39 protein-coding genes (1 of these 39 only partly in view) are annotated in these 43320 nt (G+C 71.4%); 14 read left to right on the top strand and 25 right to left on the bottom strand.

All coding sequences use genetic code 11. From position 1 onward, the window contains the following. Positions 1-611: 611 nt before the first annotated feature. Positions 612-1688 carry a tryptophan--tRNA ligase gene (gene trpS, locus ACIHCM_RS07505; RefSeq protein ID WP_399890520.1) on the top strand — a complete coding sequence of 359 codons (1077 nt, stop codon included), beginning with the start codon at positions 612-614 and terminating at the stop codon, positions 1686-1688. Positions 1689-1780: 92 nt separating this feature from the next. Here the strand turns inward: trpS and proC are convergent, their stop codons facing one another. The 6 genes from proC to ACIHCM_RS07475 all read right to left on the bottom strand — a co-directional run bounded on the left by proC (position 1781) and on the right by ACIHCM_RS07475 (position 6398). Then, a complete protein-coding gene (gene proC, locus ACIHCM_RS07500) occupies positions 1781-2590 on the bottom strand; it encodes a pyrroline-5-carboxylate reductase (RefSeq protein WP_399890517.1) in 810 nt (269 codons plus the stop codon). A gap of 104 nt (positions 2591-2694) precedes the next feature. Then, positions 2695-3471 carry an ABC transporter permease gene (locus ACIHCM_RS07495; protein ID WP_399890514.1) on the bottom strand — a complete coding sequence of 259 codons (777 nt, stop codon included), beginning with the start codon at positions 3469-3471 and terminating at the stop codon, positions 2695-2697. Next, positions 3468-4289 (bottom strand): ABC transporter ATP-binding protein, encoded by an 822-nt coding sequence (locus ACIHCM_RS07490; RefSeq protein WP_399890512.1) that lies wholly within the window; start codon positions 4287-4289, stop codon positions 3468-3470. Before ACIHCM_RS07490 ends, ACIHCM_RS07495 begins: the two co-directional genes overlap by 4 nt. A 294-nt stretch (positions 4290-4583) precedes the next feature. Then, positions 4584-5366 carry a class I SAM-dependent methyltransferase gene (locus ACIHCM_RS07485; protein WP_399890510.1) on the bottom strand — a complete coding sequence of 261 codons (783 nt, stop codon included), beginning with the start codon at positions 5364-5366 and terminating at the stop codon, positions 4584-4586. A 109-nt stretch (positions 5367-5475) separates the two neighbouring features. Next, positions 5476-5979 carry an EamA/RhaT family transporter gene (locus tag ACIHCM_RS07480; protein ID WP_399890508.1) on the bottom strand — a complete coding sequence of 168 codons (504 nt, stop codon included), beginning with the start codon at positions 5977-5979 and terminating at the stop codon, positions 5476-5478. A gap of 68 nt (positions 5980-6047) precedes the next feature. Then, complete coding sequence (locus ACIHCM_RS07475) at positions 6048-6398, bottom strand: SH3 domain-containing protein (protein WP_399890505.1); 351 nt, start codon at positions 6396-6398, stop codon at positions 6048-6050. A gap of 145 nt (positions 6399-6543) precedes the next feature. On the opposite strand from ACIHCM_RS07475, the gene ACIHCM_RS07470 reads away from it, so the two are divergent. Then, complete coding sequence (locus ACIHCM_RS07470) at positions 6544-8742, top strand: serine/threonine-protein kinase (protein ID WP_399890502.1); 2199 nt, start codon at positions 6544-6546, stop codon at positions 8740-8742. Between the two features lie 165 nt (positions 8743-8907). On the opposite strand, the gene ilvD is transcribed toward ACIHCM_RS07470, so the two are convergent. The 4 genes from ilvD to ACIHCM_RS07450 form a co-directional block, all read right to left on the bottom strand. Then, positions 8908-10761: a dihydroxy-acid dehydratase gene (gene ilvD, locus ACIHCM_RS07465; protein ID WP_399890499.1), complete on the bottom strand. Its 1854-nt coding sequence runs from the start codon at positions 10759-10761 to the stop codon at positions 8908-8910. Between the two features lie 207 nt (positions 10762-10968). Beyond that, positions 10969-11574 (bottom strand): TetR family transcriptional regulator, encoded by a 606-nt coding sequence (locus tag ACIHCM_RS07460; protein ID WP_399890496.1) that lies wholly within the window; start codon positions 11572-11574, stop codon positions 10969-10971. After that, complete coding sequence (locus ACIHCM_RS07455; RefSeq protein WP_399890493.1) at positions 11571-12395, bottom strand: sugar phosphate isomerase/epimerase family protein; 825 nt, start codon at positions 12393-12395, stop codon at positions 11571-11573. The genes ACIHCM_RS07460 and ACIHCM_RS07455 overlap by 4 nt, the downstream gene beginning before the upstream one ends. Before the next feature lie 490 nt (positions 12396-12885). Then, positions 12886-13818 carry a Ppx/GppA family phosphatase gene (locus ACIHCM_RS07450; RefSeq protein ID WP_399890490.1) on the bottom strand — a complete coding sequence of 311 codons (933 nt, stop codon included), beginning with the start codon at positions 13816-13818 and terminating at the stop codon, positions 12886-12888. Positions 13819-13901: 83 nt separating this feature from the next. On the opposite strand from ACIHCM_RS07450, the gene ACIHCM_RS07445 reads away from it, so the two are divergent. After that, a complete protein-coding gene (locus ACIHCM_RS07445) occupies positions 13902-14780 on the top strand; it encodes a hypothetical protein (protein WP_399890488.1) in 879 nt (292 codons plus the stop codon). 20 nt (positions 14781-14800) lie between these two features. Here ACIHCM_RS07445 and ACIHCM_RS07440 read toward each other — a convergent pair whose 3' ends face one another. Then, positions 14801-16546 (bottom strand): hypothetical protein, encoded by a 1746-nt coding sequence (locus ACIHCM_RS07440; protein ID WP_399890484.1) that lies wholly within the window; start codon positions 16544-16546, stop codon positions 14801-14803. A 241-nt stretch (positions 16547-16787) separates the two neighbouring features. Here ACIHCM_RS07440 and radA point away from each other — a divergent pair, with 241 nt between their 5' ends. Continuing rightward, on the top strand, positions 16788-18197 hold the full coding sequence (gene radA / locus ACIHCM_RS07435; protein ID WP_399890482.1) for a DNA repair protein RadA: 1410 nt from the start codon (positions 16788-16790) through the stop codon (positions 18195-18197). Between the two features lie 80 nt (positions 18198-18277). Then, the gene (disA, locus tag ACIHCM_RS07430; RefSeq protein WP_393112814.1) at positions 18278-19402 is read left to right on the top strand and encodes a DNA integrity scanning diadenylate cyclase DisA; all 1125 of its coding nucleotides are present in this window, start codon (positions 18278-18280) and stop codon (positions 19400-19402) included. 214 nt (positions 19403-19616) lie between these two features. On the opposite strand, the gene ACIHCM_RS07425 is transcribed toward disA, so the two are convergent. Next, positions 19617-20474, bottom strand: a complete 858-nt coding sequence (locus tag ACIHCM_RS07425; protein ID WP_399890477.1) for a hypothetical protein — start codon at positions 20472-20474, stop codon at positions 19617-19619. 238 nt (positions 20475-20712) lie between these two features. On the opposite strand from ACIHCM_RS07425, the gene ACIHCM_RS07420 reads away from it, so the two are divergent. The 5 genes from ACIHCM_RS07420 (at position 20713) to cseC (ending at position 25311) form a co-directional block, all read left to right on the top strand. Further along, positions 20713-21648: an A/G-specific adenine glycosylase gene (locus ACIHCM_RS07420; protein ID WP_399890474.1), complete on the top strand. Its 936-nt coding sequence runs from the start codon at positions 20713-20715 to the stop codon at positions 21646-21648. Positions 21649-21949: 301 nt separating this feature from the next. Continuing rightward, on the top strand, positions 21950-22498 hold the full coding sequence (locus ACIHCM_RS07415) for a SigE family RNA polymerase sigma factor (RefSeq protein WP_393112808.1): 549 nt from the start codon (positions 21950-21952) through the stop codon (positions 22496-22498). Further along, the gene (locus ACIHCM_RS07410) at positions 22495-23184 is read left to right on the top strand and encodes a hypothetical protein (RefSeq protein WP_399890599.1); all 690 of its coding nucleotides are present in this window, start codon (positions 22495-22497) and stop codon (positions 23182-23184) included. The genes ACIHCM_RS07415 and ACIHCM_RS07410 overlap by 4 nt, the downstream gene beginning before the upstream one ends. Positions 23185-23233: 49 nt before the next feature. Continuing rightward, complete coding sequence (gene cseB / locus ACIHCM_RS07405; protein WP_399890469.1) at positions 23234-23944, top strand: two-component system response regulator CseB; 711 nt, start codon at positions 23234-23236, stop codon at positions 23942-23944. 20 nt (positions 23945-23964) lie between these two features. Then, positions 23965-25311, top strand: a complete 1347-nt coding sequence (gene cseC, locus ACIHCM_RS07400; RefSeq protein WP_399890466.1) for a two-component system sensor histidine kinase CseC — start codon at positions 23965-23967, stop codon at positions 25309-25311. Between the two features lie 40 nt (positions 25312-25351). Here cseC and ACIHCM_RS07395 read toward each other — a convergent pair whose 3' ends face one another. From ACIHCM_RS07395 to ACIHCM_RS07385, 3 genes are all read right to left on the bottom strand, one after another. Continuing rightward, a complete protein-coding gene (locus ACIHCM_RS07395; protein ID WP_399890463.1) occupies positions 25352-25789 on the bottom strand; it encodes a VOC family protein in 438 nt (145 codons plus the stop codon). A 91-nt stretch (positions 25790-25880) separates the two neighbouring features. Continuing rightward, entirely contained in the window at positions 25881-26294 is a 414-nt protein-coding gene (locus ACIHCM_RS07390) for a helix-turn-helix transcriptional regulator (protein ID WP_399890460.1), read from the bottom strand. Positions 26295-26407: 113 nt separating this feature from the next. Then, complete coding sequence (locus ACIHCM_RS07385; RefSeq protein WP_399890457.1) at positions 26408-27916, bottom strand: MDR family MFS transporter; 1509 nt, start codon at positions 27914-27916, stop codon at positions 26408-26410. A 158-nt stretch (positions 27917-28074) separates the two neighbouring features. Here ACIHCM_RS07385 and ACIHCM_RS07380 point away from each other — a divergent pair, with 158 nt between their 5' ends. After that, positions 28075-28656 carry a TetR/AcrR family transcriptional regulator gene (locus ACIHCM_RS07380; RefSeq protein WP_399890454.1) on the top strand — a complete coding sequence of 194 codons (582 nt, stop codon included), beginning with the start codon at positions 28075-28077 and terminating at the stop codon, positions 28654-28656. 10 nt (positions 28657-28666) lie between these two features. On the opposite strand, the gene ACIHCM_RS07375 is transcribed toward ACIHCM_RS07380, so the two are convergent. Next, on the bottom strand, positions 28667-29347 hold the full coding sequence (locus tag ACIHCM_RS07375; protein ID WP_399890451.1) for a M23 family metallopeptidase: 681 nt from the start codon (positions 29345-29347) through the stop codon (positions 28667-28669). A gap of 375 nt (positions 29348-29722) precedes the next feature. Here ACIHCM_RS07375 and ACIHCM_RS07370 point away from each other — a divergent pair, with 375 nt between their 5' ends. Beyond that, the gene (locus ACIHCM_RS07370) at positions 29723-32821 is read left to right on the top strand and encodes an NACHT domain-containing protein (RefSeq protein WP_399890449.1); all 3099 of its coding nucleotides are present in this window, start codon (positions 29723-29725) and stop codon (positions 32819-32821) included. Positions 32822-32947: 126 nt separating this feature from the next. Further along, entirely contained in the window at positions 32948-33580 is a 633-nt protein-coding gene (locus tag ACIHCM_RS07365; protein WP_399890446.1) for an HAD family acid phosphatase, read from the top strand. 61 nt (positions 33581-33641) lie between these two features. Here the strand turns inward: ACIHCM_RS07365 and ACIHCM_RS07360 are convergent, their stop codons facing one another. Continuing rightward, positions 33642-36167, bottom strand: coding sequence for an ATP-dependent Clp protease ATP-binding subunit (locus ACIHCM_RS07360; RefSeq protein WP_399890443.1), 2526 nt, complete (start codon positions 36165-36167; stop codon positions 33642-33644). A gap of 430 nt (positions 36168-36597) precedes the next feature. Here ACIHCM_RS07360 and ACIHCM_RS07355 point away from each other — a divergent pair, with 430 nt between their 5' ends. Then, positions 36598-37299, top strand: coding sequence for an SCO3374 family protein (locus tag ACIHCM_RS07355; protein ID WP_399890440.1), 702 nt, complete (start codon positions 36598-36600; stop codon positions 37297-37299). On the opposite strand, the gene ACIHCM_RS07350 is transcribed toward ACIHCM_RS07355, so the two are convergent. From ACIHCM_RS07350 to ACIHCM_RS07315, 8 genes are all read right to left on the bottom strand, one after another. After that, positions 37278-37613 carry an Lsr2 family protein gene (locus ACIHCM_RS07350; protein WP_399890437.1) on the bottom strand — a complete coding sequence of 112 codons (336 nt, stop codon included), beginning with the start codon at positions 37611-37613 and terminating at the stop codon, positions 37278-37280. The two genes, ACIHCM_RS07355 and ACIHCM_RS07350, sit on opposite strands and share 22 nt — an antisense overlap. Before the next feature lie 235 nt (positions 37614-37848). Beyond that, the gene (locus ACIHCM_RS07345; RefSeq protein WP_399890434.1) at positions 37849-38397 is read right to left on the bottom strand and encodes an amino-acid N-acetyltransferase; all 549 of its coding nucleotides are present in this window, start codon (positions 38395-38397) and stop codon (positions 37849-37851) included. Positions 38398-38406: 9 nt separating this feature from the next. Beyond that, a complete protein-coding gene (locus tag ACIHCM_RS07340) occupies positions 38407-39012 on the bottom strand; it encodes a BlaI/MecI/CopY family transcriptional regulator (protein ID WP_399890431.1) in 606 nt (201 codons plus the stop codon). A 186-nt stretch (positions 39013-39198) separates the two neighbouring features. After that, positions 39199-39381 carry a hypothetical protein gene (locus tag ACIHCM_RS07335; protein ID WP_399890428.1) on the bottom strand — a complete coding sequence of 61 codons (183 nt, stop codon included), beginning with the start codon at positions 39379-39381 and terminating at the stop codon, positions 39199-39201. 70 nt (positions 39382-39451) lie between these two features. Continuing rightward, positions 39452-40120 (bottom strand): hypothetical protein, encoded by a 669-nt coding sequence (locus ACIHCM_RS07330; protein ID WP_399890596.1) that lies wholly within the window; start codon positions 40118-40120, stop codon positions 39452-39454. 209 nt (positions 40121-40329) lie between these two features. Then, on the bottom strand, positions 40330-41127 hold the full coding sequence (locus ACIHCM_RS07325; RefSeq protein ID WP_399890425.1) for a type III pantothenate kinase: 798 nt from the start codon (positions 41125-41127) through the stop codon (positions 40330-40332). A gap of 14 nt (positions 41128-41141) precedes the next feature. Next, entirely contained in the window at positions 41142-42113 is a 972-nt protein-coding gene (gene nadC / locus ACIHCM_RS07320; RefSeq protein ID WP_399890422.1) for a carboxylating nicotinate-nucleotide diphosphorylase, read from the bottom strand. Positions 42114-42118: 5 nt separating this feature from the next. Then, positions 42119-43320, bottom strand: the 3' portion of a protein-coding gene (locus ACIHCM_RS07315; RefSeq protein ID WP_399890420.1) for an L-aspartate oxidase. Its footprint extends 529 nt past the window's final position; only the last 1202 of its 1731 coding nucleotides appear in the window; its start codon lies beyond the right edge, outside the window; its stop codon occupies positions 42119-42121.

The following is a 43320-nucleotide window of genomic DNA, read 5'->3' as shown; positions in this document are numbered from 1 at the left end:
TGGCACGCTGTTGAGTTCTCAAGGAACGGACGCTTCCTTTGTACTCACCCGAGATTCTCTCTCGCGGCTTTCCTCCGGGCGCTTCCCTTCGGTCTCGCGTTTCCGACTCTATCAGATCTTTTCTCGACCTGATCCCCAGTCAGCGGGGTTTGTCTTCCCGGCCCTTGGGCCGTTCCGACGAGTGAGACTTTAGCGGATTCCGTGCTCCCGAGCTAATCGGGGGCTGCGTCCTTTCGAACGCGGATTCCTCATTCCGTAAATATGCATACCAGTGACACGACAGCAGATCGACGGATCGACTGCTCGTCGGGAGTGGTTGATACTCGCGGAATCGCTGCCCGGGGACCGACCGAGGTCGGCGCTCACGTCGGACAACTCGGAGAACACTACGTACCGGCTCGGGGCGTGTCAACTCGGGTGCTCGGCCCCACCCCGCAGGCGTACTCTGAGGACATGACTACGCGTACGTGCACCAAGTTCTGGTGGGCCGCCTGACGGCGGCCGTGCGCACGTATGCACTCAACGGCCGCCGCTTCGGCGGCCGTTCGTGTTTCTCCCTCCGAGGGGGCCGGCCGTCCGGGGTGCGGCGGTCTCGACCAGGAGGTGGAGAGATGACGCGGGTCTTCAGCGGGATCAAGCCGACCGGGCATCTGACGCTGGGCAACTACCTCGGCGCCATGCGGCGGTGGGCAGAGGTGGACCAGCACCGGGCGGACGCCTTGTTCTGCATCGTCGATCTGCATGCGCTGACCGTGGAGCACGATCCGGCGCGGGTGCGCAGGCTGACTCGGCAGGCGGCGACGTTGTTGCTTGCGTCGGGGCTGGATCCGGAGCGGTGCACCGTCTTCGTCCAGAGCCATGTCGACGAGCACGCGCGGCTGTCGTACCTGCTGGAGTGCGTCGCGACCGACGGTGAGATGCGGCGGATGATCCAGTACAAGGAGAAGATGGCACGGGAACGGACGCGGGGTGGGAGCGTCCGGCTTTCGCTGCTGACGTATCCCGTGCTGATGGCGGCGGACATCCTGGCGTACGGGACCGACGAGGTGCCTGTAGGGGATGACCAGACGCAGCATGTGGAGCTGACGCGGGATCTGGCGGTGCGGTTCAACCAGCGATACGGACATACGTTCGCGGTGCCGCGAGCCACGCATCCGGTGGTGGCCGCTCGGGTGATGAATTTGCAGGAGCCGGCGTCGAAGATGGGGAAGAGCGACGACACCGGGCCGGGCATCGTCTATCTGCTCGATGAGCCGGACGTGGTGCGCAGCAAGATCATGCGGGCGGTCACCGACAGTGGGCGGGACGTCGTGTACGACCGGGAGGGACGGCCCGGGGTTGCGAACCTGCTGGAGATTCTGGCGGCGTGCACGGGTGGGAACCCATCGGGCCTGAGCGGTGTATATGAGTCGTACGGCGCCTTGAAGAAGGACACCGCAGAGGCCGTGGTCGAGCTCCTCAGGCCCGTACAGCAGAGGCACAAGGCGTTGTGTGCGGATCCCGGCTATGTGGAGGGGGTGCTGCGGGATGGTGCGGAGAGGGCGCGGGCGATGGCCCGGCCGACCGTGGATGCCGCTTATCGCGCGATCGGGTTGCTGCCGGCTTCTTCCGATACGGGGGTCGCGGGTTCCGGTGGTGGGAGCGGCGCCGATACCGGGGTGGGAGCTGTGCTGAACGCGGCCCGGTAGGCCAGGGGGAAGGGGGAGCGGCTTCGCGCGGGTGGTGTACGCGAATGAGGTCGTGGCCGCGGCGAAGTAGCCGCTCCTCCCGGTGGGCGGTGTCAGTTGTTGCCGGAGGCGAGCTCGCGGCTGCGGTCGCGGGCGGCCTCGAGGGCGGCGATGAGCGCGGCTCGCACGCCGTGGTTCTCCAGTTCGCGAATGGCGTTGATGGTGGTGCCGGCGGGGGACGTCACGTTCTCTCGGAGCTTGACCGGGTGTTCGCCGCTGTCGCGGAGCATGGTGGCCGCGCCGATCGCGGACTGGACGATGAGGTCGTGGGCCTTGTCGCGGGGCAGGCCGAGCAGGATGCCGGCATCGGTCATGGCTTCGACCAGGTAGAAGAAGTACGCCGGGCCGGAGCCGGAGAGGGCGGTGCAGGCGTCCTGCTGGGTCTCGGGAACACGGAGCGTCTTGCCGACGGCGCCGAAGATGCCTTCGGCGTGCGCGAGGTGAGCTTCGCCGGCGTGGCTGCCGGCGGAGATGACGGACATGGCCTCGTCGACGAGGGCGGGGGTGTTCGTCATGACGCGGACGACCGGCGTGCCGGCGGCGAGGCGCGCTTCGAGGGATGCGGTCGTGATGCCCGCCATGCCGCTGATGACCAGGCGGTCGGCGGGGACGTGGGGGGCTAGTTCGTCGAGGAGGGTGCCCATGTCCTGGGGTTTGACCGTGAGGATCAGGGTGTCGGCGGTCTTCGCGGCTTCCGCGTTGGTCACCGGGGTGACTCCGTGGCGGGTGCGGAGTTCCTCGGCCCGCTCCGGGCGGCGGGCGGTGACCAGGAGATCGGCGGGGTTCCAGCCGGCGCGGATCATTCCGCTGAGCAGGGCTTCGCCGATCTTGCCGGTGCCGAGGACTGCGACTTTCTGGGTCATGGTGCGGGGCCCTCCGGGGGTTGCGTCGTCCGGGTTCATCCTCGCACCGGGAGTGGGGGGCGGGCTCGCTTGTCCGGTGGGCGGGACATGGCTTGCCCGGTGAGTCAGGTGGTCCGGCGCCGGAGGGTCGCCGCGCCGAGGGTGAGGACCAGGAGGGCGCAGCCCGCGACGATCAGGGCGTCGCGGACGAAGTCGGCCGTCATGTCGGTGTGCTTGAGGACTTCGTTCATGCCGTCGACGGCGTAGGACATGGGGAGGACGTTGGAGATCGCTTCGAGGACGGGGTGCATCTTGTCGCGCGGAGTGAAGAGGCCGCAGAGGAGGAGCTGAGGGAAGATCACTGCCGGCATGAACTGGACCGCCTGGAATTCCGAGGCCGCGAAGGCCGAGACGAACAGGCCGAGGGCTGTGCCGAGGAGCGCGTCGAGCAGGGCCACCAGCAGGAGCAGCCAGGGAGAGCCGGTGACGTCCAGGCCGAGGACCCACAGAGCGAGGCCGGTGGCGAGTGCGGACTGGATGATCGCGAGGGTGCCGAAGGCGAGGGCGTAGCCGGCGATGACGTCGCCCTTGCCGAGGGGCATGGCGAGCAGGCGTTCGAGGGTGCCCGAGGTGCGTTCGCGCAGGGTGGCGATGGACGTCACCAGGAACATCGTGATCAGCGGGAAGATGCCCAGCAGGGACGCGCCGATGTTGTCGAAGGTGCGCGGGCTGCCGTCGAACACGTAGCGCAGCAGGATCAGCATCAGGCACGGGACGAGGATCATCAGCGCGATGGTGCGCGGGTCGTGGCGGAGCTGGCGCAGGACCCGGGCGGCGGTCGCTGCGGTGCGGGAGGCGTTCAGGGCGCCGGTGGGCGCGGTCGTAGTCGCCGTGGTGGTCATCGGGTCTTCTCCTTGTCACGGGCGTTGGCGCTCGCCTCGTCCACGAGGTGCAGGAACGCGGCTTCGACCGTCTCGGCGCCGGTGCGGGCGCGCAGGGCGTCCGGGATGTCGTCGGCGAGGATCTCGCCCTCGCGCATGAGGAGGAGGCGGTGGCAGCGCTCGGCCTCGTCCATGACGTGGGAGGAGATGAGGAGGGTCGCGCCTCGGTCGGCGGCGATGGCGTGGAAGAGGTTCCACAGGTCGCGGCGCAGGACGGGGTCGAGGCCGACGGTGGGCTCGTCGAGAACCAGGACCTCGGGGGTGCCGAGGAGGGCGACGGCCAGGGAGACCCGACTGCGCTGGCCGCCGGAGAGGTTGCCGGCGAGGGCGTCGGCGTGGCTGGTGAGGTCGACGTCGGTGAGGGCCCGGTCGACGTCCTGGCGGCGGTCGGCGGTCGCGCGGCGAGGGTCGAGTATCGCGGCGAAGTAGTCGAGGTTCTGGCGGACGGTGAGGTCGTCGTAGACGGAGGGGGCCTGGGTGACGTAGCCGATGCGGGTGCGCAGGGTGCGGTGGCCGGCCGGGCGGCCCAGGACGTCGAGAGTGCCGGTGACCTTGGCCTGGGTGCCGACGATGGCGCGCATGAGGGTCGACTTGCCGCAGCCCGAGGGGCCCAGGAGGCCGGTGATCTGGCCGCGCGGCACGGTGAAGTCCAGGGCGCGCAGGACTGTGCGGGGGCCGCGCGCGACGGTCAGTCCCTCGGCGCGGATGGCGGGGGGCTGGGTGGCTCCGGGTGCGGGTTGCCCACCCGTGCCGGGTGGCTCGTCGACGTAATTCATCATGCGATGAATAATGCTCACGGGGGTCGATGGCGTCAAGGGGAGGTGCTGGGGAGCGGGGGATGGTGTTGCGTGGGCGGCTTCCGCTCGCTACCGCTTCGGTTGCCGTTCCGTTGACGGCAACGGACTTCGGCGTGCGGGGGCATGTGAGGGGCGCTCCCCCGCGCGCTTGCATGAGCGGGCACGGGAGGGTCGCGGGAGAGCGGCCGGTTCGCGTTGCGACACGTCAGGAGGGGCAGCGGGTCAGGAGGTGCCGGCGGGATCAGGAGGGCGGCGGGTCAGGAGGTGCCGGCGGGATCAGGAGGTGCGGGCGACGAGGAGTTCCGCTTCGTAGACCTCGTCGACGAAGCCGTCCGGGAAGACCTGGAGAAGGTGGCGGCGCTCCTCGGTGAGGAACGCCTCGCTGCGTTCGGTGCCGTTGACCAGGAAGATCGAGTGGCTGCCGAGATTGGCGAGGTGCGTGTCCAGCGGGATGCGGCGGCTCCAGCGGACGACTCGGCGGGCGTAGTCGGGGGTGTGGACGACGGGGTCCGCGCCGGAGGCCGGTCGGCCGGGCTGGACCACGACGGGGTCGCCGTAGTGCAGCTTGATCCGTTCCGCCTGGGCGGCGACCCAGGGGACGCCGGGCGCGTCGCGGTTCCACCACAGGGCCAGTGCGCCGCCCGGCCGAAGGACGCGGAAGGCCTCGGGCAGCGCGAGGTGGGGGTCGGTCCAGTGCCAGGCCTGGGCGTAGGTGACGAAGTCCGCGCAGGCGTCGGCGAGGGGGAGGGCGTTGCCGTCGCCGCGGACGATCGGGATGCCGGGGCGTGTGCTGCGGAAGTGCGCGGACATGCCGTCACCCGGCTCGACGGCCACCACGTCGGCGCCCCGGTCGTGCAGCAGGGCGGTCGCTATACCCGTGCCTGCACCGACGTCCACCACACGAGAGCCGGCGAGCGGGCGCCCCGCCAGGTCCTCGAGCGCGTCGAAGAGGGCGGGTGGGTAGGAGGGGCGGTTCGCCGCGTACTGGGCTGCGGCGGCGTTGAAGGAGTGGGCGCGGGAGGGGGGTGAGGGGGGCGGGGGTGTCGTGGAGGCGGCCATGGGGCCATGGTCCCGGCGGGCGGGGTGGGGCGACAGGGGTCACGCCGGGGGGAGGGAGCGGTGAATCGGGACCTGCCTCGCCCGATCCCGCCGCCTCTCGCCTGTGCCCTCAGTCGCGGCGGCGCCTCTTCGCGGGGTTGCCGGTCCGGCGGGACGTGCGCTTCGCGTGGTGCTGGAGGGCTGTTTCGTACTCCGCACGGTGCAGCTTCTCGCCGGGGGCCTCGGTGAGGGAGCGGACGAAGTAGGCCAGGAGGGAGCCGATGAAACCGATGGTCAGAAGGCCGCGGAGGGTGGACTGGCGGTCGGGGTCGTGGCGCTTGGTGAAGCCTTCCCAGGTGTGCCGGAAGGCGAGTGAGCTGCAGACCGCGAACATGACGACGACCAGGAGCGGAACGAAGCTGCCCGTGTCGGCGAGCTGGATGCCCTCGTAGGCGAAGCGGAGCACCAGGCAGGCGGCCACGGCCGTGGCGAGGGAGCCGACGGAGACGGCGATACGACGGGCGGTGTAGCCGTCGTCGTGGCCGACCCAGGTCGTACCGAAGAAGCGCAGGGGTTCGGGGCGGGGCCCACCGTCCGTGGGCCGGTCGAGGGTTCCGTTCTGGTCGTCGCTCACCCGTCGATTATGGGCCCGGCGGATGACGGGCCCCAGGGTGGCTCTGCTCACGGGGCACTCACGGCAGGTCAGGCGCAGCGGGGTGCGACGTAGCCGTCGGTGCCGGTCCTGACGTAGGCGTCGGAGACGTACTGGGAGTTGGCGATGCAGTCCCAGAGGTTGGAGGTGCCGTAGGGGCCGGTGACGCTGTCACCGGGGCGCTGGCAGTAGATGGGGACGGTGGTGCCCTCGGGGAGGACACGGACGATGCGGTAGTCGGTGCCGGGGCCGCTGCGGACGTTGAGCCGGACGCCGGGGGCGACCGGGTAGGCGCGCACCCGTGCCGTCGCCGCCTCGGCCGAGGACTCCGGTTCCGCGAGTGCCGTCGGCGCCGTCTCCTGCTCGCCCGCACCCGATATCTCGATGTTCTCCGTGGCCATGTCGGCCTCCCCCGTGTGGACGCTTGTGAACGGTTCACGCCAAAATCGCGTGGCGCACCGAGGCTAGCAACCCACGGAGGTTTCGCACGCAGCATCGACTAGGCTCAGCGCGTCGCGCATGCGGACGGACATCCGGGGGTGAGAGATGACGCCGGGCCGCAGCACCGGTACGGATGCGGAAGCGGAATCTCCGCAGTACGCCGGGCAGTATCTGCTGGAGGCGCAGCTGGGGTCCGGCGGCATGGGCGTGGTCCATCTCGCGCGGTCGGCCTCGGGGCTGAAGCTGGCCGTGAAGGTCGTGCACGCGGAGTTCGCGCAGGACCCTGAGTTCAGGGGCCGGTTCCGGCAGGAGGTCGGGGCGGCCCGGCGGGTCAGCGGTGCGTTCACCGCGCCCGTCGTCGATGCCGACCCGGATGCCGGGCGGCCGTGGATGGCGACGCTGTTCATCCCGGGGCCGACCCTCTCCGAGTATGTGAAGCGGAACGGCGCGCTGCCCCTCGCCCGGCTGCGGCAGTTGATGGCGGGACTGGCGGAGGCGCTGCGGGACATTCATCGGGCGGGAGTCGTCCACCGCGACCTCAAGCCCAGCAATGTGCTGCTCGCCGAGGACGGGCCGAAAGTCATCGACTTCGGCATCTCGCGGCCCGCGGACAGCGAACTGCGCACCGAGACCGGCAAGCTGATCGGGACGCCGCCGTTCATGGCTCCGGAGCAGTTCCGCAGGCCGCGGGACGTCGGGCCGGCCGCCGATGTGTTCGCGCTCGGTTCGGTCATCGTGCACGCGGCGACGGGCAGCGGGCCGTTCGACTCCGACAGCCCGTATCTGGTGGCGTATCAGGTCGTCCACGAGGAGGCGGACTTGACGGGCGTGCCGCGGGAACTCGCGCCTCTCGTCGCCCGTTGTCTGGCCAAGGAACCGGAGGACCGCCCCACCCCGGACGAGCTGATGGCGGAGCTGCGCTCGCTGTCGGCGTCGTACGACACCCAGGCCTTCATACCTGAACAGCGCACGCCCGAGCAGTCGTCCGGCCCTGCCGAGGACGAGCTGCCCACCCATCGGCGCCTCGGGCCCGCCGCCCCGGACTCCGCGGTCACCACCCCGGGCTCCGCTGCCTCGGGCACCCGCCCGAGGAAGCCACGGAAGCAGGGGCGGCCCAGGTCCCGGACCGCGTGGCGGCGATGGGCGACGGCCGTCGGTGCCGCAGCCGTCGTGCTCGCGCTCGGGGCCGGGGCCGTCCTGCTCGCGGGGACGGGTGAGACCGAGGCGTCCGCGGGACAGGAGCGGGCCCAGCGGTTCCGCGCCTGGGACGTCGAGCTGAGCGCGCGGGGCGCCGAGGCGAGCGGGATGCCCCGGTGCGCGTACGCGGGCAGGACGTTGTACTGCACGCGTCCCGGTGTCCTGGCCGCCGCCGTCGATCCCCTCGACGGTGACGTGACGTGGGCGCGTCCGGATACGGGCGGGCGTGCCGGTGGGGACGTGCAGCCGCCCGTGCTCGCGGGCGGCTTGCTGCACGTCGTCTCCGAGGGCAGCCGGCGTCTCGTCGCGCTGGACCCGGAGACCGGCAGGACGGTGTGGAGCCAGGACATCGCTCGCTACGACGGCCGCATCGCGCACGTCGGCGGCGCCGTACTGCTCACCGGCCCCGACTCGACGGTCACGGCGCTGGACGCGGCGACCGGTGAGCGGAAGTGGCGGCACCGGGTGGCCGGGCTCGGCCGGCCGGTCTTCCAGTCCTACGGGGAGCGCGTGGCGTACGCCGTGGACGCGGACGGGGCCGGCACGCGGGTGACCGCCGTGGACCCGGAGAACGGCGACGTGCGATGGCAGCGACGGCTGGCGGGGGCACTGAGCCTGGTGGGCGCACGGGAGGGCGTGCTGTGGTTCACGTCGACCTCCGCGTCGTACGCGGACACGGACGCCGTGGTGCGCTACGACGCCACGCGGGACGCCCAGAGCCGGGTCGCCCTGCGCTTTCCCGTGGCGGGAGCGCAGGCGGCGGTGGCGCGGGACACCGTGTATCTGCTGGGGGCCGACGGCTCGCTCACGGCCGTGGACACCGGTGCGTCGGAGCAGCGCTGGCGGCTGGAGACGTCCGTCAGTTTCCCGTCGGCGCCGGTCGTGGCCGGCAAGCGGCTGTACTTCGGCGCCGGGGACGGGCGCGTGATCGCCGTCGACGCGGTCGAGGGGGCGTTGGTGGGGCAGACCGAGGCCCGGCCCGGTGCGGCGCGCGATGCCGTGGTGTCGGCGTTGCCGCTGCCGGTGGCGGCGGACGGGAAGGTGTTCGCGGGGGCGCCGGACGGAGTGCTGTTCGCGGAGGACGGGGGCGCGGCGACGCGGTGGTGAGGCGACGCGGTGGTGAGGCAGGCGCCCGCGGCGGCGTGAGCTCGCAGCGCGCACCCGATACCCACCGGAACGCGGAAGGGGCCGCACCCGTCAGGGGCGTCCCCGGTCACCACGTATCCCGGTCACTCGGCGCGTTCGCACGGGCGCCGAGCGCCGTCCGGGGCCTCAGCCCAGCTTGCTGACATCCCGGACCGCGCCCTTGTCCGCGCTCGTCGCCATCGCGGCGTAGGCACGCAGGGCGGCGGAGACCTTGCGCTCGCGGTTCCTGGGGGCGTACGCGCCGTTCAGCGCCTCGTTGCGACGCGTCAGCTCCGCCTCGTCGACGAGCAGCTCGATCGAGCGGTTGGGGATGTCGATGCGGATGCGGTCGCCGTCCTCGACGAGGGCGATGGTGCCGCCGGAGGCCGCCTCGGGGGACGCGTGGCCGATGGAGAGGCCCGAGGTGCCGCCGGAGAAGCGGCCGTCGGTGATCAGTGCGCAGGTCTTGCCGAGGCCGCGGCCCTTGAGGAAGGACGTCGGGTAGAGCATCTCCTGCATACCGGGGCCGCCCTTGGGACCCTCGTAGCGGATGACGACGACATCGCCGTCGGTCACCTGTTTGTTGAGGATCTTCTCGACGGCCTCCTCCTGCGACTCGCAGACGACCGCCGGGCCCTCGAAGGTCCAGATCGACTCGTCGACGCCGGCCGTCTTCACGACGCAGCCGTCGACGGCCAGGTTGCCCCGCAGCACCGCGAGGCCGCCGTCCTTGGAGTAGGCGTGCTCGGCCGAGCGGATGCAGCCGCCCTCGGCGTCCTCGTCGAGTGCCGCCCAGCGCTCGGACTGGGAGAAGGCCTCGGCGGAGCGGACGCAGCCGGGGGCCGCGTGCCACAGTTCCACCGCCTCGGCGGAAGGGGAGCCGCCGCGGACGTCCCAGGTCTTCAGCCAGTCGGCGAGCGACGGGCTGTGCACGGCGTGCACGTCCTCGTTGAGCAGGCCCGCGCGGTGCAGCTCGCCGAGCAGGGCGGGGATGCCACCGGCCCGGTGCACGTCCTCCATGTAGTACGTGCGGTCCTTGGCGACGTTGGGCGCGACCTTCGCCAGGCACGGCACCCGGCGCGAGACGGCGTCGATCTGCTCCAGTCCGAAGGGCACCTCGGCCTCCTGGGCGGCGGCCAGCAGGTGCAGGATCGTGTTGGTGGAGCCGCCCATCGCGATGTCCAGGGCCATCGCGTTCTCGAAGGCGGCGAAGGTGGCGACGGAACGGGGCAGGACCGTGTCGTCGTCCTGCTCGTAGTAGCGCCGGGTCAGGTCCATCACCGTGCGGGCGGCGTTCACGTAGAGCTGCTTGCGCGCGGTGTGGGTGGCGAGGACCGAGCCGTTGCCGGGGAGGGAGAGGCCGATGGCCTCGGTCAGGCAGTTCATCGAGTTGGCGGTGAACATGCCGGAGCAGGAGCCGCACGTCGGACAGGCGTTCTCCTCGATACGGAGGATGTCCTCGTCCGAGATCTTGTCGTTCACGGCGTCGGAGATCGCGTCGACCAGGTCGAGGGTGCGGACCGTGCCGTCGACCAGCGTGGCGCGGCCCGACTCCATGGGGCCGCCGGAGACGAAGACCGTGGGGATGTTGAGGCGGAGCGCCGCGTTCAGCATGCCCGGGGTGATCTTGTCGCAGTTGGAGATGCAGACCAGGGCGTCGGCGCAGTGCGCCTCGACCATGTACTCCACGCTGTCCGCGATCAGGTCGCGGGAGGGCAGGCTGTACAGCATGCCGCCGTGGCCCATCGCGATGCCGTCGTCGACGGCGATGGTGTTGAACTCGCGCGGGATGCCGCCGGCCTCGACGATCGCCTCGCTGACGATCCGGCCGACCGGCTGGAGGTGGGTGTGCCCCGGCACGAACTCCGTGAAGCTGTTGGCCACCGCGATGATCGGCTTCCGGCCGATGTCCGCACCGGGTACACCGGAGGCGCGCATAAGGGCGCGGGCGCCCGCCATGTTGCGGCCGTGGGTGACTGTGCGGGACCTCAGCTCGGGCATCGTCGCTCGCTCCTTCGGAGAAATCTGACTCCTACGAGCGTACGCCGGAGCTCCAAGGGATGGACATCGTGTCCGGAATGCGGGATGCGTGTCTCAGGGTGGTCCGGTTCTCGCTCGTCAGGGGCGGTCGCCTCGCTGGTCGGGGGCGATCATTCCGCACGTCGGGGGGCGGTCATCCCGCCGTCGGGGGCCCGGTCATCTCGCTCGTCAGGGGCCGGTCAGATGCCCCTGTACGACGGGAGCGATGCGTTCGATGATCACCTCGAGGTCGGCCGAGGCCAGCGGCTCCAGCTTGATGACGTACCGCATGATCGCGACGCCGACCATCTGCGCGGCCGCGAGCTCGGCCCGCAGCTCGGCGTCGGGCATGCCGAGCTGGGAGGCGACCTTGCGCAGCAGTTGCGCGGCGACCAGGCGGCGGAAGACGTCCGCCGCCACCTCGTTGGTCACGGCGGACCGTACGACGGCCAGCAGCGGGGTCCGGGTGACGGGGTTCTCCCAGATTCCGAACAGGAACCGGGCGAACCGCTCACCGACGCCGTCGGCCGGTCCCTCGAAGATCACGTCGGGCGCCTTCAGGGCGGGCGCGAAGACCGCCTCCAGCGCCTCCTGGAAGACCTGCTCCTTCGTGCCGAAGTAGTGATGCACCAGCGCCGGGTCCACGCCCGCCGCCTTGGCGATACCGCGCACGGACGTCTTCTCGTAGCCCCGTTCGGAGAACTCCTCGCGGGCCACGGCGAGGATGCGGTCGCGGGTGTCGCCGGACTCCGTGCGAGGGGGCCTGCCGCGTCTGCGGGCGGTCGCGCCGGTCATCGCCGGGGCACCTTCACGGCGGAGGCCAGGTGGAGCCGGGTGAAGGCCAGCGCCTCGGCGAGGTCGGCCTCGCGCTCAGCGCTGGACATGGCACGGCGGGTGTTGACCTCGATCACGACATGGCCGTCGAAGCCGATCAGGGCGAGGCGTTCCAGCAGTTCCGCGCAGGGCTGGTTGCCACGGCCGGGGACGAGGTGCTCGTCCTTGTTGGAGCCGGCGCCGTCGGCGAGGTGGACGTGGCCGAGGCGGTCGCCCATGCGGTCGACCATCTGCAGGGCGTCGGTGCGTGCGGTGGCGGCGTGGCTGAGATCGATCGTGAAATGCCGGTAGTCGTCCTTGGTGACGTCCCAGTCGGGGGCGTACGCGAGCATCTCGCGGTCGCGGTAGCGCCAGGGGTACATGTTCTCTACGGCGAACCGCACATCCGTTTCGTCCGCCATCCGCCAGATGCCGGAGACGAAGTCACGTGCGTACTGGCGCTGCCAGCGGAACGGCGGGTGGACGACCACGGTGCTCGCGCCGAGCTTCTCCGCGGCTGCCCGGGCTCTCTGGAGCTTGACCCAGGGGTCTGTGGACCACACGCGCTGTGTGATGAGCAGGCAGGGGGCGTGGACGGCGAGGATCGGGATCTGGTGGAAGTCGCTGAGCCTGCGGAGGGCTTCGATGTCCTGGCTGACGGGTTCGTTCCACACCATGACTTCGACGCCGTCGTACCCGAGGCGTGCGGCGATCTCGAAGGCCGTCGCCGTCGACTCCGGATAGACGGAGGCCGTCGAGAGGGCGACCTTCGCATCCGGGACGCGTACGACTGGTTCTGCCACGGAGACAGGGTAACGGCGCGCCCGGAGGGACGGCGTTCGAGCCGGGGTCGGGGCCGGGACGACCGTCGGGATTCGGCCGGGGGCGGGGGCCGGGACGACCGTCGGGATTCGGCCGGGGGCGGGGGCCGGGACGACCGTCGGGATTCGGCCGGGGGGGCGGGCGAGCCTCAGCGGGCCGGGACGGGCCTCGGTGCGAGGCAGGGCGGGGCAGTAGTGGGGCTCAGGGCCTCGGGGGGATCGGGCCGGGGCCCTTGGAGCCGGACCCAGGAAGCCGGACCCAGGAAGCCGGACCCAGAAGCCGGGCCCAGGAAGCCGGGCCCAGGGAGGCGGGCCCACGGGGCCGCGGTGGGGCATCGGAGGGGACGGCCGGCGCTGACGGGGCTTCGCCGTCACGGCCTCGGCCGAGGGCGCCGGGCTGTGACAGACAGCACGCCACAGCGCCGCAGGTCAGATCGGCCCGCCCCTACGGCACCTCCGGCCGGCGTCCGTCTCAGCCCGGTCCCATGTGATCCAGCCGGCGCAGGATGACGCCTTCCCGCAGCGCCCATGGGCAGATCTCCAGCGTCTCGACGCGGAACAGGTCCATCGCCGCCTCCGCCACCAGCGCGCCCGCGAGGAGCTGGCCGGCGCGGGCCTCCGAGACGCCGGGGAGTTCGGCGCGTTCGTCGGTGGTCATGGCGGAGAGGCGGGGCACCCAGGACTCCAGGGTCTGCCGCTTGAGTTCACGCTGGACGTAGAGGCCCTCGGCGGAGCGGGCGGCGCCGCCGATGCGGGCGAGCTGCTTGAAGGTCTTGGACGTCGCGACCACGTGGTCGGGCGTGCCGAAGCGGGTGAACTCGCCCACGGTGCGGGCGATCTCGGCGCGGACGTGGCGGCGCAGGGACCTTATGTCGTCCGTGGAGGGCGGGTCGCCGGGCAGCCAGCCGGAGGTCAGCCGGCCGGCGCCGAGCGGCAGCGACACCGCCGTGTCGGGCTCCTCGTCGATGCCGTACGCGATCTCCAGGGAGCCGCCGCCGATGTCCACGACCAGCAGCCTGCCCGCGGACCAGCCGAACCAGCGGCGGGCGGCGAGGAAGGTGAGCCGGGCCTCCTCGGCGCCGGTGAGGACCTGGAGGGCGACGCCGGTCTCTTCCTGCACGCGCGCGAGTACGTCGTCGGCGTTGGTGGCCTCGCGCACGGCGGAGGTGGCGAACGGCAGGAGTTCTTCGACGCCCTTGTCCTCGGCGGCCTGCAGCGCGTCGTGCAGGACGGCGATCAGCTTGTCGACGCCCTCCGAGTCGATGGCGCCGCCCCCGTCGAGGAGTTGGGCCAGGCGCAGTTCGGCCTTGTGCGAGTGCGCGGGCAGCGGGCGTGCGCCGGGGTGTGCATCCACCACCAGCAGATGCACCGTGTTGCTTCCCACGTCGAGGACACCGAGTCTCATGTACGGCACGCTACTGCCCGCCGCGCCGCGCACCGTCCCCGAGGCGGTCCCGGGCCGGGTCGCGGGCGACTTACCCTGGACAGGTGCCAAAGACGAAAAAGGCGAAGACCGACAAGGCAGACAAGAAGGCCAAATCGGCCAAGGGTTCTTCCCAGGATTCTTCGCAGGCGAAAGCACCGAAGACGCCACAGCAGCCCCTGGCCGGCCCGGCAACCGACGAGAAGGGCCTCGACTTCCCGCGCGCGTGGGTGGAGTTCCCGGATCCGGCGGACGACGAGCAGGTGTTCCGCTGCGATCTGACATGGCTCACCTCACGCTGGAACTGCATCTTCGGCAGCGGCTGCCAGGGCATCCAGGCGGGCCGCGCGGACGACGGCTGCTGCTCGCTGGGCGCCCACTTCTCCGACGAGGAGGACGAGCAGCGGGTCGCCGAGCATGTGGCGAGGCTCACGCCGGATGTCTGGCAGAACCACGCCGAGGGCACCCGGAACGGCTGGGTCTCCGAGGACGACGAAGGCTCCCGGCAGACCCGCCCGTACCAGGGCTCCTGCATCTTCCAGAACCGCCCCGGCTTCGCGGGCGGCGCCGGCTGCTCGCTGCACATCCTCGCCGTGCGGGAGGGCCGCGAGCCGCTGGAGACCAAGCCGGACGTGTGCTGGCAGCTGCCGATCCGGCGGACGTACGACTGGATCGACCGGCCCGACGACACCCGGGTGCTCCAGATCTCCATCGGCGAGTACGACCGCCGGGGCTGGGGGCCGGGCGGCCACGACCTGCACTGGTGGTGCACGTCGGCGACTTCTGCGCACGGCGCGGGCGAGCCGGTGTACGTCTCCTACCGGCCGGAGCTGACCGAGCTGATGGGCAAGGCGGGGTACGACCGCCTGGCCGAGCTCTGTGAGCAGCGCCTGGCGTCGCAGCTGCCCCTGCTGGCGCCGCACCCGGCGGACCCCCAGGGCTGACACGCGGCGGACCTCGGGGCCTAGGAGGTGCCGGCGCTCGGCGTGCCGCTGTCGCTGGGCGGCGGCGTCGGGCTTCCCGGCGTCGAGGGCTCGGACGCGCTCGGGGTCGGCTCGGGGTCGGGCGGCGGCGTGGTCGGGGCGGTCGGCGTCGGGTCGGGCGGGGCGGGGGTCGTGGGCGTCGGGTCCGGGCCGGGCGGGGTCGGCTCGCCGGGGCCACCCGGCGTGCTGGGGCCGGGGTCCGGGCCCGGTCCGGGGTCGGACGGGGTCGGCGCGCTGCCGTACCCCTGGATGGAGACGATCGCGCCGGCCGGTGAGACGGCGACCCGTGCGTTCCAGAACCCGGAGGGCTCGCGCAGATGGTCGACGTACACCCTGATCGTCACCGTCTCGCCGGGGCGCAGCGTTCCCGATGACCGGCTCATGTAGAGCCAGGAGGCGGCGGTGGTCGCGGACCAGCGGACCGGTGCGGACCCGGCTGCGGTGAGGGTGATGAGGGTGGTGTCGCCGGCGTTGTCCGCGGCCACCGTGAGCCGGCCCGCGCCCTTGTGCCCGCCCCCGGCGACGCTGATGACCTCCACCGACACGTCGGGCTCGTTGCCCTGGGAGAAGCGGCGGCCCGGGCTGGTGCTGGCGTTGCCCGCGTTCTCGTAGCCGCCGCCCACCGTCTCGCCCTCGAGCGTGCCGGGGCCGTCGTCGCGGCTGGCGGTGGCCTCGCGGCCGCCCTCGCCCTCACCGGCGATCGGCCCACCCCGGTAGGCCGACCACAGCGCGATCACCGGAGCGGCCACCACGGTGGCGACGACGGTCGTGGTGACGGCACGCGCGCGGAGGCGGTCTCTCCGGGCGGCGCGGTCCTTGGGGTCCATCGGAAATCCCCGCCGGTCGAAGCGGGGTGCGGCCGCACGCGCGCGGGGGTGGTGCGCCATGGCGATGTGCAGGGCCGCGCGGGGCGCCTCCAGGACGGGCAGCTGGGCGGGGCCGGGAGCGGCACCGGGCCAGTTGCCGGGGAGCGCGCGCTCGGCGGTGCGCCGGCAGCGGGGGCAGTCGTCGACGTGCCGGACCAGTTCCCGGCGCAGGGCGCTGCTGAGCACGAGCTGGTTGTCGCCGGTGAGGCGGGCGACGCTCGGGCAGGACCCGGTCTCGACGACGGCGAGGGCCGCGCGGGTGCGCTCCACCTCGCAGGCGGCGGAGGAGAGCAGGTCACGGGCGGCGGCGAGGTCCATGCCGAGGACGGCGGCGACCTCGTGGGCGGACAGGTGGTGGCGCACGGCCAGTTCGAGCGCCTCGCGCTGCTCGGGGGTGGTACCGGCGGCCTCCGGCCAGGCGAGCAGGGCGAGTTCGCGCCGCCGCCGCTCCTGCGCCTGCTCGGAGGCGGGGGGCGTCGAGGGCTGCGTGGTGCGCTTGCGCTCGGTGCCGTGCCGGCCCGCCGCGTGGGTGGCCTGACGTTTCTGCTTGGCCTCGGCCAGCTTGCGCAGGCAGGCCCAGCGGGCCAGCGCGTAGAGCCAGGCCCTGCGGTCACCGGCGGACTCCGGGGCACGCTGGCCCCGGCGCTCGGCGAGCGCGAGGACCTCGCCGAGGGCGGCGGTGGCCGCTTGGTGGTCGCACAGCACGGACAGGCAGTACGTGAACAGGCCGTCCACATATGGCTCGTAGCGCGCGGGCGGACGCTGCACCAAGGTGCGCGCCGCAGCGCGGTCACGCGCCTCACGGCGCGCACGATGTGCGCCAGTGGTGCGGGTCGTGGTGTCCGGGCTGCTGCTCATCACCCGGCGACCGTAGGCGGCGGCAAGTGGCGGCTTCTGCCCCGTTGAGCACATTTAATCCGTACGGGTGAAACGATCCCTCATAAGGGGACAGGAACCCTCTGTTCCATGGCTCGTTCGTGACGGGGCGACCGGTCGGGGGTGCGCAGGGGCGCGCGGCCGGGCGCGGGCGAAGCTGCCCGCAACGCGCTGTTGCGCGAGACCCGCCCCCCGGCTGTCAGTGCCGGCGGCTACGGTTTCGTCCATGGCTGCCCGTACGAAGACCACCAAGGACCGTCCGTCCTACCGCTGCACCGAATGCGGCTGGCAGACGGCCAAATGGCTCGGTCGCTGCCCCGAGTGCCAGGCCTGGGGGACGATCGAGGAGTACGGCGCGGCCGCGGTGCGGACCACGACGCCCGGGCGCGTCACGACGTCCGCGCTGCCCATCGGGCAGGTCGACGGCCGGCAGGCGACCGCCCGTTCCACGGGTGTGCCCGAGCTGGACCGGGTGCTCGGCGGCGGTCTGGTGCCCGGCGCGGTGGTGCTGCTCGCGGGCGAGCCCGGCGTCGGCAAGTCGACGCTGCTGCTGGACGTGGCCGCCAAGTCGGCGAGCGACGAGCACCCCACCCTGTACGTGACCGGCGAGGAGTCCGCGAGCCAGGTCCGGCTGCGCGCCGACCGGATCGGCGCCCTCGACGACCACCTCTATCTCGCCGCCGAGACCGATCTGGCCGCCGTCCTCGGCCACTTGGACGCGGTGAAGCCGTCGCTGCTGGTCCTGGACTCGGTGCAGACGGTCGCCTCCCCGGAGATCGACGGCGCGCCCGGCGGCATGGCACAGGTCCGTGAGGTGGCCGGCGCGCTGATCCGCGCCTCGAAGGAGCGCGGCATGTCCACCCTGCTGGTCGGCCATGTCACCAAGGACGGCGCGATCGCGGGCCCCCGCCTCCTGGAACACCTCGTCGACGTCGTGCTGCACTTCGAGGGAGAGCGGCACGCGCGTCTGCGGCTCGTACGAGGCGTCAAGAACCGCTACGGCGCCACGGACGAGGTCGGTTGCTTCGAACTGCACGACGAGGGCATCACGGGCCTTGCGGACCCCAGCGGACTTTTCCTGACTCGTCGTGCCGAACCGGTCCCCGGCACCTGCCTCACCGTGACCCTGGAGGGCCGCCGCCCTTTGGTGGCCGAGGTGCAGGCACTCACCGTCGATTCCCAGATCCCCTCCCCGCGCCGCACGACGTCCGGTCTGGAGACCTCCCGCGTCTCGATGATGCTCGCGGTGCTGGAACAGCGCGGCCGGATCAGCGCCCTGGGCAAGCGGGACATCTACTCCGCGACGGTCGGCGGGGTGAAGCTCTCCGAGCCCGCGGCCGACCTCGCCGTCGCCCTCGCCCTGGCCTCCGCCGCCAGCGACACCCCACTGCCGAAGAACCTCGTCGCGATCGGCGAGGTCGGCCTCGCGGGCGAGGTCAGACGGGTCACGGGCGTGCAGCGCAGGCTCGCGGAGGCACACCGGCTGGGCTTCACGCACGCCCTCGTCCCGGGTGATCCGGGCAAGGTTCCGGCCGGTATGAAGGTGCTGGAAGTCGCGGACATAGGGGACGCCCTCAGGGTGCTGCCCCGGTCCCGTCGCCGAGAGGCCCCCCAGGACGCGGAGGACCGCCGGTAGACTTTGCCCTGGTCTCGCCCGTCCGTACGAACCGAGTGCGGATCCGGGAGCACCCCAGAACCTGCGACCGGAGGAGTGCAGTGGCAGCCAACGACCGGGCAGCAGCTCCCGGAAAGTCCGGTGGGAGTGCCGGTACCGATGGCCTGATGCGCGCCTCGCTGAGCGCCGTCGCCCCCGGCACGTCCTTGCGTGACGGCCTTGAGCGCGTCCTGCGCGGCAACACCGGCGGCCTCATCGTGCTCGGCTCCGACAAGACCGTCGAGTCCATGTGCACGGGTGGATTCGTCCTGGATGTCGAGTTCACGGCGACCCGGCTGCGCGAGCTGTGCAAGCTGGACGGCGGCATCGTGCTCTCCTCCGACCTGTCGAAGATCCTCCGGGCGGGCGTGCAGCTGCTCCCCGACCCGACGATCCCGACCGAGGAGACCGGCACCCGGCACCGCACCGCCGACCGCGTCAGCAAACAGGTCGGCTTCCCGGTGGTCTCGGTCTCCCAGTCCATGCGCCTGATCGCCCTCTACGTCGACGGCCAGCGCCGCGTGCTGGAGGACTCCGCGGCGATCCTGTCCCGCGCCAACCAGGCACTCGCGACCCTGGAGCGCTACAAGCTCCGCCTCGACGAGGTCGCGGGCACGCTGTCCGCGCTGGAGATCGAGGACCTGGTGACGGTCCGCGACGTCTCGGCGGTGGCGCAGCGGTTGGAGATGGTGCGCCGGATCGCGACCGAGATCGCCGAGTACGTGGTGGAGCTGGGCACCGACGGGCGGCTGCTCGCGCTCCAGCTGGACGAGTTGATCGCGGGCGTGGAGCCCGAGCGGGAGCTGGTCGTCCGGGACTACGTCCCCGAGCCCACCGCCAAGCGCTCCCGCACGGTGGACGAGGCGCTGGCCGAGCTGGACGCGCTCAGCCACGCCGAGCTGCTCGAACTGCCCACGGTGGCCCGCGCGCTGGGTTACACCGGCTCCCCCGAGGCCCTGGACTCCGCGGTCTCGCCGCGCGGCTTCCGGCTGCTGGCCAAGGTGCCGCGGCTGCCGGGCGCCATCATCGACCGGCTGGTGGAGCACTTCGGCGGCCTGCAGAAGCTGCTCGCCGCGAGCGTCGACGACCTCCAGACGGTGGACGGCGTGGGCGAGGCCCGCGCCCGCAGCGTCCGGGAGGGCCTGTCACGCCTGGCGGAATCCTCGATCCTGGAACGGTACGTCTAGCGCCCGAAGGGGCGCGAGGAACGGCACGCCCAACGCCGCAAAGGGGCGCGGGGAACTGCGCGACCAGCCACGACGAACCCGCACCCGCCACACCCCGCAACCGCGGCCGCGACCGCAAGCGCCCCGGCGACGGCCCGCACCTGACCACACCGACCACCGTCCAGCGGGCCACGAGCACCCGCCCGGCACAGCGCAGCACAGCCCAGCGCAGCGGTCAGTCCGCGTCCAGCACGAACGACGCCCGCAACGTCCCGAAGCCCGCCGCCTTCCCCTCCAGCAGGTACGTCCCCGGCCCGGCCACCCCCGCCGGAGGCGTCCCGCACTCCGGGGCGCTCGGCTTGCGGTTCCACTCCACGGTGTACGTGATGCTCTCCCCCGCCGGCACCCGGTACAGCAGGCTCCCGGCACCCTTCGGACAGTCCGCCGACGACCAGTACGTGTCGTCGTCGCCGCCCGCCTGAGTGACCGTCAGCACCGCTTTCCTGGGCCCGAGATCGACCTTGCAGTCACTGCCGGAGGTGTTCTTCGCGGTCAGCCGGAACGCGGGCGTCTCGTCGGGCGAGTACGCGTTGCGCACGCTGCGCAGGGTCAACGTCACGGCGTTCGGGCCGCAGTTGGGCAGCGAGGACCCGGCCGGCAGCGTGTCACCCGTACCGGCGCCACCGCCGGAGACGCCCGAGACCGTACCGCCGGAACCGGATCCGCCCGGGCCTGCGGAACCGCCGCCCGCACCCGGACCGGTGCCGGCGCTGTCCCCCGTACCGTCGTCCGCGCCGTCCCCGGCGTCGCTCCCGCCGGAATTCCCGTCGCCCGTCTCGTCGCCCGACTCGTCACGCCCGCCCGGCGCTTCCGTGATGGCCGGCCCGGACCCGGAGGGCCCCGGTGTGATCGAGGGCGCGGGATTCTTGCCGTCCGGGCCCCCTGCGCCGTTGCCGCTCCCGCCGCCGCCCCCGGACGTCACGATCCAGGTGACGAGCAGGGCCAGCAGGGCGACCACGGACAGCATGATCACCCTCCGTCGCCAGTAGATGGAGGAGGGAAGCGGCCCGACCGGATTGCGCAGAGATCCCACGGCGCAAACTGTACGAGAGATCGATGCCTTCACTGGCCCCACCCGCCGCCTGGAGCCACAACTTTTCCGGATCATCATCCCGGAAACGCCGTGCGCGGGTACGACAGTTGGATGCGCGGGGCAGGGCGGCGGCTCCGGGCGCCCTCCGGCGCACGTCGAAGGGCTCGATCTGCCGGGGCGCGAAACGCATCGCAGCAGCACGGTCGATCCGCACCGGCATGGCAGGATCGGAACTGCCATGACTGCTCCCACGAAGCCCCCACACGCCAGCCCCGCCGAGGCCCGCAACGGCTCCCCGAGCGGAGACGACCTCCACTCCCCCGTCATCGACTGGTTCGACGAGCACGCGCGCGACCTGCCCTGGCGGCGCCCGGAGGCCGGCGCGTGGGGCGTGATGGTCAGCGAGTTCATGCTCCAGCAGACGCCCGTCAACCGCGTACTGCCCGTCTACGAGCAGTGGCTGGCCCGCTGGCCGCGCCCCGCGGACCTCGCCAAGGAGGCCCCCGGAGAGGCCGTGCGCGCCTGGGGCCGGCTCGGCTACCCGCGCCGCGCCCTGCGCCTGCACGGCGCGGCCGTCGCCATAACGGAACGGCACGGCGGCGACGTCCCCACCGATCACGCGCAGCTCCTCGCGCTGCCCGGCATCGGCGAGTACACCGCGGCCGCGGTGGCGTCGTTCGCCTACGGGCAGCGGCACGCGGTGCTCGACACCAACGTCCGCCGGGTGTTCGCCCGCGCGGTCACCGGCGTGCAGTACCCGCCGAACGCGACGACGGCCGCCGAGCGCAGGCTGGCCAGGACCCTGCTCCCGGACGAGGAGGGGGTCGCCGCCCGCTGGGCGGCCGCCTCGATGGAGCTGGGCGCGCTGATCTGCACGGCCAAGAACGAGGGCTGCCACCGTTGCCCGATCGCCGCGCAGTGCGCGTGGCGGCTGGCGGGCAAGCCGGAGCACGAGGGTCCGCCGCGGCGCGCCCAGACGTACGCCGGTACGGACCGCCAGGTGCGGGGCAAGCTGCTGGCCGTGCTGCGCGAGGCGCACGCACCCGTGCCGCAGGCGCGCCTCGATCGCGTGTGGCACGAGCCGGTGCAGCGCGCCCGGGCCCTGGACGGCCTGGTCTCCGACGGTCTGGTGGAACCGCTGCCGGGCGGCCTGTACCGGCTGCCGCACAGCTGAAGCACGGTGCGACGGACGGACGGGCGGGCGGGCGCAGCGCTGAGCTGACGCACAGAAGGATCACGGCCCGGCGCCCCTCATGTCACAGCGTGGGTCGCTCCCTCAGCGCCCAAATCACCCCGTACCGTCCCCAACTACCCTGCGCTCTTAGCCGTTTCCTACTTCCGTTACACAACCGACGGACAGCCGAGCGTTCACCGCAGGCTGCTTCGCACAGCCCCGTGACAACGCCTCCGTAGCTTCATCTCCGTGCCCGGCAGGGGGGCACGGTGAAGCAGAACGGGGATGGAGGCGGTTGATCATGGCGCAGGGTGACGTGGGCGAGGTGCTCGGGTTCGAGGAATACGTCCGCACCCGGCAGGAGGCGCTGCTGCGCAGTGCCCGCCGGCTGGTCCCGGACCCGGTCGACGCCCAGGACCTGCTCCAGACGGCACTGGCGCGGACGTACGGCCGCTGGGACGGCATAGCCGACAAGCGACTGGCGGACGCCTATCTGCGCCGGGTCATGATCAACACGCGGACGGAGTGGTGGCGGGCCCGCAAGCTGGAGGAGGTCCCCACCGAGCAGCTTCCGGAGTCGTGCGTCGACGACTCCTCGGAGCAGCACGCGGACCGCGCGCTGCTGATGGACGTCCTGAAGGTGCTGGCCCCCAAGCAGCGCAGCGTGGTCGTGCTGCGACACTGGGAGCAGATGTCCACGGAGGAGACGGCCGCCGCCCTCGGCATGTCGGCCGGAACGGTCAAGAGCACGCTGCACCGGGCGCTCGCCCGGCTCCGTGAGGAGCTGGAGGCCCGCGATCTGGACGCACGCGCGCTGGAGCGTGAGGAGCGGGAGCGTTGCGCTGCCTGACCGGCAGGGCCGGTGCCGGCACCGGCCCCGGGCCCGGGCCCACACCGGCCCGAGGTGCTTTTCAGGCGGTGAGCACGGCCCTGGCCGTGCTCACCGCCCTCAGCCTTTTCCTGTCCGCCTGCGCGACGGGCGGCACCGGCGCCCGGGACGAGGGCCCCGCTCACGAGGAGCCGATGGCGGGCAACGCGGTGAGCCCGGCCGCCCCGGTCTCCGCGGTACCTCCGTCCAGAAGCCTGACCCGGGCCACGGCGGTCAAGCTGCTGCTGGCGGATCCGCATGTCTCGACGGCGGTCAAGCGCGTCCTGAAGCCGTGCGTCGGGGACGAGTACCCGGTCGACCTGTCGTACGGCGAGCTGACCGGCGGGACCGCGGAGGACGTCGTCGTCAACGTCGTGACCTGCACTGATGTCGTAGGTATCGGCTCGTACGTGTATCGCGAGGAAGGCGGCAGCTACAAGAACGTCTTCCAGGCGGAGGAGCCGCCGGTCTACGCCGAGCTGGACCGCGGAGACCTGGTGGTCACCAAGCAGGTGTACGAGAAGGGCGACCCGGTGTCGAGCCCGTCCGGTGAGAACGTGATCACGTACCGCTGGAGCGCGGGCCGTTTCACCGAGGAGTACCGCACGCGCAACGACTACAGCACGGTCGTCGGCGCCGAACCGACCGTCGCGCCCGAGAGCAACTGACCGGGGTACCGAGGGGTACCGACCCAACGGATACGGACTGAGAGCACGGATGGCAGACCAGACCCACGTCCTGTTCGTCGAGGACGACGACGTCATCCGCGAGGCCACCCAGCTCGCCCTGGAGCGGGACGGCTTCGCGGTCACGGCCATGCCCGACGGGCTGTCGGGGCTGGCGGCGTTCCGTGCGAACCGGCCCGACATCGCGCTGCTGGACGTCATGGTGCCCGGCCTCGACGGGGTCAGTCTGTGCCGCCGCATCCGGGACGAGTCGACCGTCCCGGTGATCATGCTGTCGGCGCGGGCCGACTCGATCGACGTGGTGCTCGGCCTGGAGGCCGGCGCCGACGACTACGTGACCAAGCCGTTCGACGGTGCCGTGCTGGTGGCGCGGATCCGGGCGGTGCTGCGCCGGTTCGGGCACGCCAGCGGCGGCGCGGCGGGCCGGCCGGAGGAGGCGGGCTCCGCGGCGAGCGGCGGCGTGCTGACCTTCGGGGACCTGGAGGTCGACACCGAGGGCATGGAGGTACGGAAGGCCGGCCACCCGGTGGCGCTCACCCCGACCGAGATGCGGCTGCTGCTGGAGTTCTCGTCCGCGCCGGGCACCGTGCTGTCCCGGGACAAGCTGCTGGAGCGCGTCTGGGACTACGGCTGGGGCGGGGACACCCGCGTCGTCGACGTCCATGTGCAGCGGCTGCGTACGAAGATCGGTCAGGACCGGATCGAGACGGTCCGTGGCTTCGGCTACAAGCTGAAGGCCTGAGGGCGGGACGGGGCACGTCGATGCGGGGGATCATCCAGCGCCTGGTGGGGGCGCGTGTGCGGCGTACGGGCATCCGTACGGGACTGAGATGGAAACTCAGCGCGGCGATCGCACTGGTCGGCGCCCTGATCGCGATCGTGCTCAGCCTGGTCGTGCACAACGCGGCCCGGGTCTCGATGCTGGACAACGCGCGCGACCTGGCCGACGAGCGGGTGCAGATCGCCCAGCGCAACTACGAGCTGTCGGGGCGGCCCAACTTCCCCGACATCAAGATCGACGACCCGGGCCTGCCGTCCGCCCTGCGGGCGAAGGTCGAGGCGGGCCGCCGGGCCACGTACGTGACCGACACGCCGGGTGGCGGGCCGGACATCTGGGCGGCGGTGCCACTCAAGGACGGGCATGTGCTGTCCCTGCACACCGGGTTCACCGACCGCAGCACGGACATCCTCAAGGACCTCGACCAGGCGCTGGTCATCGGCTCCATCGCGGTGGTGCTCGGCGGCAGCGCGCTCGGCGTGCTAGTCGGCGGGCAGCTGTCGCGCCGGCTGCGCAAGGCGGCCTCCGCCGCGAACCAGGTCGCCAAGGGCGAGCCGGACGTGCGGGTGCGCGAGGCCATCGGCGGGGTCGTCCGGGACGAGACCGACGACCTGGCGCGGGCCGTCGACGCGATGGCGGACGCGCTGCAGCAGCGGCTGGAGGCGGAGCGGCGGGTCACCGCCGACATCGCGCACGAGCTGCGCACCCCGGTGACCGGGCTGCTGACCGCCGCCGAGCTGCTGCCGCCCGGCCGCCCGACCGAACTGGTGCTGGACCGGGCGAAGGCCATGCGCACGCTGGTCGAGGACGTGCTGGAGGTGGCCCGCCTCGACGGGGCCTCCGAGCGGGCAGAGCTGCAGGACATCATGCTGGGCGAGTTCGTCGCCCGGCGGGTGGCGGCGAAGGACGCGGGGATCGGCGTGCAGGTGGTGCACGAGTCGGAGGTGACGACCGACCCGCGCCGCCTGGAGCGCGTGCTGTTCAATCTGCTCGCCAACGCCGCCCGGCACGGCAAGCCGCCCATAGAGGTCACCGTCGAGGGCCGGGTCATCCGCGTCCGCGACCACGGCCCGGGCTTCCCCGAGGACCTGCTGGCCGACGGCCCCAGCCGGTTCCGCACCGGCAGCATGGACCGCGCCGGTGTCGGCCACGGCCTGGGCCTGACCATCGCGGCCGGCCAGGCCAGGGTGCTGGGAGCCCGCCTGACCTTCCGCAACGTCCGCCCACCGGGTGCCGCCGACCACATACCGGCCGAGGGCGCGGTCGCCGTCCTGTGGCTGCCGGAACACGCGCCGACGAACACGGGCAGCTATCCCGTCCTGGCCGAGTAGGCACGCCGCACAGAGGCACGGACTGCCTGCGGGGCCCGGCTCAGCAGCCGAAGTCCTTCGAGAAGTCCAGCTCCTCGCTGCGCTGCGTCAGCGAGTACCAGTTCCCGTTGTCGTCGCGGAAGATCGCCTCGATGCCGTACGGCCGCTCCTGCGGCTCCTGGAGGAACTCCACCCCGCGCTGCCGGAACGTCTCGTAGTCGCCCCGGCAGTCGTCGGTCTGGAACGCGCCCGCGCCGATGACGCCCTTGCTGACCAGCTTCTTCAGCGCCTCCGAGGACTCGGCGTCGAGGCCGGGTCCGTCCAGGCTCATCAGGGCCAGCTCCACCCCCGGCTGCTTCTTGGCGCCCACGGTGACCCAGCGCATGTCGCCCATCGGCACCTCGCTGCGCACCTCGAAGCCCAGCTTCTCGGTGAAGAAGGCCTTGGTGCGCTGCTGGTCGAAGGTCCACACGGTGGTGATGCCCAGGCCGGTGATCATCGCTCTGCTCTCCTGCGTCGGTAACGGCTTGTGCTCGTCACGGTAGGCGGGGCAGGAGCCGGGGCGCTTCTCCGGAATTGCGACGCGGTTCTCACGGGCGCTCCACCGGCGCGCGGCGCGGGAAGCCGCCGGCCCACAGCATCGCGTAGCACCCGGGTATGAGGGCCGCCCCGCTGCCGACGTGCTTGGTCCGGTACTCGCTCGGTGTCAGGCCGGTCCGCGCCTTGAAGCGGGTCGAGAAGGTGCCGAGGCTGCTGAAGCCGACCAGGTGGCAGATCTCCGTGACGGTGAGGTCGGCGGCGCGCAGCAGCTCCTCGGCCCGCTCGATCCGGCGATGGGTGAGGTACTGGCCGGGTGTCTCGCCGTATGCCTCCTTGAAGGCGCGGACGAAGTGGTACCGCGAGTACCCGGCGTGCGCGGCGACCGCGGCCAGGTCGAGTGCGGGGTCGGCCCAGTCACGGTCCATCGCGTCCTTCGCCAGCCGCAGCTGGCGCATCTTGTCCATGGGCCGATGGTGACACGGGGCACCGACATCCCCGCGGGCTCCGCGACCGGCCACCGGCGACGGGCCGCCGGCGCCGTGCCCCGTGCCTCACCCTGCCCCGTGGTACCCCGGGCTCAGACCGCCTCACCCACCGGCACAGGCACCGGCTTCCCCTCGTCCTTCGGTCCCGCACCCTTCAGCGGCACCTCCTTCACGAACACCGCCGCGATCAGCGCGGGCACGGCCACCGCCGCGCCCAGCAGGAACGCCCCGTGCGTCCCGGACGTCACCGCGTACTGGTACGCCTCGCGGGCCGCCTCCGGCAGCTTGGCCAGGCTCGCGGCGTCCAGCTGCGCGGACCGCTCGGTCATCTCGGAGCCCAGCGCGCCGGCCCGCCGGGCCATCTCGTCCTGGACACGGTGGTTGAAGAGCGCGCCCATGATCGCGACGCCGAAGGAGGAGCCGAGGGTACGGAACAGGGTGGTGGAGGAGGACGCGACGCCCATGTCCTTCATGTCCACGCTGTTCTGCGCTATCAGCATGGTGATCTGCATCAGACAGCCCATGCCGAGCCCGACAACCGCCATGTACAGCCCGGAGGTCAGCCGTGAGGTCTCGGTGTCCATCAGGGACAGCAGATACAGGCCGGTGACCATCAGCGCACCGCCCACCACCGGGAACAGCTTGTACCGCCCGGTCTGGGTGGTCACCCGCCCCGCCACCATCGACGTGACGAGCATCGCGCCCAGCATCGGCAGCAGCAGCAGTCCGGAGTTGGTCGCGGACGCTCCCTGCACGGACTGCTGATAGAGCGGCAGGAACAGGGTCGCGCCGAACATCACGAACCCGACGACGAATCCGATGAAGGACATCAGCGTGAAGTTCCGGCTGCGGAAGACGTGCAGCGGCAGGATCGGCTCTGTCGCCCGGGCCTGCCAGAACACGAAGCCGGTGAGCGCGGCGACTCCGATCCCGATCAGCTCCATGATCACCGCGGACGTCCAGGCGTACTCCGTACCGCCCCAGGTGGTGACGAGCACGATCGCGGTGATCCCGACGGTCAGCAGCGCGGCGCCCAGGTAGTCGATCCGGGCCTCGGAGCGCCTCTTCGGCAGGTGCAGGACGGCAGTGACGGCGATCAGCGCGACCGCGCCGAGCGGCAGGTTGATGTAGAACGTCCAGCGCCAGCCCCAGTGGTCGGTGATGGTGCCGCCCACGAGCGGTCCGCCGATCATCGCCAGCGCCATGACGCCGGCCATCATGCCCTGGTACTTGCCGCGCTCCCGGGGTGGAATCAGGTCACCGATGATCGCCATGACGCCGACCATCAGACCGCCGGCGCCCAGACCCTGGACGGCCCGGAACGCGATCAGCTGCCCCATGTCCTGGGCCATACCGCTGAGCACGGAGCCCAGCAGGAAGATCATGATCGAGCTCAGGAAGACGCCCTTGCGCCCGTACATGTCGCCGAGCTTGCCCCAGATCGGGGTGGAGGCCGCGGTCGCCAGGGTGTACGACGTCACCACCCAGGACAGGTGTTCCAGACCGCCGAGCTCGCCCACGATCGTCGGCATCGCGGTGCCGATGATCATGTTGTCGAGCATGGCGAGCATCATCGCGATCATCAGGGCGAGCAGGACCACCCGCACGCTCCTCGGTTGCTTCCCCTCTTGCACCGCTTCCCCCAACTTACTTGCCGCCCGGCTAGTTACCGCGCGAACCTAGCTCGCAAACTAGCCGGGCGTCAAGTAAGTTTTTCTCCTGCCAGGGATAGCGGGGACGTGCGAGGACGGGCGGCAGGATGGACGGCACCAAGCAGCGCCGGCGGGGCGACACCCGCCAGCGCATCCAGGACGTGGCCCTGGACCTCTTCGCCGAGCAGGGCTACGAGAAGACGTCGCTGCGCGAGATCGCCGAACGGCTGGACGTCACCAAGGCGGCGCTCTACTACCACTTCAAGACCAAGGAAGAGATCCTGGTCGGCATCTTCGACGACGTGGTGCAGCCGATCGACGAGCTGATCGAGTGGGGCAGCCGTCAGCCGCACACCCTGGAGACCAAGCAGCAGATCGTACGGCGCTACAGCGAACACCTCTCCGCCGCAGCGCCCTTGTTCCGCTTCATGCACGAGAATCAGGCGACGGTACGGGAGTTGCGCATCGGCGAGCTGTTCAAGGAGCGCATGAAGGGCCTGCGCCACATCATCATCGACCGGGACGCCACGCTGGCCGACCAGGTCCGGTGCGTGAGCGCCATCTTCACGCTGCACGCCGGGATGGTGTTCGTGATGCAGGAACTCGAAGGCGACCCCGAGGAGAAGCGCGAAGCCATCCTCGAGGTCGCCGTCGACATGGTGACTCAGGCGCACCGGGGTGCGTCCTAGTTCACGTCGCTCAGAGCTTGATGCCCTTGGTCCGCAGGAAGGCGACCGGGTCGATCGCCGTGCCGTAGTTGGCGGAGGTGCGGATCTCGAAGTGCAGGTGCGGACCGCTGGAGTTGCCGGTGTTGCCGGACAGGGCGATCTTCTGGCCGGTCGCGACGACCTGGCCGACCCGCACGTCGACGCGGGACAGGTGGGCGTACTGCGAGTAGGTGCCGTTGCCGTGCTTGATGACGACGGCGTTGCCGTACGCGGGGCCGTCACCGGCGCCGTTGCCGCCGGCCTTGACGACCGTACCGCCGTGCGCGGCCATGACCCTGGTGCCGGTGGGGACGGCGAAGTCCTGCCCGCTGTGGGTGGACTGCCACATGCCGCCGGCCTGGGCGTAGCTGGCGCTGAGGCTGTAGCCCTTGACCGGGGCGGTCCAGCCGATGGCCTTCTTCGCGGCGACCGACTCGGCGTTCGCCTTCTTGGCGGCGGCGACCGTGGCCGCCTTCGCCTGAGCCGCGGCCTGCGCCTCGACGGCGTGCGCGACACCGGTGGAGGTGGTCGTGGCGGCGGCCGTGGAGGTGTTGGCGGCGGCCGCGACCCCGGCCCCCAGTACGACCGAGGCGCCGACACCGGCGGCCAGCACGGCCGCGCGGGTGCGGAGCTGGGGCGTACGGGACGAACGGGACGTGACACGCGTGAACATGCGAAACCTCATGGGACGGAGACAGGGGAACCATCCGGCGCAAAAGGCGTCTGCCGGGCTGGCCATCCCTTGGTACCTGTCGCACCCCTTGCGGCCAAAACGTGTGATCTACTATGTAAGCTAGTAATTTCCCGCATATTGTCGAGACTCTTGACAGAGCACCCATTCGGGATGAATCAGCATAAATCGGCGTATCCGACACCTGACTTATGGAAGGAAAAGTCCGTTTTGCCCGACTAGGACCCTCTACTACTCCACCTAGGACCGGACAAATCGCCTGTGCGGCATGTCACCGGCGGGCAGGCGCCGGGAACTCCCGAATGTGACCGGCGCTACTCTGCTGTCTCCTGCCAACAGGGCTCAGGGGGAGGCCGGGTGGAACCGTCGGTCATCGGCGTACGGCTGGCGTCGGCCGTGGCCGCGCCGCTCGTGAAGAAGCTGTTCGTGAACGAGGGCGCGGGCGCCGGACTGGTGCAGCGGCCGGTGCGGATCTCTTCGTACGTCTCGCTGCGCGGCGAGAAGCGACGGCTGGACCACGGGGACCTCACCCGGCTGGCCACCGAGCTGGTCCGGCACGCGCTGGAGGGCTCAGGCGAGCGGCCCTTGCCCCCGGACGAGGTGCCGGCCGTGGCACACGCCCTGGCCGACACGCTGTACGCACTCGGCGAGCTGGACATGACCGACGTGCAGGCCGTCGAGCTCGGCCACGAGGCGCTGGCCGCACGGCTGCGCGCGGCCGCCGGCATGCCGGACCGCGACCTCTCCCTCGACGCGGCCCAGTTCTACCTCGGCACCCTCACCACCGCCTGCCTGCACATCCTGCACTTCTTCACGCAGCGTTCCACGTTCGTCGCCCGCACCCTGGTCGAGCAGTCCCGCCGTCAGCGCGAGCTGGTGGACAAGGTCGACGCGCTGCTGACCCGCACCGCACCGGCGTCCGACCGCGCCTTCGAGCAGCGCTATATGACGTACGTCACCACCAAGTACGGCCACCTCACCATCTACGGCATCGACCTGGTCAACTCGCCCGACCGCTGGCCGCTCGACGCCGCCTATCTCAGCCTTCGGGCACTGCACCCGGCCGCCGACGACGAGCCCGCCGGCCCGGACGGCCCCGGCCCCGCCCCCACCGCGCTCCCCGCCGAACAGGCCTTCGCCGAGCACGACCGCGTGCTGCTGCGCGGGGTCGCCGGATCCGGCAAGACCACCCTCGTCCAGTGGCTCGCGGTCACCGCGGCCCGGGGCGCGCGCGGCGACCGCGTCCCGTTCGTGCTCCCGCTGCGCACCCTGGTCCGCCGCCCCGACGGCCTTCCCACGCCCGACGCCTTCCTGTCCGCCGTACGCGTCCCCTTCCACACGAGCCGGCCCGACGGCTGGGCGGACCACGTGCTCGGCACCGGCCGGGGACTGCTCCTGGTGGACGGCATCGACGAGATCCCCGCACGCGAGCGCGAACGCACCCGCCACTGGCTGCGCGACCTGCTGGACGTCTATCCCGGCAACCAGTGGCTGGTCACCTCCCGCCCGTCCGCCGTCCGGGAGGACTGGCTCGCCTCCGAGGGCTTCACGGAGCTGACGCTCACCCCGATGAGCACGGACGACGTGACCGCCTTCGTCACCCGCTGGCACGCGGCCGCCCGCGCCGACGCCCCCGGGGAACACGACCGGCTCGGCTCCTACGAACGCACCCTCCTCGACGCCGTCCGCACCACACCCGACCTCGGGCGCCTCGCCACCAACCCGCTGATGTGCGGTCTGATCTGCGCACTGCACCGGGACCGGCGGGGCTACCTCCCGCACGGCCGGCAGGAGCTGTACGACGCCGCCCTGTCGATGCTGCTGGCCCGCCGGGACGAGGAGCGGGACATGGCCGGCCCCGACGGCATCCATCTCACCGAACTCCCCCAGATCCAGTTGCTCCAGCGGCTCGCCTACTGGCTGATCCGCAACAACCAGTCGGAGATGGACCGGGAGCGGGCCGAGCGCCTGATCGCCGAGTCCCTCCCGGCCCTCCCGGCCGCGGCCTCCCAGGGCGACGCCCCGGCGATCCTGAGGCACCTGCTCGTGCGCAGCGGCCTGCTGCGCGAACCGTCCCCGGACACCGTGGAGTTCGTCCACCGCACGTTCCAGGACTACCTGGGTGCGAAGGCGGCGGTGGAGGACGGGGACTTCGGCCTGCTGGTGCGCGGCGCGGTGGACGAGCAGTGGGCGGATGTGATCCGGATGGCGGTGGCCCATGCCCGGCCCCGGGAACGGGCTTACCTGCTGCGCGAGTTGCTGGCCTCGACGGACCGGCTGGCCGGCGCGGCCCGTGCCCGGGTACTGCTGCTGGCGCTGGCGTCCCTGGAGCATGCGACCGAGCTCGACCCCGAGGTGCGGGAGGAGGTCGAGCGGAACGCCGCCGCCCTGATCCCGCCCCGCACGGTCGAGGAGGCCCGTGCCCTTGCCTCGGTGGGCCCCCTCGCGCTGGAACTGCTGCCGGGTCCGGAGGGGCTCGGCGACGAGGAGGCGCGGGCGGTCGTCGTCACGGCTTCGCTGATCGGCACCGAGGCCGCGCTGCCGGTCCTGGCCCGCTACCGCGCCCACCCCGCCCTGGACGTACGGGCCCAGTTGACCTGGACGTGGCACCGGTTCCCTGCCCAGCGCTACGGCGCGGAGGTCATCGCCCACCTGCGCGAGGACGGCCTCTTCTTCGCCGCACACTCCACGGAACACCTACGCGTCCTGGGCGAACTGGGCGGGCGGCGGGCGCTCCAGCTCGTCGGCGACCTCGACCTGGGCGAACTGCACAGCGGGGTGGCCGAGTTGGTGGTCAGGGGCAATGGGCGGCTGCGAGACCTGGGGAGTCTCGCCGAGCTGAACCGGCTCACCTATCTGGACCTCTCCGGCTGCCCGCATGTCCAGGACGTCGGCCCCCTGGCCCGGCTCCCGCTGAGCTGGCTCTCGCTCGACGTCCTGCCCGGCCTGGAACGGCCGGGCGCCCTGTCGGTGCTGGCCGGCTCATCGACGCTGGACCAGCTGGACCTCGGCATCGCCCTCCACGCCGAGTCCCTGGACCAGGCACTCCCCCGGGACCTGCCCCTGCGCTACCTTCGCCTCACCAAGCGCGCCACGACCCACACCGGCCTGCGCGGCCTGCACCGCCTGTCCTCGCTGCGGCAACTGAGTCTCGCCACACCGGCCGTGCCCTTCACCCCCGAGGACTACGAGGAGATCGCCCGGCTCCCCGGCCTGACGGAGCTGCGCATCAACTGGCGGGCCGTGGGCTGGCCCGGTCCGCCCCTTCCGCGTGTGACCAGGCTGCGGCTGAACAACTTCCACGGCACCGAGGACCTTTCCTCGGTGCGCACCCTCTTCCCCAACCTGCGCGAGGTCACCATCAATCTCGCCGCCGACAGCACCGGCGTACCGGACCGGATGCGCGAACTCCTGCCGGTGGCGCCGCACTTGGCCAGAATTCGCGGCGTTGTGTGACGCATACCTCTGTACACCTACCGTTCAGTAACCCTACGGTTCCCCTCGCGCCACCCTCACGCACGACCATGCACACGACATGCCGGCCCCGTACGCACCGAGTACGGACGTGAAGGGACCCCCCAGATGACAAGACGCCACCCGTGGGCGAGCCGCGCCGCCGCCACCGCCGCCACCGCGGCCGCCCTCGTGGCCATCGCCGCCCCCGCCGAGGCCGCGGCCAGCACCGCCTCGACCACCGCGGCCACCACCACCGCCGCCGCGGATGTCGACTACGCCACCTGGCAGAAGGACTGCCAGGCCGTGATGGACCAGGCGCTGCCGTACCTGAAGCAGCGGATCGCCCAGGCCGAGCCGGGCGAGAAGCAGGCGATCGTCTTCGACATCGACAACACCACGCTGGAGACCGACTTCGGCTTCAGCTTCCCGCAGCCGGCCAACAAGCCTGCCCTGAACGTCGCCAAGTACGCCCAGGAGCGCGGCGTCGACATCTTCTTCGTCACCGCCCGCCCGGGCATCATCCACCTGCCCACCGAGTGGAACCTCGAGCAGGTCGGCTACGAGGTCGACGGCCTCTACGTCCGCGGCTTCTTCGACCTCTTCAAGAACGTCGCCGCCTACAAGACGGCACAGCGGGTGGACATCGAGTCCAAGGGCTACACGATCATCGCCAACATCGGCAACAACACCACCGACCTGTCGGGCGGCCACGCCGAGAAGACCTACAAGCTGCCGGACTACGACGGCCAGCTCTCGTAACACCCGGGCATGCGAAAGGGGCCGGTGCCTTCACAGGCACCGGCCCCTCACGCTTGCGGCGTTACGCGTCCTTGCTCAGGTTCGGACCCGCTCCGCCGGCCGCCTGCTCGATCGGCGGGACGTCCGGCAGGGCCGCCTTCTCCTCACCGCGGAAGGTGAAGGTCTTGGTCTCGCCCTCGCCCTCCGTGTCCACGACCACGATGTGGCCGGGGCGCAGCTCGCCGAAGAGGATCTTCTCGGACAGGGAGTCCTCGATCTCGCGCTGGATGGTCCGGCGCAGCGGCCGGGCGCCCAGCACGGGGTCGTAACCCTTCTGTGCCAGCAGCTCCTTGGAGGACTGGGAGAGCTCGATGCCCATGTCCCGGTCCTTCAGGCGCTCGTCCACCTTGCTGATCATCAGGTCGACGATCCGCAGGATGTCGGCCTGGGTCAGCTGCGGGAAGACCACCACGTCGTCGACACGGTTGAGGAACTCGGGCCGGAAGTGCTGCTTGAGCTCGTCCGAGACCTTGTTCTTCATGCGCTCGTAGTTGGTCTTCGTGTCACCCGCGGCGGCGAAGCCCAGGTTGAAGCCCTTGGAGATGTCCCGGGTGCCGAGGTTGGTCGTCATGATGATGACCGTGTTCTTGAAGTCGACGACCCGGCCCTGGGAGTCGGTCAGGCGACCGTCCTCCAGGATCTGCAGCAGCGAGTTGAAGATGTCCGGGTGGGCCTTCTCGACCTCGTCGAAGAGGACCACCGAGAACGGCTTGCGGCGCACCTTCTCCGTCAGCTGGCCGCCCTCCTCGTAGCCCACGTAACCGGGGGGCGAACCGAACAGACGCGACACCGTGTGCTTCTCGCTGAACTCCGACATGTCGAGGGAGATCAGCGCGTCCTCGTCACCGAAGAGGAACTCGGCGAGCGCCTTGGACAGCTCGGTCTTACCAACACCGGACGGACCGGCGAAGATGAACGAGCCACCCGGACGCTTGGGGTCCTTCAGACCGGCGCGCGTACGGCGGATCGCCTTGGACAGCGCCTTGACGGCGTCGTTCTGGCCGATGACCCGCTTGTGGAGCTCGTCCTCCATGCGGAGCAGGCGGCTGGACTCCTCCTCGGTCAGCTTGAAGACCGGGATGCCGGTGGCCGTGGCGAGGACCTCGGCGATCAGCTCGCCGTCGACCTCGGCGACGACGTCCATGTCGCCGGCCTTCCACTCCTTCTCCCGCTTGGTCTTGGCGGCCAGGAGCTGCTTCTCCTTGTCGCGCAGGGAGGCGGCCTTCTCGAAGTCCTGCGAGTCGATCGCGGACTCCTTGTCCCGGCGGACGGCGGCGATCTTCTCGTCGAACTCGCGCAGGTCCGGCGGAGCGGTCATCCGGCGGATGCGCATCCGGGAGCCGGCCTCGTCGATCAGGTCGATCGCCTTGTCCGGCAGGAAGCGGTCCGAGATGTACCGGTCGGCCAGGGTGGCGGCCTGGACCAGTGCCTCGTCCGTGATCGAGACGCGGTGGTGCGCCTCGTACCGGTCGCGCAGACCCTTGAGGATCTCGATCGTGTGCGGCAGGGACGGCTCGGCGACCTGGATCGGCTGGAAGCGGCGCTCCAGGGCCGCGTCCTTCTCCAGGTGCTTGCGGTACTCGTCCAGGGTCGTCGCACCGATGGTCTGCAGCTCACCGCGGGCCAGCATCGGCTTCAGGATGGAGGCCGCGTCGATGGCGCCCTCGGCGGCACCCGCACCGACGAGCGTGTGCAGCTCGTCGATGAACAGGATGATGTCGCCGCGGGTGCGGATCTCCTTGAGCACCTTCTTCAGGCGCTCCTCGAAGTCACCGCGGTAGCGGGAGCCGGCGACCAGCGCGCCGAGGTCCAGGGTGTAGAGGTGCTTGTCCTTGAGGGTCTCGGGCACCTCGCCCTTGACGATGGCCTGGGCGAGGCCCTCGACGACGGCGGTCTTGCCGACGCCGGGCTCACCGATCAGGACCGGGTTGTTCTTCGTACGGCGGGACAGCACCTGCATGACCCGCTCGATCTCCTTCTCGCGCCCGATGACCGGGTCGAGCTTGGACTCACGAGCGGCCTGGGTGAGGTTCCGGCCGAACTGGTCGAGGACCAGGGACGTCGAGGGGGTGCCCTCGGCAGGCCCGCCGGCGGTGGCGGTCTCCTTGCCCTGGTAACCGGAGAGCAGCTGGATCACCTGCTGCCGCACCCGGTTCAGATCTGCGCCCAGCTTGACCAGGACCTGGGCGGCGACGCCCTCGCCCTCACGGATCAGGCCGAGCAGGATGTGCTCCGTGCCGATGTAGTTGTGGCCCAGCTGAAGGGCCTCGCGGAGCGACAGCTCCAGGACCTTCTTGGCACGGGGGGTGAAGGGGATGTGACCCGACGGGGCCTGCTGGCCCTGCCCGATGATCTCCTCCACCTGCTGGCGGACCGCCTCGAGCGAAATCCCGAGGCTCTCAAGGGCCTTGGCGGCGACACCCTCACCCTCATGGATCAGGCCCAGGAGGATGTGCTCGGTGCCGATGTAGTTGTGGTTGAGCATCCGGGCTTCTTCCTGAGCCAGGACGACAACCCGCCGCGCGCGGTCGGTGAACCTCTCGAACATCGTTAATCGCTCCTCAGAGCGGTCAGGCAGTGGGGGGAACTTCCCCTCCCTGTCCTTCCGCAGCTTAGTCCCGCAAGCGGGGACCGCTCATTCCAACTGCCGACACCGTCGATGGCCTCCTGACCCCGAACGCCGACATCTGCTCCAACCCGATGGTGCGAGACGATGTTCCCGCAGGCCAGGCAGTTACCCCCACCATCAGTACGCCGATGGCGAACGTGAGACGGCCTCACCTGCGTGTCGCCCCCTCCCACTAGGGATGTCTTACCCGCTCGCACCGACAGTCCATGCCGTGCGCCCCCGTTCCCTCCGCTACGGGCGAACAACCTTGCGCCACCCCGCACCCCCACACGCCCCCTTTTTCGCCACTCTGCGCATCAGCGGAAACACCCAGCGTAACCCGGACGCTGCGATGGCGGTTGCGCTTGGCATGGTTGGCGCAACGCCCTGGGTCCCGCCCCCACGGCGCCCTCTCGATCAGGGCGATCGGGTGAGGCGGTGGTACGAGGACGAGCTGGGCTGGGCGACCGTGCCGGGTCCCCCGCTCCACCTGTCGGTGGGCTCGCGCTTCGACGTCCTGGACGTACCGGCCGAGGCGGGCCTCGCGGGCCTGCGGCACCTTGCCCCGGGCTCTCCGGTGGCCGTCCAGGGCGACCGGATGCGGCTGCTGATGGCGCCGGGGAGCGCGGACGAGCTGCCGGGGGTGCTGCACTGGCTGGAGTGGGGTGCCCTGCCGCTGGATCTGCGGGCCGTGGGCGGGGAGGGCGCGGGCGCCACCATGGAGGCTCCGCCGCCGCCGGGGGACGGTGCGGCCGGCCGGGGCGGCGAGGAGGATTCCGCCGGGCCCGCGCAGTCCGTGGAGCCGGGGTGCGCCGGGGGGTGCCGCGACTCCGGAGGGCCCGGGGACTGCGGGAGACCTGAGGGCCGCGCCTGGGGCTCTGTGCAGGGGGCCGCCGTATGGCTGCGGCCCCCCGAGCCGGGGTGCGAGGTCGAGGCCTCGCTGCCGACGCTGTCGGCCATGGTGGGCGGTGGGGGCACCCCCGATCTCGTGCGGCTTGTGGACACGGTGGCCACGCACTGCCACCGAATCCGGCTGCGACGCGTGTGTGCTCAGCCGTTGGCCTTCTCGTAAGCCTCACGAATGGACGCGGGAACACGGCCACGGTCGTTGACCTCGTAACCGTTCTCCTTCGCCCACGCGCGGATCGCAGCGGTGTCCTGGCTGCCGCCGGACGCGGCACGCGGCTTTCCACGCCCACCGGAAGCACGGCCACCCGTACGCCGGCCACCCTTCACATAGGGGTCAAGAAGGCTGCGCAACTTGTCCGCATTGCCGGTCGTGAGATCGATCTCGTACGTCTTACCGTCCAGCGCGAACGTCACCGTCTCGTCCGCCTCGCCGCCGTCGAGGTCGTCGACAAGAAGGACCTGAACCTTCTGTGCCACCGCATTTCCTTTCATCGATAACGTTGAGGGCCGAGGGTCTGCGGCGTCCGCCGTTTCGCCGCCCCCTGTTATATGCAGTACTGCAGTACGTCGGAAAGCAAACCGCTTTTGCTGGAAAAACACAAACCCCCCGGGAGAGACCTGTCCACCGCCCCCGCCCGGAAACATGCGCGTTTCGGACATAGGGAACCTGGGCATCGAGGTCGGGCGGAATACTCCCGGCATAGCTTCCTGATCACAGATGCAGAAGCATCCTGCTGTTGCCCAAGGTGTTCGGTTTCACTCGTTCGAGACCCAGGAACTCCGCCACGCCCTCGTCATAGGAACGCAGCAGCTCCGTGTAGACGTCGGTGTCGACAGGGGTCTCGCCGATCTCCACGAAGCCGTGCCTGCCGAAGAAGTCGACTTCGAAGGTCAGACAGAAAACGCGGCGAACACCGAGCCAGCGTGCCGTCTGCAGCAACTTCTCCAGCAACTGATGGCCGACGCCGGCGCCCTTGAGGCCGGGCTTCACGGCGAGAGTGCGGACTTCCGCGAGGTCTTCCCACATCACGTGCAGTGCGCCGCAGCCGACGACCTCGGCGTTGTCGTCCCGTTCCGCGACCCAGAACTCCTGGATGTCCTCGTAAAGCGTCACCGTCGCTTTGTCGAGCAGGATGCCGTCGCGGACGAAGGCGTCAAGGAGCCGGCGGACGGCGGGAACATCGCTGGTCCGGGCCCGGCGGACGGTGATGGCTTTAGCGGTGACTTCGGGGTTCTCGGCGGAGGGGCTCTCTGCGGACATGAGCGGACGCTATCGCCCGGGACCCTCCGGGACGGAGCCGGGGTTCTCGGCGGGGTTCTCGGCGGGGTTCCCCGTCCGGATGTCCGCGGGCTTGTCGGCGGGCTTGTCGGTTCGCATGCCGGCGGGCTTGTCCGGCGGGATGTCCGGGCGGTTGTCCGTGCCGTTCTCGCCGCGGGTATCGGGGCGGGTATTCGCGGCTTCGGGCGGCTCGGCGCGTTCGGCGCTCTTGACGGGCTCGGGGGGTTGGCTGCTTGGGGTCGCTTCGGCGGCGGGGGCGGATCCGGGGGGTTCCGGGAGACTCACGATGCGTACCGCGTCGCGCAGCGCCTGGCGCTGGTCCTCGCTCATCATGCCGAAGAAGGCGACGAGGGCGGCCGCGGCGTTGTCGCTCTGCGACCAGGCGTCGTTCATCAGGGCCGCGGCGTAGGCGGCACGGGTGGAGACCGCCTCATATCGATAGGCCCGGCCTTCCGCCTCGCGGCGCACCCAGCCCTTCTGATGGAGATTGTCCAGAACGGTCATCACCGTGGTGTAGGCGATGGACCGTTCCTGCTGGAGATCTTCCAGGACTTCTCGAACGGTCACCGGGCGGTTCCACTTCCACACCCGCGTCATGACCGCGTCTTCGAGTTCTCCCAATGGGCGAGGCACAGCTCAGCACAATAGTGGTAAATCCGGGTTATGGCCTGCCGAACAGGCATGTTCCTGAAGGAAGACGAACAAAAAGGGCGTACGACTCGTGGAGTCGTACGCCGCAGGTGGCGGGCCTGTGAGGGCGGAGAGGGCCGAGGGGCGTGTCCGTCAGGCGTCGGGGGCTGTCGCGGAGGGCCTGCGGGTGCCCTCCGCGCGCGCGAGGGCGGCGTCGACGGCCGCGTCCTCCTTGGCCTTGTTGGCGCCGCCCTGGGTCTTCACGATCACCCGGATCACGCCGATGAAGAACACGGCCATCACGACCGGGGGGAGAAGCGCGGAGACGTAGTCCATGGCTCCAGGGTAGTGGCGCCGGGCCGTGCGGTTTGTCCGGGGGTGTGCGCCTCGCGTTCCGACCGCTCCTTCAGACCGCCGCGAGCCGCTGTGCGGGGTTCGCCGGGGGCTGGGGTGGTTTGCGGCGCGGGAAGACCTCGCCCGGGGTGGGGATGGGGCGGCGGGCCGGCTTCGGGGCGGCGGGGGCAGGGGTGGCGGGGTTCGGAGAAGGCTGCGCCGGCTTCTCGGCCGGCCGCTTCTCCGGTTTGCGCTCCGGGGTCTCGGCGTCGGCGCAGGGGGCGTGCGCGAGGCCACCCGGGAGGGCGTGCAGATAGGTGCGGGAGGCCGGGACTCTTGGGGCGAGCGTCATGGGCGCGGGTGCGGGGGCACTGCGGGCGAGACACGCGCGGACGTCCTCTTCGGCGAGGGTCCGGCAGCGGCGCAGGAGCTCGGCTGCCGCGGGGGTGCCGCGGAGGGCGCGGAGGGCGGCCAGGTCGTCCGGGTGGGGGCGGTGTCCGGCGCGCAGTGCCTCGTCCAGAAGCGTGAGGTAGCCGGCCGCGGTGCCCGGAAGGGCGGCGCGGTAGCGGGCCAGGTCGGCCACGAGGAAGGCGCGCAGGCGGGCGCCCTCGCGCATCGCCTCGTCGAGCGACTCGGCCAGGCGATGGCAGTCCTGGACGTCCTCGGCCGAGATCTGGCCGGGATGGAGGGCAAGAGCGAGGGCGCGGCGGAGCACACGCAGCTCCTCCACACCGAACGCCATGCCGCCGCGGGATCCGTGAGGCGTGGGCATGGCGCGACGATACGCGCTAATCAGACAAATCCGGTGTCAGGGGGCGGGTGTGGCGTGGGGTGCCACCCGGGTGGGCGGGGTGGCACCCCACCTGCGGCGGCCCTTCCTGCCCGTGGAGTCTGCTGCGGCACGATTGGTGGCGGGGCCGGGGCCCCGCCGTACGCGACTGCGGGTGCCGGCTACATCCGGGAGACGTTGCGTCCGTACACCAGGCGGAGGCCGATCAAGGTCAGCCAGGGCTCGTGCTCGTCGATGACCGAGGACTCGCCCAGGACCATGGGGGCCAGGCCGCCCGTCGCGATCACCGTGACGTCGTCGGGGTCGGTGGCCAGTTCGCGGGCCATCCGGTTGACGACTCCGTCGACCTGGCCCGCGAAGCCGTAGATGATGCCCGACTGCATGGCCTCGACCGTGTTCTTGCCGATCACGCTGCGGGGCCGGGCCACCTCGATCTTGCGGAGCTGGGCGCCCTTGACGCCGAGGGCCTCCACGGAGATCTCGATGCCGGGGGCGATGACGCCGCCGATGTACTCCCCGCGCGCGCTGACCGCGTCGAACGTCGTGGCCGTACCGAAGTCGACGACGATGGCCGGGCCGCCGAAGAGCTCGACGGCCGCCACGGCGTTGATGATGCGGTCGGCGCCGACCTCCTTGGGGTTGTCGGTGAGGATCGGGACGCCCGTCTTCACGCCCGGTTCGACCAGGACGGCCGGGACGTCGCCGTAGTAGCGGCGGGTCACCTCGCGGAGTTCGTGGAGGACGGAGGGGACCGTGGCGCAGATCGCGATGCCGTCGATGCCGTCGCCCAGGTCGTCGCCGAGGAGGGGGTGCATGCCCATCAGGCCCTGGAGGAGGACCGCGAGCTCGTCCGCCGTGCGGCGGGCGTCCGTGGAGATGCGCCAGTGTTCGACGATGTCGTCGCCGTCGAACAGGCCGAGGACGGTGTGCGTGTTGCCTACGTCGATCGTCAGCAGCATGGCCCGTCGCCCCCCTACTCCGCCGCTCGCAGATCCAGGCCGATGTCCAGGATCGGGGAGGAGTGCGTCAGGGCACCCACCGCCAGGTAGTCCACGCCGGTGCCGGCGTACGCGCGCGCGTTGGCGAGGGTCAGGCGGCCGGACGCCTCCAGGGCGGCGCGGCCCTGGACCAGGGCCACCGCCTCCTCGCACTCGCCCGGCGTGAAGTTGTCCAGCAGGATCAGGTCGGCGCCGGCGTCCACGGCCTCGCGGAGCTGGTGCAGGGTGTCGACCTCGACCTCGATCGGCACGTCCGGGAAGGTCTCCCGTACGGCCTTGAAGGCCTGGGCGACGCCGCCCGCGGCCACCACGTGGTTGTCCTTGACCAGGGCCGCGTCGGACAGGGACATGCGGTGGTTGACGCCGCCGCCGCAGCGGACCGCGAACTTCTCGAGCGAGCGCAGGCCGGGGGTGGTCTTGCGGGTGTCGCGGACCTTCGCCGTCGTGCCGTCGAGGACGTCCGCCCACGCGCGGGTGGCCGTGGCGATGCCCGAGAGGCGGCACAGGAGGTTGAGCGCGCTGCGTTCGGCGGTGAGGAGGTCCCGGGTGCGGGTGGTGACGGAGAGCAGCTTCTGGCCCTCCGCCACGCGGTCGCCGTCCGCCACGTGCCGTTCGACCTCGAACTCGTCCTCGCAGACGATCGACATCACGGCTTCGGCGACCCTGAGGCCCGCGACGACGCCCGCCTCGCGTGCCACGAAGTCGGCCGTCGCCACCGCGTCGTCCGGGATGGTCGCGACCGTCGTCACGTCCACGCCGCCCGCGAGGTCCTCCTGGATGGCCACGTTGGCGATGTCCTCGACCTCCACGGGGTCGAGTCCGGCGTCGGCCAGGAGCTGGGCGAGTGCGGGGTCGAGGCCGCACTCCAGATATTCCTCGTCGGCGCCGCAGGCGCAGCCGTCACCGCAGCCGCCGGAGGGGACGAGGGGAAGGTCGGGGGTGCTCACTGCTGTCACTGCTCCTGGGGACGGTGCGCCGGGTGGTGCGGCCGGACTGGGGGGAAGTCTGCGGTATCGGTGGTGCGTACGGCGAGTGTGCGGTCCGGATTCAGCCGTACGACGATATGGCGGCGCCAGGCGGTGTCGTCGCGGTCGGCGCGGTCCTCGCGCCAGTGGCAGCCGCGGGTCTCCTCGCGGAGCTGCGCGGCGGCCACCAGGACGCGGGCCACGCACAGGAGGTTGGTGGTCTCCCAGGTGTCGACGCCGGGCTCGGCCGTCTTGCCGTTCTCGTGCAGGGCGTCCCGGGCGTCGGCGTGCAGGCGGTGGAGTTGTTCCGCGGCCTTGCCGAGGGAGCCGGCGGAGCGCAGGACGCCGGCGCCCTCGGTCATGGTGCGCTGGATCGTGAAGCGGTCCTCGGGGGCGAGGAGCGGGTACGCGGGCTGCTCCGGGTGCGGGACCGGGGCGGGCACGCGCGCGTGGAGGCCGTCCCGGCGGTGGGTCAGCGCGATGTCGTGGGCGATGCGCTCGGCGTAGACCAGGCCCTCGAGGAGGCTGTTGGAGGCGAGCCGGTTGGCTCCGTGCACGCCGGTGCAGGCGACCTCGCCGCACGCGTACAGGCCGGGGACCGTGGTGCGGCCGTGGGAGTCGGTGCGGACGCCTCCGGAGGCGTAGTGGGCCGCCGGGGCGATCGGGATCGGTTCGTGTACCGGATCGATGCCGTGGGCGCGGCAGGCGGCGAGGATCGTGGGGAAGCGGTGCTCCCACATGGCGGCGCCGAAGTGCCGGGCGTCGAGGAACATGTGCTCGGCGTCCTGCTCCTGCATGCGCCGCATGATGCCCTTGGCGACGATGTCCCGGGGGGCGAGTTCGGCCAGTTCGTGCTGCCCGGTCATGAAGCGCACGCCGGCGGCGTCCACCAGGTGCGCGCCCTCCCCCCGTACCGCCTCGGAGACGAGGGGTTGCTGGCCCTCCGCGTCCGGGCCGAGGAACAGCACCGTGGGGTGGAACTGGACGAATTCGAGGTCGCTGACCTCCGCGCCCGCGCGCAGGGCGAGGGCCACACCGTCGCCGGTGGAGACGGAGGGGTTGGTGGTCGCCGAGAAGACCTGCCCCATGCCGCCGGTCGCGAGCACCACCGCCGGCGCGTGCACCGCCCCCACGCCGTCGTGCTGACCCTCGCCCATGACGTGCAGGGTGACGCCGGCGGTGCGGCCGC

Origin of the sequence: Streptomyces sp. NPDC052023, assembly GCF_044548465.1 — a bacterium.
In the GTDB taxonomy this organism is placed as follows: domain Bacteria; phylum Actinomycetota; class Actinomycetes; order Streptomycetales; family Streptomycetaceae; genus Streptomyces.
This window is presented reverse-complemented; position numbering and strand designations above follow the sequence as displayed.

Excerpts from the sequence above, each read along its gene's own strand:
- ilvD (WP_399890499.1), bottom strand. The coding sequence starts at position 10,761 with ATGCCCGAGCTGAGGTCCCGCACAGTCACCCACGGCCGCAACATGGCG.
- ACIHCM_RS07365 (WP_399890446.1), top strand. The coding sequence starts at position 32,948 with ATGACAAGACGCCACCCGTGGGCGAGCCGCGCCGCCGCCACCGCCGCC.
- ACIHCM_RS07475 (WP_399890505.1), bottom strand. The coding sequence starts at position 6,398 with ATGGCCACGGAGAACATCGAGATATCGGGTGCGGGCGAGCAGGAGACG.
- ACIHCM_RS07395 (WP_399890463.1), bottom strand. The coding sequence starts at position 25,789 with ATGATCACCGGCCTGGGCATCACCACCGTGTGGACCTTCGACCAGCAG.
- ACIHCM_RS07345 (WP_399890434.1), bottom strand. The coding sequence starts at position 38,397 with ATGTCCGCAGAGAGCCCCTCCGCCGAGAACCCCGAAGTCACCGCTAAA.
- ACIHCM_RS07340 (WP_399890431.1), bottom strand. The coding sequence starts at position 39,012 with ATGACGCGGGTGTGGAAGTGGAACCGCCCGGTGACCGTTCGAGAAGTC.
- ACIHCM_RS07335 (WP_399890428.1), bottom strand. The coding sequence starts at position 39,381 with ATGGACTACGTCTCCGCGCTTCTCCCCCCGGTCGTGATGGCCGTGTTC.
- ACIHCM_RS07390 (WP_399890460.1), bottom strand. The coding sequence starts at position 26,294 with ATGGACAAGATGCGCCAGCTGCGGCTGGCGAAGGACGCGATGGACCGT.
- ACIHCM_RS07330 (WP_399890596.1), bottom strand. The coding sequence starts at position 40,120 with ATGGCGTTCGGTGTGGAGGAGCTGCGTGTGCTCCGCCGCGCCCTCGCT.
- cseB (WP_399890469.1), top strand. The coding sequence starts at position 23,234 with ATGGCAGACCAGACCCACGTCCTGTTCGTCGAGGACGACGACGTCATC.
- ACIHCM_RS07450 (WP_399890490.1), bottom strand. The coding sequence starts at position 13,818 with ATGAGACTCGGTGTCCTCGACGTGGGAAGCAACACGGTGCATCTGCTG.
- ACIHCM_RS07420 (WP_399890474.1), top strand. The coding sequence starts at position 20,713 with ATGACTGCTCCCACGAAGCCCCCACACGCCAGCCCCGCCGAGGCCCGC.
- ACIHCM_RS07490 (WP_399890512.1), bottom strand. The coding sequence starts at position 4,289 with ATGATGAATTACGTCGACGAGCCACCCGGCACGGGTGGGCAACCCGCA.
- proC (WP_399890517.1), bottom strand. The coding sequence starts at position 2,590 with ATGACCCAGAAAGTCGCAGTCCTCGGCACCGGCAAGATCGGCGAAGCC.
- ACIHCM_RS07415 (WP_393112808.1), top strand. The coding sequence starts at position 21,950 with ATGGCGCAGGGTGACGTGGGCGAGGTGCTCGGGTTCGAGGAATACGTC.
- radA (WP_399890482.1), top strand. The coding sequence starts at position 16,788 with ATGGCTGCCCGTACGAAGACCACCAAGGACCGTCCGTCCTACCGCTGC.
- ACIHCM_RS07470 (WP_399890502.1), top strand. The coding sequence starts at position 6,544 with ATGACGCCGGGCCGCAGCACCGGTACGGATGCGGAAGCGGAATCTCCG.
- trpS (WP_399890520.1), top strand. The coding sequence starts at position 612 with ATGACGCGGGTCTTCAGCGGGATCAAGCCGACCGGGCATCTGACGCTG.
- ACIHCM_RS07485 (WP_399890510.1), bottom strand. The coding sequence starts at position 5,366 with ATGGCCGCCTCCACGACACCCCCGCCCCCCTCACCCCCCTCCCGCGCC.
- ACIHCM_RS07355 (WP_399890440.1), top strand. The coding sequence starts at position 36,598 with ATGGTTGGCGCAACGCCCTGGGTCCCGCCCCCACGGCGCCCTCTCGAT.
- ACIHCM_RS07375 (WP_399890451.1), bottom strand. The coding sequence starts at position 29,347 with ATGTTCACGCGTGTCACGTCCCGTTCGTCCCGTACGCCCCAGCTCCGC.
- cseC (WP_399890466.1), top strand. The coding sequence starts at position 23,965 with ATGCGGGGGATCATCCAGCGCCTGGTGGGGGCGCGTGTGCGGCGTACG.
- ACIHCM_RS07380 (WP_399890454.1), top strand. The coding sequence starts at position 28,075 with ATGGACGGCACCAAGCAGCGCCGGCGGGGCGACACCCGCCAGCGCATC.
- ACIHCM_RS07325 (WP_399890425.1), bottom strand. The coding sequence starts at position 41,127 with ATGCTGCTGACGATCGACGTAGGCAACACGCACACCGTCCTCGGCCTG.
- ACIHCM_RS07495 (WP_399890514.1), bottom strand. The coding sequence starts at position 3,471 with ATGACCACCACGGCGACTACGACCGCGCCCACCGGCGCCCTGAACGCC.
- ACIHCM_RS07460 (WP_399890496.1), bottom strand. The coding sequence starts at position 11,574 with ATGACCGGCGCGACCGCCCGCAGACGCGGCAGGCCCCCTCGCACGGAG.
- ACIHCM_RS07360 (WP_399890443.1), bottom strand. The coding sequence starts at position 36,167 with ATGTTCGAGAGGTTCACCGACCGCGCGCGGCGGGTTGTCGTCCTGGCT.